The sequence below is a fragment of the Bacillus sp. SB49 genome, assembly GCF_000469135.2.
GTDB lineage: Bacteria > Bacillota > Bacilli > Bacillales > Halobacillaceae > Halobacillus.
Genome location: NZ_CP048117.1, coordinates 655685 through 713355 on the forward strand (window position 1 = coordinate 655685; position 57671 = coordinate 713355).

At 47.7% G+C, this 57671-nt stretch carries 49 protein-coding genes and 2 riboswitches (2 of these 51 running past the window's edge); of the genes, 31 read left to right on the top strand and 18 right to left on the bottom strand.

What is annotated here, in order from left to right; genetic code table 11:
* Window positions 1-44 carry the 3' portion of an IS21 family transposase gene (gene istA / locus M662_RS03335; protein WP_051348847.1) on the top strand. 1504 nt of this gene lie to the left of the window's left edge, so 44 of the gene's 1548 nt are visible here — the last part of the coding sequence; the start codon falls outside the window, past its left edge; its stop codon occupies window positions 42-44.
* Complete coding sequence (gene istB, locus M662_RS03340) at window positions 41-805, top strand: IS21-like element IS643 family helper ATPase IstB (RefSeq protein ID WP_026577073.1); 765 nt, start codon at window positions 41-43, stop codon at window positions 803-805. The genes istA and istB overlap by 4 nt, the downstream gene beginning before the upstream one ends.
* Window positions 806-877: 72 nt before the next feature.
* Here istB and M662_RS03345 read toward each other — a convergent pair whose 3' ends face one another.
* A complete protein-coding gene (locus tag M662_RS03345) occupies window positions 878-1360 on the bottom strand; it encodes a hypothetical protein (protein WP_026578719.1) in 483 nt (160 codons plus the stop codon).
* A 299-nt stretch (window positions 1361-1659) separates the two neighbouring features.
* On the opposite strand from M662_RS03345, the gene M662_RS03350 reads away from it, so the two are divergent.
* Window positions 1660-2667: a DUF4062 domain-containing protein gene (locus M662_RS03350; protein WP_026578718.1), complete on the top strand. Its 1008-nt coding sequence runs from the start codon at window positions 1660-1662 to the stop codon at window positions 2665-2667.
* 497 nt (window positions 2668-3164) lie between these two features.
* Here the strand turns inward: M662_RS03350 and M662_RS03355 are convergent, their stop codons facing one another.
* The 5 genes from M662_RS03355 to katG all read right to left on the bottom strand — a co-directional run bounded on the left by M662_RS03355 (window position 3165) and on the right by katG (window position 8902).
* Window positions 3165-3461: a hypothetical protein gene (locus M662_RS03355; protein WP_008637708.1), complete on the bottom strand. Its 297-nt coding sequence runs from the start codon at window positions 3459-3461 to the stop codon at window positions 3165-3167.
* Between the two features lie 111 nt (window positions 3462-3572).
* Window positions 3573-4769 carry an MFS transporter gene (locus tag M662_RS03360; protein WP_328700187.1) on the bottom strand — a complete coding sequence of 399 codons (1197 nt, stop codon included), beginning with the start codon at window positions 4767-4769 and terminating at the stop codon, window positions 3573-3575.
* A gap of 95 nt (window positions 4770-4864) precedes the next feature.
* A complete protein-coding gene (locus M662_RS03365; RefSeq protein ID WP_026578716.1) occupies window positions 4865-5632 on the bottom strand; it encodes an ABC transporter permease in 768 nt (255 codons plus the stop codon).
* Between the two features lie 13 nt (window positions 5633-5645).
* Window positions 5646-6545 (bottom strand): ABC transporter ATP-binding protein, encoded by a 900-nt coding sequence (locus M662_RS03370; RefSeq protein WP_051348984.1) that lies wholly within the window; start codon window positions 6543-6545, stop codon window positions 5646-5648.
* 125 nt (window positions 6546-6670) lie between these two features.
* Complete coding sequence (gene katG, locus M662_RS03375; RefSeq protein WP_026578715.1) at window positions 6671-8902, bottom strand: catalase/peroxidase HPI; 2232 nt, start codon at window positions 8900-8902, stop codon at window positions 6671-6673.
* Window positions 8903-9374: 472 nt separating this feature from the next.
* Between katG and M662_RS03380 the strand changes: the two genes are divergently transcribed.
* Window positions 9375-10676, top strand: a complete 1302-nt coding sequence (locus M662_RS03380) for an aldehyde dehydrogenase (RefSeq protein ID WP_026578714.1) — start codon at window positions 9375-9377, stop codon at window positions 10674-10676.
* A 96-nt stretch (window positions 10677-10772) separates the two neighbouring features.
* On the opposite strand, the gene M662_RS03385 is transcribed toward M662_RS03380, so the two are convergent.
* Window positions 10773-11948, bottom strand: a complete 1176-nt coding sequence (locus M662_RS03385; RefSeq protein ID WP_026578713.1) for an iron-containing alcohol dehydrogenase — start codon at window positions 11946-11948, stop codon at window positions 10773-10775.
* 143 nt (window positions 11949-12091) lie between these two features.
* Between M662_RS03385 and M662_RS03390 the strand changes: the two genes are divergently transcribed.
* Entirely contained in the window at window positions 12092-12808 is a 717-nt protein-coding gene (locus M662_RS03390) for a hypothetical protein (RefSeq protein WP_026578712.1), read from the top strand.
* Between the two features lie 41 nt (window positions 12809-12849).
* Here M662_RS03390 and M662_RS03395 read toward each other — a convergent pair whose 3' ends face one another.
* Entirely contained in the window at window positions 12850-14019 is a 1170-nt protein-coding gene (locus tag M662_RS03395) for a DUF4317 domain-containing protein (protein ID WP_026578711.1), read from the bottom strand.
* A gap of 172 nt (window positions 14020-14191) precedes the next feature.
* Here M662_RS03395 and M662_RS03400 point away from each other — a divergent pair, with 172 nt between their 5' ends.
* Window positions 14192-16447 carry an ATP-dependent helicase gene (locus M662_RS03400; protein ID WP_008634013.1) on the top strand — a complete coding sequence of 752 codons (2256 nt, stop codon included), beginning with the start codon at window positions 14192-14194 and terminating at the stop codon, window positions 16445-16447.
* 78 nt (window positions 16448-16525) lie between these two features.
* Here M662_RS03400 and M662_RS03405 read toward each other — a convergent pair whose 3' ends face one another.
* From M662_RS03405 to M662_RS03415, 3 genes are read right to left on the bottom strand one after another with little or no spacing between them, the layout of a single operon-like run.
* The gene (locus M662_RS03405) at window positions 16526-17980 is read right to left on the bottom strand and encodes a DUF7305 domain-containing protein (RefSeq protein ID WP_008634010.1); all 1455 of its coding nucleotides are present in this window, start codon (window positions 17978-17980) and stop codon (window positions 16526-16528) included.
* Window positions 17981-17985: 5 nt separating this feature from the next.
* Window positions 17986-18408: a prepilin-type N-terminal cleavage/methylation domain-containing protein gene (locus M662_RS03410; protein WP_008634001.1), complete on the bottom strand. Its 423-nt coding sequence runs from the start codon at window positions 18406-18408 to the stop codon at window positions 17986-17988.
* Window positions 18405-18836 carry a type IV pilus modification PilV family protein gene (locus tag M662_RS03415; protein WP_008634000.1) on the bottom strand — a complete coding sequence of 144 codons (432 nt, stop codon included), beginning with the start codon at window positions 18834-18836 and terminating at the stop codon, window positions 18405-18407. Before M662_RS03415 ends, M662_RS03410 begins: the two co-directional genes overlap by 4 nt.
* A gap of 171 nt (window positions 18837-19007) precedes the next feature.
* On the opposite strand from M662_RS03415, the gene M662_RS19435 reads away from it, so the two are divergent.
* A complete protein-coding gene (locus tag M662_RS19435; protein ID WP_008633998.1) occupies window positions 19008-19145 on the top strand; it encodes a hypothetical protein in 138 nt (45 codons plus the stop codon).
* Window positions 19146-19228: 83 nt separating this feature from the next.
* On the top strand, window positions 19229-20758 hold the full coding sequence (locus M662_RS03420) for a cryptochrome/photolyase family protein (RefSeq protein ID WP_035388679.1): 1530 nt from the start codon (window positions 19229-19231) through the stop codon (window positions 20756-20758).
* Window positions 20759-20804: 46 nt separating this feature from the next.
* Here the strand turns inward: M662_RS03420 and metE are convergent, their stop codons facing one another.
* Window positions 20805-23105 carry a 5-methyltetrahydropteroyltriglutamate--homocysteine S-methyltransferase gene (gene metE / locus M662_RS03425; protein ID WP_026578709.1) on the bottom strand — a complete coding sequence of 767 codons (2301 nt, stop codon included), beginning with the start codon at window positions 23103-23105 and terminating at the stop codon, window positions 20805-20807.
* A gap of 146 nt (window positions 23106-23251) precedes the next feature.
* A riboswitch (cobalamin riboswitch) is annotated at window positions 23252-23435 on the bottom strand.
* 54 nt (window positions 23436-23489) lie between these two features.
* Window positions 23490-23593: riboswitch (SAM riboswitch) on the bottom strand.
* A gap of 169 nt (window positions 23594-23762) precedes the next feature.
* Between metE and M662_RS03430 the strand changes: the two genes are divergently transcribed.
* The 7 genes from M662_RS03430 to M662_RS03460 all read left to right on the top strand — a co-directional run bounded on the left by M662_RS03430 (window position 23763) and on the right by M662_RS03460 (window position 33628).
* Window positions 23763-25256: an FAD-binding domain-containing protein gene (locus M662_RS03430; protein WP_008633996.1), complete on the top strand. Its 1494-nt coding sequence runs from the start codon at window positions 23763-23765 to the stop codon at window positions 25254-25256.
* 142 nt (window positions 25257-25398) lie between these two features.
* Window positions 25399-26334, top strand: a complete 936-nt coding sequence (locus M662_RS03435) for an ABC transporter substrate-binding protein (protein ID WP_236096537.1) — start codon at window positions 25399-25401, stop codon at window positions 26332-26334.
* Window positions 26335-26399: 65 nt separating this feature from the next.
* The gene (locus M662_RS03440; protein ID WP_026578708.1) at window positions 26400-27416 is read left to right on the top strand and encodes a FecCD family ABC transporter permease; all 1017 of its coding nucleotides are present in this window, start codon (window positions 26400-26402) and stop codon (window positions 27414-27416) included.
* A complete protein-coding gene (locus M662_RS03445; RefSeq protein ID WP_008633988.1) occupies window positions 27413-28420 on the top strand; it encodes a FecCD family ABC transporter permease in 1008 nt (335 codons plus the stop codon). The genes M662_RS03440 and M662_RS03445 overlap by 4 nt, the downstream gene beginning before the upstream one ends.
* Before the next feature lie 359 nt (window positions 28421-28779).
* On the top strand, window positions 28780-31356 hold the full coding sequence (locus tag M662_RS19525) for a glycoside hydrolase family 68 protein (protein WP_081694948.1): 2577 nt from the start codon (window positions 28780-28782) through the stop codon (window positions 31354-31356).
* 87 nt (window positions 31357-31443) lie between these two features.
* Window positions 31444-33045: a glycoside hydrolase family 32 protein gene (locus M662_RS03455; RefSeq protein WP_026578706.1), complete on the top strand. Its 1602-nt coding sequence runs from the start codon at window positions 31444-31446 to the stop codon at window positions 33043-33045.
* A 118-nt stretch (window positions 33046-33163) separates the two neighbouring features.
* Window positions 33164-33628: a divergent PAP2 family protein gene (locus tag M662_RS03460; RefSeq protein WP_008633981.1), complete on the top strand. Its 465-nt coding sequence runs from the start codon at window positions 33164-33166 to the stop codon at window positions 33626-33628.
* A 26-nt stretch (window positions 33629-33654) separates the two neighbouring features.
* On the opposite strand, the gene M662_RS03465 is transcribed toward M662_RS03460, so the two are convergent.
* Complete coding sequence (locus M662_RS03465) at window positions 33655-34032, bottom strand: hotdog family protein (RefSeq protein WP_008633978.1); 378 nt, start codon at window positions 34030-34032, stop codon at window positions 33655-33657.
* 150 nt (window positions 34033-34182) lie between these two features.
* On the opposite strand from M662_RS03465, the gene M662_RS03470 reads away from it, so the two are divergent.
* From M662_RS03470 to M662_RS03500, 7 genes are all read left to right on the top strand, one after another.
* Window positions 34183-37269 (top strand): GNAT family N-acetyltransferase, encoded by a 3087-nt coding sequence (locus M662_RS03470; RefSeq protein ID WP_026578705.1) that lies wholly within the window; start codon window positions 34183-34185, stop codon window positions 37267-37269.
* Window positions 37256-38107 (top strand): amidohydrolase family protein, encoded by an 852-nt coding sequence (locus M662_RS03475; protein ID WP_008633974.1) that lies wholly within the window; start codon window positions 37256-37258, stop codon window positions 38105-38107. The genes M662_RS03470 and M662_RS03475 overlap by 14 nt, the downstream gene beginning before the upstream one ends.
* A 133-nt stretch (window positions 38108-38240) precedes the next feature.
* Entirely contained in the window at window positions 38241-39056 is an 816-nt protein-coding gene (locus M662_RS03480) for a GGDEF domain-containing protein (protein WP_008633973.1), read from the top strand.
* Between the two features lie 129 nt (window positions 39057-39185).
* Entirely contained in the window at window positions 39186-40094 is a 909-nt protein-coding gene (locus M662_RS03485) for a branched-chain amino acid transaminase (RefSeq protein WP_008633971.1), read from the top strand.
* Window positions 40095-40177: 83 nt separating this feature from the next.
* On the top strand, window positions 40178-41125 hold the full coding sequence (locus tag M662_RS03490) for a nucleoside hydrolase (protein WP_026578703.1): 948 nt from the start codon (window positions 40178-40180) through the stop codon (window positions 41123-41125).
* A 98-nt stretch (window positions 41126-41223) separates the two neighbouring features.
* Complete coding sequence (locus tag M662_RS03495) at window positions 41224-41808, top strand: TetR/AcrR family transcriptional regulator (RefSeq protein ID WP_008633966.1); 585 nt, start codon at window positions 41224-41226, stop codon at window positions 41806-41808.
* A 33-nt stretch (window positions 41809-41841) separates the two neighbouring features.
* Window positions 41842-43251, top strand: a complete 1410-nt coding sequence (locus M662_RS03500; RefSeq protein ID WP_026578702.1) for a DHA2 family efflux MFS transporter permease subunit — start codon at window positions 41842-41844, stop codon at window positions 43249-43251.
* 47 nt (window positions 43252-43298) lie between these two features.
* Here the strand turns inward: M662_RS03500 and M662_RS03505 are convergent, their stop codons facing one another.
* Complete coding sequence (locus M662_RS03505) at window positions 43299-44042, bottom strand: gamma-glutamyl-gamma-aminobutyrate hydrolase family protein (protein WP_026578701.1); 744 nt, start codon at window positions 44040-44042, stop codon at window positions 43299-43301.
* Window positions 44043-44209: 167 nt separating this feature from the next.
* On the opposite strand from M662_RS03505, the gene M662_RS03510 reads away from it, so the two are divergent.
* The 5 genes from M662_RS03510 to M662_RS03530 all read left to right on the top strand — a co-directional run bounded on the left by M662_RS03510 (window position 44210) and on the right by M662_RS03530 (window position 49645).
* Window positions 44210-45805, top strand: coding sequence for a glutathione ABC transporter substrate-binding protein (locus M662_RS03510; protein ID WP_026578700.1), 1596 nt, complete (start codon window positions 44210-44212; stop codon window positions 45803-45805).
* A 79-nt stretch (window positions 45806-45884) separates the two neighbouring features.
* On the top strand, window positions 45885-46814 hold the full coding sequence (gene nikB, locus M662_RS03515; RefSeq protein ID WP_008633956.1) for a nickel ABC transporter permease: 930 nt from the start codon (window positions 45885-45887) through the stop codon (window positions 46812-46814).
* Window positions 46814-47692 carry an ABC transporter permease subunit gene (locus M662_RS03520; protein ID WP_008633954.1) on the top strand — a complete coding sequence of 293 codons (879 nt, stop codon included), beginning with the start codon at window positions 46814-46816 and terminating at the stop codon, window positions 47690-47692. The genes nikB and M662_RS03520 overlap by 1 nt, the downstream gene beginning before the upstream one ends.
* Before the next feature lie 13 nt (window positions 47693-47705).
* A complete protein-coding gene (locus tag M662_RS03525; RefSeq protein ID WP_026578699.1) occupies window positions 47706-48677 on the top strand; it encodes an ABC transporter ATP-binding protein in 972 nt (323 codons plus the stop codon).
* Window positions 48674-49645 carry an ABC transporter ATP-binding protein gene (locus M662_RS03530; protein ID WP_008633950.1) on the top strand — a complete coding sequence of 324 codons (972 nt, stop codon included), beginning with the start codon at window positions 48674-48676 and terminating at the stop codon, window positions 49643-49645. The genes M662_RS03525 and M662_RS03530 overlap by 4 nt, the downstream gene beginning before the upstream one ends.
* Window positions 49646-49721: 76 nt before the next feature.
* Here the strand turns inward: M662_RS03530 and M662_RS03535 are convergent, their stop codons facing one another.
* Window positions 49722-50273, bottom strand: a complete 552-nt coding sequence (locus tag M662_RS03535) for a flavodoxin family protein (protein WP_026578698.1) — start codon at window positions 50271-50273, stop codon at window positions 49722-49724.
* A gap of 110 nt (window positions 50274-50383) precedes the next feature.
* Between M662_RS03535 and M662_RS03540 the strand changes: the two genes are divergently transcribed.
* The 4 genes from M662_RS03540 (at window position 50384) to M662_RS03555 (ending at window position 55407) form a co-directional block, all read left to right on the top strand.
* Complete coding sequence (locus tag M662_RS03540) at window positions 50384-51277, top strand: LysR family transcriptional regulator (RefSeq protein ID WP_026578697.1); 894 nt, start codon at window positions 50384-50386, stop codon at window positions 51275-51277.
* Window positions 51278-51367: 90 nt separating this feature from the next.
* Window positions 51368-52210, top strand: a complete 843-nt coding sequence (locus tag M662_RS03545; RefSeq protein ID WP_026578696.1) for an aldo/keto reductase — start codon at window positions 51368-51370, stop codon at window positions 52208-52210.
* Between the two features lie 102 nt (window positions 52211-52312).
* Window positions 52313-53752, top strand: a complete 1440-nt coding sequence (locus M662_RS03550; RefSeq protein ID WP_026578695.1) for a protein adenylyltransferase SelO — start codon at window positions 52313-52315, stop codon at window positions 53750-53752.
* A 140-nt stretch (window positions 53753-53892) separates the two neighbouring features.
* Window positions 53893-55407: an alkaline phosphatase gene (locus tag M662_RS03555; protein WP_026578694.1), complete on the top strand. Its 1515-nt coding sequence runs from the start codon at window positions 53893-53895 to the stop codon at window positions 55405-55407.
* A gap of 42 nt (window positions 55408-55449) precedes the next feature.
* On the opposite strand, the gene M662_RS03560 is transcribed toward M662_RS03555, so the two are convergent.
* The 3 genes in view from M662_RS03560 to M662_RS03570 are tightly spaced (at most 23 nt apart) and all read right to left on the bottom strand, a layout consistent with a single transcriptional unit that may run on beyond the window.
* A complete protein-coding gene (locus M662_RS03560) occupies window positions 55450-56985 on the bottom strand; it encodes a polyamine aminopropyltransferase (protein ID WP_008633932.1) in 1536 nt (511 codons plus the stop codon).
* Window positions 56986-57007: 22 nt separating this feature from the next.
* Window positions 57008-57430 (bottom strand): DUF350 domain-containing protein, encoded by a 423-nt coding sequence (locus M662_RS03565; RefSeq protein ID WP_008633930.1) that lies wholly within the window; start codon window positions 57428-57430, stop codon window positions 57008-57010.
* A gap of 23 nt (window positions 57431-57453) precedes the next feature.
* Window positions 57454-57671: the end of a DUF4247 domain-containing protein gene (locus M662_RS03570; RefSeq protein ID WP_026578693.1), read on the bottom strand. 331 nt of this gene lie beyond the right edge of the window; the window shows 218 of its 549 coding nt (coding positions 332-549); its start codon lies beyond the right edge, outside the window — the gene reads right to left on this strand; it ends in the stop codon at window positions 57454-57456.

The following is a 57671-nucleotide window of genomic DNA, read 5'->3' on the forward strand; positions in this document are numbered from 1 at the left end:
CTTTAAATGCTTATACCAGCATTTTAGGAGGTCGATCATCATGAACAAGACAGTACAAGAATTACAAGATCAGTTTCGTCAGTTACGGCTCTCAGAAACGGCGGAGGAGCTTCCACAGCTTCTTCGCGAAGCTGAAAAATCCTCATGGACCTACTTAGAATTTCTAGAATCGATTACGCAATATGAACTAGCAAAGCGTGAAGCAAAAAGCCTTGAAAAAAGAATGAAATGGGCACGTTTTCCTTTCGTTAAGTCGTTAGATGAGTTTGAACTGAGTGGTCAAAACGTTCTGACTGCCCGCCAACTAACTCAACTCAGAGAGTTAAGCTGGCTGGAACAGCAGTATAACTTAATTATTCTCGGGCCACCCGGCATAGGGAAAACGTATATTGCCATTGGACTGGGGATCGAAGCTGTTTCCAGGGGATTCAATGTTTACTTCGTTACAATGGGGGATCTTGTGCAGCTCTTAAAGACGGAAGAGTATCTGAACAAATCAAAGGTACAACTGAAACGAATGAGAAACGCTGACCTTGTGATTATTGATGACCTGATGTATATGGCGATGGATCAACGAGAGGCAAATCTGTTTTTTCATTTAATTAACCATTTATACGAACGAAGTTCGATCATTTTGACCTCAAATAAAAGTCCAGAGGAATGGGGGCATTTGATTGGCGACCAGGGGATTACGACAGCGATTTTAGATCGTTTACTCCATCGTGTGGAAGTTATACATGGCGGAGAGAATGAGGAAAGTCATCGTATGAAAAATAGAAAAAGCATATTTTCAGCAGAAGTGTAAAGGGAAAACGAGCATAAAGTGTAAAATTCGACTTGACGTCTACATATACCTCGGGTATAAAGCATTCATACATTAATCATCTTCCGTAAAGAACTTATATGATGGATTACTAGGATCTATTTTAATCACACCCTTTTCATCTAGCTCAATTACTTCTTTTTTAGGTAGCTTGCCCACATCTATTTTACTGGCTATGTCTGCAAGTGTGACATTGGCTAGTTCTTTGTCACGATTAGCAATGAATGAATTTTGTTCTTCTTTTGTAATTCCTCGATGTCTCAAACTAAAACGTGCTCTTACCTTTAGTTCTTCAACGTGTTTAAAACAATCAAAAATTGTTTCTTGTTCCAAATCATTTATATTGAGTCTTTCTGTTACATTTAAGGTATTCATCTCATTTATTCTTGTTATTAAGAAGTACCACTCTAATAGTTCTGTATTAGTTAGGCTATACTCTGTATTATTTGTCTTATCATTTATCTCATTGAATCTAGTAATTAAACTTATAATTGAACTCTTTTCCATATAATTCAAATAAAGATTTTCATTTTCCATTTTAGTCCTCCTAAAAAAATATTTTGCTTATAATACCAATTATAGATTATTTTTGTATTACATTGAAATAAAAAAACAAAGAATAAATATTCCTATTCGGAAAAATAAACACTATTAAAAAGCGTTTTATTTGTATTTATATTAACTAAAATGAATAAAAATCCCCAAATGATTATTTGGGGATGTAATGCATTACATTTTAAGCTTTGTTATCTTGTCTTTTTAATATGTTATGTTTGGTATAATAAAATGAACTTTGTTGGTTTTTGAGTGTTTTGTCACAGGAAGGGAATTTTAAAATGGATAAGAAATTGCAAGTTTTTGTCTCTTCAACTTACTTGGACCTGAAAGATGAGAGGCAAAAAGCTGTTGAAGGTATCTTGAGAGCAGGTCACATCCCTGCAGGTATGGAGTTATTTACTGCTGCTAGTAAAAGTCAATGGCAAGTGATTGAAGAGTGGATTAAAGAGTCTGATCTCCTAATGCTTATATTAGGAGGTAAATATGGATCTTTAGAACCTGAGACGGGTAAAAGCTATACGCAATTAGAATATGAATTTGCAATAAAGCATGAAATACCTGTGTTTTCTATAGTTTTAAATGATCAATACCTAATAAACAAGAAGGCTGCAAGTATAAATCTAGAAGTATATGAGAGAGAGGCTAAGCAATCTAACATTGAAAAGTATGATCGTTTTAAAAAGACTGTTCTAGATAACATAGTTAGTTTTGTTGGAGGTATAGAAGAAATTCCTACAGAAATTTCTTATTCCCTACAAGAATTTGTAAGGAAAGATGATTCTGAGTACAAATTTCGGGGGTGGGTAAGAAGTGCAGAGGTAAGAGAAGCAAAACGAAATGGTGAAAAAAACGAAAGATTATTTCGAATGGATGAAGCCATGTTAGGCGAAGTAATTGATAGGCTTGAAGATGATGATTTAATAGATATTATCGAATTTATAAATACTTATTGTGCATATACTTATGAAAAACGAGAAATAATCGATGATTTTGTCCACTCATACACAAAGCTATCCAAGAGTTTTTTTAACCAAGAATTACAAAAAGCATTTAATAGCTTACTGAAATCTCTTGAGGACTACACAACGCATCTAATATTTAACTTCTTCCCTAAAAATAATAGATTTCATTTACACCCTCACTTGAACAGTGATTATAGGTGGGTAGATGAAGAGGGAAGGAAATTGTACGATAAACACTTAAAAGAGTTATCTAAGGTTTCAAAAGAGACAATCTATAAGATTAGAAATTTTGTACACGATTCGAGAATTACACTTTATAAGTAACATGACTAAACCACTCTTGCTCAGGGAGAGGCTTACATAGAGAAGAAAATTAAAGATTTATTTAAATACCAAAGTAAAAGTAACCTAGACAAGCTTTCTACTAAAATGGATGACAGGATAAGTCCGACACAACTTAAAGTTAGAGAATATAACACGAATACAAAATGGAAAGGAAGTACATATTAAAACTTATCGTCGTGGTAAGCGTGATAAATAAGGTGAACACAACTACATTTTATTTGCTGACTATGATCAGCACACGAGTCACGTGGAGTGTGTGACGTGGCTGGAGAAGAAGGTGTCTAACTAAAATAAACCTTTCCCAGTAAAAAATATGCTTTTTCTAACAAGACCTGAACTTCGATGTTTGGGTCTTTTTTTTGCGTAGTCCCTGCATTACTCGTTATGGAATGTAGTTCTTACTTCGATCTATCACTTAAAATAAAAGTGGGAAGAGGGTATGCTTAAAGGCATACCCTCTTCCCGTTTAAACGTCCTTACAAATTCTTCTTACTTACCAACTCCGACACAACAAAAGCGAGATCATCGTTTCCATAGATAGACAGCGCTTCAAGCAGCATCCCTGAATCAATGAAGTCCGACTCTTCTTTCGTTACCGTAAGCTCCAAAGCTTCCACTAATTCTTTATTTTTATCCTGGTACGGATAGGCCTCTGTATAGATGGCGGCAGGGTCCAATTCATGATTGATACACCACTGGGCAAAAAGCAGAATCATCATCTTTTCGCCTTTTTGATAATTATGAATTACGGCTTCTTCACGGCTGCGGTCCACACGACATGCCTCCTTTATTCGGGGAGACTCGTTTTTTTCCTCACCCGGTACGGCTATTATACCTAATAATCAGAGATTCATAAATCGCCTGGTCGAGTCCTCCCTTTTCCTTTAATAACGCTCCTTGTCTTCATTCTCCTCAGCCTCTTTCATCTGCTCATAGCGCTGGCGCTGTCTGTATCCATACGTAGCGGAAAGGACGACTTCTTCATTCTCCAATGCCGAACCGAGTGCTCCGATGATGGTGGACACGCTTGTGGCGGTCCAGGCAATATAGAAAAACTGCATGTAGCCCACTTCGGCGGACAGCTGGGATTCCAGCATGCTTTTCGGAATAAGAAGAAAGACGGTGACGAGGAAAATCAGGAATAAGAGTGCGTAATAGAGCATCACGGAGACGGCGAGCGTCAAGAAGGTCACCGTGTTGTAGAGCCGGCGCAGATGGCTGTTTTCTTTATCTTTTTTCCGTTCCCACAAATGATGGGCAAGGATGATCCAGATGATCATCGCAAGAATTGATAAGACAGATAAGAGGAGCATGCGCCACGTACTGTAGTGGTCGCTAAGCTTCCATAAGGTCGGAAAGACGAGAGCATAGGCACCTGTGGTGAAGGCGAGCACAATAACCTTCATGAATGCCGGGAACATCGACCACGGACGGTTCGCCCGGACCATTCCCGTGATCAGCCGGAGCAGGCCTACCACGCGGGAGCGGATCGTAAAGCGGACGTCGACGTCGCTGTCCATTTCGACCGGTGCCTCCCGCAGAATCGGAGAAAACAGTTCCAGACCTCTTCGCCGCATCAGCTTTGTCGAACTCTTGTTTTTTAATTCGGGATATTTGTCTTCGTCCTTGGATTGGATTCGCTCCTCGGCTTTTTCCCTGTCTTTATCTGAGCTTCCGTAATACATTTCGTTGATCAGCTGTAGAATCGCTTCCCTTACGCGTTTGACCATCGGCGCAGCTCCTAACCCGGGAAGACTGATCAGGGCGGTGCACCCCCGGGCGAGCGTTTCTGCAATCAAGGTTTTCTTATCATGGAAGAGGGGCAGGTCGGTCAGCGCAATGGCGAACGTCCATCCCTGTTCCTGCTTTTCGTCAAGTGTCGCCTCCAGTACTTCCCGGGGATCTTCTGTCGCCCCGGTGAGGGAAAGGACCTTGTATTCCACCTGCCAATCGGCTGTTTCATCTACATAGTATGCAAGCATGTCGGGCAGTTCGTTCTCAAGAATCGCTCCAAGCTTATCGGGGTAGCCTGGTGCAGCGACCAACCCTACTTTTTTAATGGAAGCAGTCAAAAGGATCACCAGCTTTGTCATTTTATTCGGTGTAGGATATTTATCCTGATTCTATTGGAATAAAACGACTTTCTTCTATTTTTCTCTCTTTAACCCCTGCCTGATCAATGAAAACCGAGAATGGACTGCTCCGTCGCTTTCGTCAGGCACTTGCGGAACAGGAGTATCCCGACGAGAAGGGCAGCGATGCTTGGGAGGGTCAGATACAGATAATCCGTCCATCCAAAGGCGGAAAGCTGCGTACCGTGCACCATCACCTCGCGCAGCAGATTCAATCCCCAAACCGATGGAATCAGCTTGAAAAACGGGCTTGCCTCGGCAGGAAGGAACATCAGTCCAAGCAGGACGAACTGGATGATCTGCAGGAAAGTTCCGATTTTCTTGAACAGCAGCACGCCGCCGGCGAGGGCATAGCCGAGGCCCCAGAAGCTCAGTGAAACAAAGAAGGTGAGGAGAAGGATGGATCCGATATTGTGGAAATCAAGAAACGTCTGGGTGACGAGCATCATAAGCATTAAGAGTACAAAGATCTGAATGAAGTCGATCAACAGCATGGCGAATGACTTGAACGTAATGACCGTGAGGAAGGAGTATTTAGATAAGTAGAGTTGTTCAATCGTGCCGATCCGTGTTTCATCCTCAATGGAATCGGTGATATTCTGATAAATCGATATCGCCAGTATCCAGATGATGAAGCTCAGGATCAAACTTTCCTTCGTATCATTTCCGAGGTTGAAGCCGACGATGCCGGAGTATCCATAGAAGATGAGCAGGAACACGAGGAAGATTGTGATTCCACCACCAATGGTATCGGTGATGTACCGTTTAGCTAGAATGGCTTCTTTCTTTATGTAAGCTTTCCATAACATCATGAACCTGTCCCCCTTATTGGATGGCTTCCAAGAATAAGTCCTCAAGCGCCGTCTGACCATAATGGAATGCTATGATTTCCCCTTTGTCTCCGGCGAGCTCAAGAATGCCCATGAACTCTTCCATGTTGTGAAATGTGATGTGAAGTCCATCGTTATCCTTCACAAAAGCAAGGCATTGCTGCTCAAGCGCACCTTCCATGCCTCCCATGTCTTTTACGGTGACCGTCCCCGTTTTCGCATCCATCATTGTCTTGAGTTCTTCGGCGTGTTTTTCAGCAACAAGCTTTCCCTCTTGAAGGATCATAACTCTGTTACAGACCTTCTCGACGAATCTCATATCATGAGAAGTGATTAACAAGGACTTATTCATTTGATGGGGGATGGAAGGAAGCAGTTTCTCTAAATCTCTCAGAGTGGACACATCGAGTCCGAGCGTCGGTTCATCAAGGAGAATGATCTGCGTATCTTCGACGAGGGCGATCAAGATGGAAAGTTTCTGCTGCATCCCTCTTGAAAGGTTTTGGACGAGTTCGTTACGCTTCGATGTCAGGGCAAACTCGTCCATCAGCATAGTAATCTGATCCTGTTTCGTTTTATAATTGGTTCCTTTCAAGGTCAAAAGGAATTCGATGTTTTCTTTGACCGTCAATTTCCAATAGAGGTTCCTGTTTCCTTCCATGATGCAGGATATAATTGGGTTTTTCTTTCTGTTGGGTTTTCCATTTATGTAAATATCGCCGCTCGTCGGGTAGGTGAGTGTAGCGATCATTTTCAATATCGTCGTTTTACCGGCACCGTTCGGTCCAAGCAGGCCGACGATATCCTGACGATCGATATGGAAATTCAGCGGCTCGATGGCCGTGGTTTCTTTATATTTCTTTGTGACGTTCTCAAAGCGGATGATTTCTTCCAAAAGCGGGACTCCTCTCTTTTTACTATTAATGGAATTATATCAAAAAAGAAGGGGATGGTTCTTTCGTATAGGAGAAATGATTGAAAAAACCCCCGAAAGCGCGATGCTTTCAGGGGGATGTCCTATTAATTATAGGCGAGGTTTTTCTTCTTCTTCAAATCGAAACGGTCGGCGTTCATGACTTTGACCCAGGCGTTCACGAAGTCCTGGACAAATTTTTCTTTGCTGTCATCCTGCGCGTAGACTTCTGCGATAGACCGTAGAACAGAGTTGGATCCGAAGACGAGATCGACGCGGGTCGCTGTCCGAACGAGTTCACCGGTCATGCGGTCGCGTCCTTCGTATTCATTGTATCCGGCAGGCTTCCATTCGATGCCCATGTCAAGCAGGTTGACGAAGAAGTCGTTCGTCAGTGTGCCGACGTTGTCGGTGAATACGCCGTGCTCTGTACCGCCGTGGTTCGCGCCGAGGACACGCATGCCGCCGACGAGAACCGTCATTTCCGGTGCGGAAAGTCCGAGGAGCTGGGCTTTGTCGACAAGCAGCTCTTCCGGACTCAGCGTATAGCGCTTCTTCTCATAGTTACGGAACCCGTCTGCCATCGGCTCCAGCACATCGAAGCTTTCGACATCTGTCTGTTCCTGGGAAGCATCGCCGCGCCCCGGGGCGAACGGAACGGTGATTTCGAAGCCGGCTTCTTTGGCTGCTTTTTCTACCGCCGCACTTCCTCCGAGGACGATCAAATCAGCAAGGCTGACGTTCTTATCCAAGTCTTTTTGGATATCTTCGTAAACGGAGAGGACGTGATCCAGCTGTTCGGGCTCGTTCACTTCCCAGTTCTTCTGTGGCTCAAGCCGGATGCGTGCTCCGTTGGCGCCCCCGCGGTTGTCCGATCCACGGAAGGTGCTTGCGGAAGCCCAGGCCGTCGTAATGAGCTCGCTCGTCGTCAGTCCGGATCGAAGAATTTTCTCTTTCAACTCCGCTGTTTCTGCACTGGATAGTTCATAGTCGGCTTCCGGTACCGGATCCTGCCAGATCAAGTCTTCATCAGGTACCTCTGGGCCGAGGTATCTGGCTTTCGGTCCCATGTCACGGTGGAGAAGTTTGAACCATGCGCGTGCAAAGACGTCAGCGAAATATTCCGGATCTTCATGGAATCGGCGGGAAATCTTCAAGTACTCAGGGTCTTCCCGGAGTGCCATATCAGCCGTCGTCATCATCGTATTCACCTTAATGGAAGCATCCTCCGCGTCCGGGGCGAGGTGTTCCTCTTTGGGATTGACCGGCTTCCATTGGTAGGCACCGGCTGCACTCTTCGTCAGTTCCCAATCATATCCGAGCAGCAAGTCATAATAGCCGTTGTCCCACTGCGTAGGATTTGCTGTCCAGGCACCATCGACACCGCTCGTAATTGTATCGCGGCCTTTTCCGCTGCCATGAGTGCTCTTCCATCCTAAGCCTTGATCTTCGATGTCTGCGGCTTCAGGGGAAGCGCCGACGTGTGCTTCGGCATCACCGGCACCGTGGGCTTTACCGAAGGTGTGTCCGCCTGCTGTCAAAGCGACAGTTTCTTCGTCATTCATTCCCATTCGTGCGAACGTTTCGCGGATGTCAAGGGCGCTTGCCAAAGGATCCGGCTTGCCGTTCGGTCCTTCCGGGTTTACATAGATCAGTCCCATTTGTACAGCTGCGAGCGGGTTCTCCAGTTCACGATCACCGGAATAGCGGTTGTCACCCAGCCACTCTGTTTCCGTACCCCAGTAGATGTCTTCTTCCGGATGGTAGATGTCTTCACGACCGCCGCCGAACCCGAACGTTTTCAATCCCATGGATTCAAGAGCTACATTACCGGTCAAGACGAGCAGGTCTGCCCAGGAAATTTTGTTGCCGTACTTCTGTTTGATCGGCCAGAGCAGGCGGCGGGCTTTATCGAGGTTGGCGTTATCAGGCCAGCTGTTCAACGGTGCGAAGCGCTGGTTCCCGGTTGCTCCACCACCACGGCCGTCTCCGGTACGGTATGTTCCTGCCGCATGCCAGGACATACGGATGAAGAGGGGGCCGTAGTGACCGTAATCGGCCGGCCACCAATCCTGGCTGTCGGTCATCAGGTTATGAAGGTCCTGTTTGAGTGCATCGTAATCCAATTTTTGGAATTCTTCTGTATAATCGAAGTCTTCTCCCATCGGTGTCGTCTTCGTGTCGTGCTGACGAAGGATGTGCAGGTTCAACTGGTTCGGCCACCAGTCTTTATTCGTCGTACCGACTTTCGTCGTTGTAACGGCGTTTTCTTCCTGCGTTTTGCCATGAGATACCGGACACTTGCCAGCTTTGCTGTCGTGCATTTCGTTCTTATCCATGTTCAAATCTCCTCCTCTATATAATAGAAACATAATTAAAACTAATCTCAGATTATAATTATAATAAAAAGAGAATAGAAATAAAAGAAAGAACCTCTGACATTCAGAAAAAAATTGAGAGTATAACAGGATTGGTAGACAAGGGAAGGGTTTATCAAGGCGGTTGAAAGGTTTGTGTAGTAAATGCAGTGTGTGTTGTTACTATCATTCTAACAAACTATCAGAAAAGAAAGTATCTTTTACATTTTTTAATGAAGCTGCTCGTTACTTTGGTTGGGTATGGAATGGTTCTCAACTGAGATATGGTCGGTATTTACTCTTTCGCCTTCCGAAACAAATGGTTTGACCATTTACCTGAGGAGGCGTATCTTTAATGGCGCACACCAAAGACCACGCTCTGTTGGTCATTCACACAAAACGAGGCGGCTGGAACCGGCTGCCTTTGAATAGAATGATGAGAGGAGAATACATCATGGAAAACTATCAATCACTGCTTGAAAAACAGAAAGCCTTTTTCCGGACAGGACAGACGAAGTCCGTTGAATTCCGTAAACAGGCGTTGAATAAATTGAAGAACCTCGTCACAGCGAACGAGCAGAACATTCTTGATGCGCTGAAAGCGGATCTTAATAAACCGGAAGTAGAGGGGAAACGGGCGGAAATCGGTCTCGTTGTATCGGAAATCGACTTCATGCTCGAGCACCTGTCGGATTGGACGAAGCCGGAGGAAGTTCCTACGCCTGCAACGCATGAGGGTGCGTCCAGCTTCATTATGGCTGATCCATATGGAGCGGCCCTTGTCATTGCGCCTTGGAATTATCCGTTCCAGCTTGCATTGAACCCACTGGCGGGAGCGATCGCTGCAGGGAATACAGCCGTATTGAAGCCATCCGAGCTGACACCGAACACGTCGCATCTGCTTGCAGCCTTGATCAACGACCATTTTGACGAGGACTATCTTCGTGTCGTGGAAGGGGAAGTAGAGACAAGTACGGCGCTTCTGAAAGAGAACTTTGATTATATTTTCTTCACTGGCAGTACCGGTGTCGGCCGCATCGTTGCAGAGGCGGCAGCCAAGCATTTGACTCCTGTGACACTGGAGCTCGGCGGCAAGAGCCCTGTGATCGTGCACGAGGATGCCGATCTTGATGAAACGGCCGCACGGATTGCACGCGGCAAATATGCTAATGCCGGACAGACATGTGTCGCACCGGATTACGTGCTTGCACACAGCCGTGTGAAGGATGAACTCATTGCTAAAATCAAACAAGTGATCACGAACAACTACGGGACGGAAGTATCTGCGGACACTTTCCCTCACGTGGTCAGTGAACGACACTTCGATCGTCTGCAAGGGTTCCTGGATAACGGGACGTTAGCGGCAGGAGGCGGGTCTGACCGTTCCCAGCTTTTCATTGAGCCGACGATTCTTGATAATGTCTCCTGGGATGATGCGGTCATGCAGGATGAAACCTTCGGACCGATCCTTCCGGTGCTGACCTATGACGAGCTTCCGGAAGCGGTGGAGAAAATTATGGATCGTCCCAAACCGCTCGCTCTCTACCTGTTCTCTGATGATGAAGGGGTTCAGGATGACGTCTTCGGCAATCTGTCCTTCGGGGGCGGAGCGATCAATGATACCATCAACCATATGACGTCTCACTATCTTCCGTTCGGCGGTGTCGGTGACAGCGGCATGGGCGCGTACCACGGAAAAGCGAGCTTTGATACGTTCACTCATTATAAGAGTGTGTTGAAACGCTCGAACAAATAAAGAAGGAACGGGAGGACCAATTCATTGGTCCTCCTTTTTTTTCGTGACAAAAAGCCATGGCGGTAGAATGATCCGCCATGGCTTTTGTCTACATTTTTATAACGATGCTTTCAGGATGGAAAGGATGTCCTCTTTGTTCAGCTTGCGGAAGTTGCTGAATCCGCCGTGCTGCATTTCTTTCGCTGCAATCTCTGCTATTTCTTCCAGACGGTCTTCGCCGATTTCATAGTCGGCGAGGCGCGATGGGGCACCGAGACTGGACCAGAAGGCGCTCAGCTTATCGACTCCTTCCAGTGCAATTTCTTTATCGGTTTTACCTGTCGTATCGATATCGAACATCGCAAGCATCACTCGCATCATCCGTTCGGCATCATGGTCGACAACGTGGCGCATCCAGTTCGGGAACAGGATGGCGAGTCCACCGGCGTGAGGAATGTCATAGACAGCGGATACCGCATGCTCGATGGTGTGGGAAGCCCAGTCTCCGAAATAGCCCATTTGCAGGGTTCCGTTCAAAGCGATGGTACCGGAGTAAAGAATCGTCTCCCGGTGCTCATAGCTTTCCAAGTCTTCCAACAGCTTCGGAGCTGTCTCGATGACGGTCTGCAGGACAGAGAAGCACATACGGTCCTGCAGCTTCGTGTTGGAGACGTTGTGGAAGTATTGCTCGAACACGTGACTCATCATGTCGACCATTCCGTAGATCGTTTGGTCGCGCGGGACGGACATCGTGTGGACGGGATCTAGAATAGAGAAGGCAGGGTGGGTGACCCCGGGGCTTCCCCATACGTATTTTTCATTTGTCTCCCAATTCGTAATGACAGAATCCGGGTTCATTTCGGAACCGGTCGCAGCCAAGGTAAGCACCGTTCCGAACGGAAGGGCTTCCTCAGCTGTCACTTTCTTATTGATGATGTCCCAAACATCTCCGTCATACGCTGCGCCGGCAACAATTGCTTTGGTACAGTCGATGACGCTTCCTCCGCCGACGGCAAGCAGGAAGTCGATGTTCTCCTGATGGCAGATTTCGATTCCTTTTCTTACCGTGGAAAGACGAGGGTTTGGTTCGACTCCGCTCAATTCGGAAATGGTGACGTCGAGTTCTCTCAATTGTTTCACGACTTGATCGTACAAGCCGTTCCGCTTGATACTACCGCCACCATAGACGAGGAGAATGTTCTTGCCGTACTTAGGTATTTCCTGTTTCAATGCATCGAGCTGATTTTTTCCGAAAATCAGCTTCGTAGGATTGTGATAGGTGAAATGGTTCATGTTATTTGTACCTCCTGTATAGTTGACATAATCTATAGGAAAGATTCCAGTATAAATCTTGTAAGATTATCTAACAAGGGACGATGGAATCAGAGATGTGGTAAGGTACACTTAGGAAGATAGGGATAAAAGGGGGAAGCAGCATGAGGGATGTAAGTTTTGTTCCTTTAGGAGAAGGACGGGAGCTTGTGATCAGCTCGGATAATGCAGCGTTTATCGGTGAGAAGGAAGCGGATGAGGTAAAAGCTCCTTATGAAGTGGTGGCCGAGGCGCTGTTCCGTGTCGCTTATATGGAAAACAGGGCGGTCGGTGCTGATCCTGTATCGGTGATTTTGTACGATTTCTCCGGTGGAGAAGGGTGGCGGAGGATTTCCGGCGCCATTGAAGAGCTGGGGAAGAAAACGGGGTATTATCTTCCGGTTACAGGGAGTACGGAATCGAACTTTCCATTGCCTCAGTCCGCCTTTGCTATTGCCATTCTTGGACAGGTGAATTCCGAAAGTAAGAAAGTGAGGAAGACACCGAAAACCGCCAAATTTGCCGTTATCGGTGAGCCATTGGTCGGAGAAGAGGTACGGACGAAGCGTGAATCCATTGCTCCGCTTCATTTGTTCGATCAACTGCTTCAGTTGGACGGGGTCTATGAAGTGCTTCCTGTAGGGTCCAAGGGAATTGCCGGCGAGACGAGGGGATTGTTGGAGGACAATAATCTTTTGTCGGATGTCTCCTTCCACTGTGATTTGGATATCGAGAAGTCAGGCGGTCCTGCTACGTGCTTTGTCGTTACATATAAAGAGAAGGAAGAAGCGAGGATTCGCGCATGCTGCAAAGGTTTGTTCCATCCTCTATATGTTTCTTGAAAAAAGCACGCCTGCCGCAGAAACGGCAGGCGTGCTTTTTTTTATTGGTCTCCGAATGCTTCCGGAAGCATTTTAAAACCTTCGATTTCCGCATCTTCTTCAATTTCGATCATGATGCACCGTTTTCCTTTATAGTTGACCTGCCGGACGTATTCCAAGTCCTGCGGGCTGATGGATATGTTGGCGACTTTTGTGTTGATCTTAATCGATTTTGACTTGTAGCGTGGCACGATGCTGCTTGCTTTCAGCTCATAAGCCCCATCGTCGGTAATTCGTTCAAAGGCGCTTTTCACCTTCTCGGAATCGACCTGCTCCCCGCTCTGGGATAGGACACGCTCAACGTCTCTGTAATCCAGTTTCGGCGCCTCATCTTCTTCGTTCTCTTCGACGACGCGGTTGATCTCGCCGTAGACGCTTGCAAGAGTGGAAGGGTTAAGCTGGTTTCCGACAACATCTTTAATTACTTCTTCGAATACGGCTTTATCCTCCTTCGCCGTCATAATCTCTTCTCCGTTCAACACGTCCTCGATGAAGGTGTAGTCCGGTTCGTTTGCTTTACCGGCTGCGTAAAGGATGTGATTAACGTCGGCAGCACCGTCTGTAATGCATGGGAACAAGAAGCCGGTCATCGGATTCTTCAAATCGATGACGGGGTCCACTTCGATTTTATATTTAAATTCCTTCTCTATGTAGTCGAATTGGATCGCTTTCTTCGGTTCCTCCGTCCGGTTGACGCTGCAGAGGAGGAAGGGATTCGAATATACGGTATCGCGTTCGCTTTCCTCCGCCTCTTCATTCCTTGCCTTCATCGGCTTTCGGTATTCCGCTCGAATGAAGGTGATGACGGTGTCTTTTTCATTCGGTCGGTCGCGAATCATCTTCTCTGTCATGGCCAGCATCTGTTCTTTCCAATCTTCTACGTCCGTACTCAGCAGTCCTTTATGGAGAAGGAGCTGGGTGTGATCTTCCGCTTCACGCTGAAACTTCAATTCGAACAGCTTCTCATCAAGCTGCCCTGTCAGCAGTTTCTTGAAATTGTTCATGAACAGCTCCTGCTGATCCTGGTCGAGCAGATCAAAGGGCTGACTTTGATAATGATAAATGTCCGTCGATTCCTTCATAATATACACATTGAAAATATCGGATATTTTCAATAGGTCATTTTCTACTTTCAACTGCCTGCGAATACCGGCAATATCTTTTTTATCCATCCTACGTCCACTCCTAATCAGGCTAATATATCGTTTCTTTATTTTATCATGGGAGTCTGGAATAGGAAGGGAGGATGAGGATTTTTTGTCCCTTTAACTAAAGGAGCTGGATGGAATGCAGTATAGAAGCTATAATGGAGGATGGCTTTTTTGTTACGGAGGAAAGGAATAGATGGAAGAGGGGACTTCGGCCTTCTTCCATCTATTTTTTCTTGCTGAGTATATAGAAGAAAGGAACACGATCATGGACTTCTTTACACGAATGGAAGAACAGACGGGCGTCCGCTTAAATGATGTCCAGAAACAGGCGGTGACCCACACAAACGGACCGCTTCTTCTGCTTGCGTCCCCAGGGGCAGGGAAAACGACGACCCTTAATATGAAAATCGGTTATTTACTACTGGAGGAGCGGGTGAGACCGGAACAAATTCTTGCTGTCACCTTCAGTAAAGCATCTGCGAGGGACATGGAGGAGCGTTTCGATCGATTCTTTTCCGGGATGACGGATCAGAAAGTCCATTTCTCAACCATTCACAGCTTTGCGTATCAGGTGGTTCGGGAAGTTCTCAGGAAGCGGGGCGAGGACTTTCAATTGATCGAAGGGAGCGTCAGTGAGGAAGAATGGAAGAAGGGCTTCGATGGCCCGGACGTTCCTCTTCATAAGAAATTCATTCTGAAGCGCCTCTTTGAAGAGCGGAACGGGGCTGCGATTACAGAGGAGGAAATGGATGAACTTATGACGTATATCAGCTTCGTTAAGAACCGGATGGTGGAAGGGAAGGAACTGGAAAGTGTCGACTGTACCGTAAAGCATGCGTCCGATATTTACTTAGCGTATGAACGTTTTAAGAAGACAGGTGCAGAGAAACGGCTGCTCGACTTTGATGATATGCTGACTTACGGCTATCAACTGCTGTTGGAAGAGAACGACATCTTGAAGAAATACCAGCAGAGGTTTTCTTACCTTTTAACAGACGAGAGTCAGGACAATTCGGTCGTGCAGCATGAAATCATCGAACTCCTGGCAAAACCGCAGAACAATCTGTGTGTCGTAGCAGATGATGACCAGTCCATCTTCATGTGGCGCGGGTCTGACGTGACGAAGCTGCTGCAATTTGAGAAGGCGTATCCGGAAGGAACGGTCATGACGATGGCACAGAATTATCGTTCCTCCAAGGAAATTGTCCAAGCTTCCAATCAATTCATCAAGCGCAACAAGAACCGTTTCCAGAAAGAAATGTTCACAGAGAATCCTTCCGGGAAACCAGTAGAAATTAAAGCGTTGAAAAACTATGAGGAGCAGTTGAATTATGTGACGGAAGAAATCAGGAAAAGCGGCTCTGCCGAAGAGGTCGCGGTCTTGTACCGGAATAACGCTTCCGCCGTCCCACTGGCGGATAAGCTGGACCGCGCGGGAGTTTCCTTTTATATGAAGGACATCGACGCCAAGTTCTTCAGACACTGGGTCGTCGAAGATATTCTTAATTTCCTGCGATTTTCTTACAACGATGGACGCGTCGATGTGTTGGATCGGATTCATACGAAATTTAACGGATATATATCGAAGAAGCAGGTTGCTTTCTTAAAGAGGGCAGGGGGCGGTTCTGTCTTTGATACGCTTCTTGACACCGATATTCCATCTTATCAGGAGAAGAATTTAAAGCTTGCGAAGAAACATTTCCATGCCATCAATGAAATGGAACCGGACAAAGCAATCCGGACAATCCGCGAAAAGCTCGGCTACGATCATGCCCTGCAAAAAATGGTCGAGAAGTTCGGGTTCCAGGCGGAGCAGTTGTTCGGGATCCTTGATACGCTGGAGGAAATTGCTCAGGGCCTCGGGTCGTTAAAGGGCTTCGCAGATCGCTTGAAAGAATTGGAGCATCTGATTCAAACGTCCAAGTTCAATAAAGAGACAAGCCCGCTTACGCTCACTACTTTTCACAGCGCGAAGGGACTGGAGTTCGACAAGGTGTTTATGATTGATTTGATCAACGGGGTCGTGCCTTCCAAAGATGACATGGAGCGGTACCGAAGTCAGGATCAGGGGCCGATGGAAGAAGCGGTCCGACTCTTCTATGTAGGGATGACGAGAGCGCGGAAGGACTTGCAGCTGCTGACATACAGCTACAAAGGAAACGAGCGCGTGACGGAATCGCTCTTCGTCATGAACGTCCGCAGAATCATCCAGCCAGGGGGTTCGACTGTTAAAAAGAGACCGAAGCATGCGGACGTTGACTTATCCGATGAGCGGCTGCTTACGCTTGATGAGGTCGAGATCGGCAGACGGATTGTTCATAAGAAATTCGGGACAGGGATCATCAAGGCTTATGGAGGAGATCAGATCGGAATTGAGTTTCATGGCGCTGGTTATAAAGAGCTGATGCTTGCCTTCTGTCTGGAGAACGGGCTCCTGCAGAAAGAATAGGATTCCTTGTACTCACCTTAACCGTTCGACAGCAAAGGAAAGAAGCAGAGAGGAGTATCTCTGCTTCTTTCCTTTTTATTAAGCTTCCCTTACAGGGCCGGCAGTGAGGAGATCGTCCGGTGTCTTCCTGTCTCCATCCGGTACGAACGGGATGGAGGGAATGTCGAACGGTTGATATTCCACCGTCCCCCCTCCGTCTGAACGGTACGTTTTCGATAAGATAGAACCAAGGACCTTACCCCCGCCGGTTATCCGGAAGTCCGCATGAGGAGCATAGAGGAGGGACGCGTAAGCTCTCGCTCCCCCGGAAATGATGAAGCTTCCGCCTCCGGTAAAAATATGTCCCTGAAATCCGCCGCCTCCGGTCAACTCTATATCCGCTGTTTCCGCATAGAGAGAGCCGAAGATTTTCTGGCTTCCTGCCAGTTTAATACGTCGAGCTTCGTCGGAATCAGCGACATAAACACCGAGCTGCTCAATGGAACCATTTTCGTTGATGGTGCTGCCGGAACCCATCGTAAGCGCATCTTTCACATATAAAGTCAGTTTCCCTGTGCCGGTTATGTTTATATGTCCGTTCTTTACGTTCAGGTGGTCGACGACGATAGCTTTGTCCGTGTCCCCGACATCGATGGTCAACGTGTAGTTGCTGTTAAGGATGATTTCCTTGAAGTGGATATCGTTTGTTAGATGGAGCGTGTATCCATCAGAAATATAGTTGTCGATTTTCAGCTTCCCGTCCTTGATGACGTCATAGCCGTTCCATTCGGTCTTTTGAAGACGTTCGTCATCAGGAACCGGATAGTCCGGATAGACCGGGAAGGGGGGCAGCTCGAACGGAACGTGCGTATTATTCGGAATCGGTGGTGGAATATTCATATAGGCAGGAGCATTGACTGCTTGATCTTCTGCGCCTGATGGAACGTAAATGTCTCCGGTTACGCTCGCTCCACCATTAAAGGACACGGTGTTTGCCGCTTCTGAATTCGTTCCGATATTCCCTTCAACAAGAGCTCCGCCGGATAAGGTAATCGTTTCTTCTGTGAAGACGGCCATCGCGTTCGGTACGGTCATGCCGCCTTTTTCCTGCCATTGGATGTGAACCGACTGGGTGACTGTCCTCGTCCGCGCCCCAATCCTCCCTGTCGATGTGATTTGGTAACTTCCAGGGTTATTTTCCTGGTCCCTGGTTATCGTGACTTCCGCTTCCGGCTGTTTCCCAAAAGCAGGTGTGAACGATTGAATGTCGACGGTCCCCAGCATCTTCTTTTCTAATACTTCGTAGAAAGAACGTTCGTCATCAGCGTCAGCGTACGATAAATCGACGGCTTCCTCCATATCTTGCAGCCGCTGGACCGCTCCTGCTTCCGCGATGTAATAAACAGACTGCTGGTCCCGCTCCGTCGAGCTGATCTTGGTGTTGCCTGCAACAAGGCCGAGCAGACTCAAACCAAGGATCGAAAGGATCATCAGAACCATCAGGACAAACACGAAGATCATTCCTTGTTCATTGGTAAATCGTTTTCCATTCATAATGGTTACTCCCTTATATACAGAGCGGTTGTCAAAGAGGTCGTTTTCCCTTGTCCGTTGGATGTGCTCTCGATCGTGATACGGATCTGGTCTCCGTTTTTCTCCAGTTTGAAAGAGTCGATGTTCTGTGCCAGGAGGGAATCATCCTGTAACATTTCGGAACCGTTCAGTTCAAAAGTGGACGAATCCGTCTTCAAGCGCTCGTCCGTTATGCTTACCTCGTTGGTTTTACGAACCGCCTTGGTAATGGCATTCATCGCATAGCGTACATCTGCTTCATGATCGATCTGTTTTGTCTGCACCTCATATTGATGTTGGCTTGTGAAGAAGATGTTACTGATCAAGAGGAGGAGGATGCCTGCCAGACTCAAGGCTGCAAGCAGTTCTACAAGCGTGACACCGTCTTCTTTCCGAAAAAAGGACTTCATGCCTCTGTCTCCCATCGGTAGATCGTCTCCATCTGCGCTTCCAAATCCTGCTTGTCGGAATTCTGGAACACCTTCACGATTATGGTGGACAGCCCGCCATCCGGTTTCGTCAAAGTCAGCTCTATGTAATAACCGTCAGCGGCTTCTTCCATTTGAAGTGTCTTTTCTGTTTCCGCCATGCGCTTCATAGGGGCGAGCGCCGTTTCTACCTGTTGGAAAGGAATAGATGTACTTAAGTGATAAACATCTTCCATCTTCTTCTGTGCTATATAAGTCGCATCTAGCATGTTTGATGATACGGAAGAGGACCGTTGAGATTGGGTGAACAAAGGGAAAGCAACAATTAATACGATGAATAGGATGGTCATAGAGACGACGATTTCAAGAAGGGTGACACCACGTTCTGATTGGAGTGCTTTCCACTTCATTTACCCGGCCTCCTTTTTGATTAGACTTTTAAGAGTATAGTACCATATTTTTGTTTGGGTGAGTGGTTTTAATCTGTTTCATTGGATCTTTAGATTCAGGTATATAGTCTTTGTTCTGCATGTATAATATCGAGAACAGCAGCGGAGATTAACAGGAGGAGGTGATGAGCGGTGTCGGAGGAACACAAATCTGTAACAAGCTCCGGAACGGACATCGAGAAAGTCAAACGTCTTAATGCGGAATCCGGGCGGTCCTACAATGAAGTGAAACAGCTGCTTGCAGAGCGGATGCAGTCGGAAAAAGAGTGAAATCCCTGTCGTTGTGACGGGGTTTTTTTATGGGAGGATTCACAACGTACCTTTTGTGGTACTTATCTTTCAGAGGTGATGAGATGAAGACGAGGTGGATTTTCGGAAATCAGCTGTGTCATCAGCTGCCTTTATTGAACGAAGCGGACAAGCAAAACGACGTCATTCTGATGGTTGAAGCGAAATCGCGTTCCCTTTGGCAGTCCTACCACAAACAGAAGCTCGTCCTGATCTTCTCCGGCATGCGCCACTTCGCAGAAGAGTTGGAGGAAAAAGGCTTCACCGTCGATTACCGCAAAGCGGAATCTTTTACGGAAGCTTGGGAAAGCCACCAGGAGCGCTACCACCCGGATGAAGTACACGTAACAACCGTAACCGATCACAGGATGAAGCGGGCGCTGAAGAAATGGGAAAACAATCTAAACGGCGAGGTAGCGGTTCATTACCATTCCGAGAAGCCGCTGTTCCTGCTCTCAGAAGAGGAAGCAGTCGACCGGCTGAAAGGGGAAGGGCCGTGGAAGCAGGACGCTTTCTATAGAAGGTTAAGAAAAGAAAGAGACATATTGATGGAAGATGGGAATCCTGTCGGCGGCAGGTGGTCGTTTGACCAGGATAATCGGAAGCCTGCAGATGAAGATACGGATTTTGTAAAACCAAGGACCTTTCGTCCGGATGACATCACGAAACAGGTGATAAAGGAAGTGGAACGGGATTTTGGTGATAACCCCGGGAATCTCGATGCATTTCCATGGCCGGTGACGCGTAAGGAGGCGTTGAAGAAGCTGAATCAATTCATCGATGAGCGGCTCCCGACATTCGGAACGTATCAGGATGCCATGCTGGTGGATGATCCGTTCATGTCCCATTCACTGCTTTCTTCTTCTATTAATATAGGGTTTCTGAATCCTGAGGAAGTAATTGAAAAGGCAGAAGCTGCCTATGCTGCAGGGGAAGCACCGCTGAACGCCGTGGAGGGCTTCATCCGACAGATACTAGGATGGCGGGAATATATGCGTGCTGTGTACGTAAAGAAAATGCCCGGCTACGCTTCTGTAAACGAACTCGGTCACGAGGCTGAACTACCGGCATTTTTTTATACAGGAAAGCCGAAAATGAAATGCATGGAACAAGCGATCCGTCCTGTGATCGATGTAGGTTACGGCCATCATATCCAACGGTTGATGATCATCGGGAATTTCTCCAATTTGTTCGGTATCTCTCCGCAGGCGGTATCGGATTGGTTCAATGAAATGTATGTCGATGCCTATGACTGGGTTGTCCTTCCGAATGTGCTCGGCATGGCTCTTTATGCTGATGGAGGATTGCTGTCGACGAAGCCGTATGTCTCTTCAGGGTCTTACATTAAGAAAATGAGTAATTACTGTAAGCATTGCGAGTTTAACGTCAAGCATCAAACAGAAGATGATGCCTGTCCGTTCAACGCGATGTATTGGGACTTCCTGGACAGGCATGCCGATAAGCTGCAGGATAATCCAAGAATGAAATTGATCTACAGTCAATGGCAGAAGCGGGAGGAAGAGAAGAAAAAAGAAATCAAGAAGAAAGCAGCGTCCCTTAAGCAGCAGCTGACGAAAGGGACACTTGAGGCATAACCAAACGGCACACCGATGGAAGGTGTGCCGTTTGGTTTCTTCTATATTATTGGTGAATGGTTGTCTTTTGCTGCTCGCGTATGTTTTGAGCAGCTTGCTGCATGTGATGAAGGGAAGCAAGTGTTTCCTTGATCCCGCGTGTCTTTAATCCGCAGTCGGGATTGATCCAGAACTGGCGTGGATCGAGCACTTTCAGAGCACGACGGATGCTTTGTTCCATTTCTTCCACACTTGGAATCCGCGGGCTGTGAATGTCGTAAACGCCGAGTCCGATACCTTTATCGTATGCGAACGTTTCGAAAGCTTCAATCAGTTCCCCATGGCTGCGGGCAGTTTCAATGGAAATGACGTCCGCATCCAGTTTGTCAATCGTGGCAATGATTCTGCCGAATTCCGAATAACACATGTGCGTATGGATTTGCGTTTCATCTGCCGCTGCAGCGGTCGCAAGTAAAAAGGCGCGGACAGATTGATCAAGGTACGTCGCTTGTTTATTGGATTTCAGCGGCAGCCCTTCACGTAGTGCCGGCTCGTCTACTTGAATCATTCCAATGCCTGCGTCTTCTAAAGCACGGATTTCCTTTTGGAGAGCAAGAGCAATTTGTTCCGTAACCTCTGCAAAAGGGATATCCTCCCGCACGAATGACCAATTCAGGATGGTAATCGGCCCAGTCAGCATCCCTTTGACCGGTTTGTTGGTCAATGACTGTGCATAAGCGCTCTCTTTCACCGTCATAGGAGCTGGTAGAGATACATCTCCGAATATAATGGGAGGCTTCACACAGCGGGAGCCGTAGGACTGCACCCAGGCGTATTCCGTAAAAGCGAAACCGTTCAGCTTCTCACCGAAATATTCTACCATGTCATTCCGCTCGAATTCGCCGTGAACAAGGACGTCGAGGCCGACCTCTTCCTGGTTGGCGATCCATTCGGCCGTCCTTTCCTTTACGAATGCATCGTATGTTTCTTCGCTCCATGCACCTTTTCGGAAGTTGGCGCGGGCCTTTCTGATTTCTGTCGTCTGGGGCAGGCTGCCGATCGTCGTTGTCGGGAGCAGAGGCAGAGCGAACTTTTCCTCCTGTACCTTCTTTCGATTGGAAAATTCGGAGGCACGGGACGGATGTTTGTCTTTCCAACGTTTTACTTCCTGCTGTACGTTCTCGTTCGAGCGGCCTTCGGAATTCGCAAAGGACCTCCAGTTTCGGGAATGTTTCTCCACCTCCGGCAGGATGATTGCTTTTCCTTGATTGACGCCCTTCGTCAGAAGAACCGTTTCTTCCAGTTTCTGATCAGCGAAGGCAAGGACCTGTTTCAGGTCAGATGCCAGCTTCGTTTCCGATTCGGTCGTCACCGGCACGTGAAGCAGGCTGGTGGAAGGCTGGAGAATCAAGCGGTCTTCCGGCACGATCTTTCTGACAGCATCCGTGATCTGCCATGTGTGTTTCCAATCGTTTCGCCAGATGTTTCGGCCGTTAATCACTCCCGCCGCCAATACTTTATCGTTCGGAAAGCCGTGTTCAGCGAGCTGGGACAGGGTTTGGCCGTTATCATCCACGAAATCAAGGCCGATGCCATCTACAGGAAGTTGAATGACGGAATCATAAGCTTCCACTGCTTCAAAGTATGTTTGAAGCAAAAGCTTGATGCCGCTCACTTCTTTAGAAATGGTGTCATAAACCGATTGAACGAAGCGGAGGTCTTCTTCCGATAAGTCAGTAACAAGAATCGGCTCATCGATTTGAACCCAAGCTGCTCCTTCTGCGGCCAATTCTTGAAGCACTTGTATGTAGAGCGGTACCAGTGCCTGCAGCACTTGTTCGAACGGCTGCTTATCAAAACCCTTGGCAAGCTTCAAGTAGGTCACAGGCCCTAGCAGCACCGGTTTTCCATCAATGCCGAGCTGCTCCTTCGCCTCTTTATAATAGCGGAGCGGCCTGTTCTCCAGAAGCACCGGTTTTGTATCCTTTTCAATTTCCGGGACGATATAGTGATAGTTGGTATTAAACCATTTTGTCATGGAGGAGGCTACCGCTGATTCTGTGCCACGGGCGATGTTGAAATACGTTTCCAGTGAAGTGGGTTCCGTATCCTGAAAACGCTCGGGAATGATCCCGAACATGATGGATGTATCCAGAACGTGGTCGTAATAGCTGAAGTCACCGACCGGAATCAAATCGAGCCCTGCTTCTTTTTGTTTCTTCCAATCCTTGTGTCGGAGGGCAGTCAGTTCTTCCACAAGCTCCTGCTCTGTCGTATCTTTCTTCCAATAGCGCTCCAGAGCTTTCTTCCATTCCCGTTTCTCCCCGATACGCGGGTACCCAATTGCTGAACTTCGTGCTTGTTTCATTTCCCATTCCTCCTGCAGTTGTTTTTCAATCCAATAAAAAAATCTCTCTTACCTACAAAGAGAGACGACGGAGTGACATGGGAAGGATACGTCGAAAAAAGGGTAGACGAATCCCGTTGTCAACACCTGCCTATTCCTCGTAGGACCTAGTGCGGGTTCCAGAGGCAGGTCTCCTGACTTATGATCACGGCGGGCTGCGCCTTCCCATCGACTATGATAGTGGCTGCTGCAGCTCCGCTCCCAATTACAGTGGCGGGACCGTGCCGGATTTTCACCGGTCTTCCCTTTTAAGCCGGGGGACACCCCGGCACCTGTGGAACAGATTATTCAGTTGAATAATAAAAAAAGAACCTCTTGTATGAGAGGTTCTGATTGTACGGACCTCTCTTATCTTTCAGAGCATCTGCTCTGCTGGAATTAGCACCACAATCATATCGATCGGTTGCCGGGTTTCGTAGGGCCAGTCCCTCCACCACTCTGAATAAGAGATTGCTATTGGATTGATTACAAGCATACTAGCATGAGAAAAATAGGGTGTCAATCCGCTCTTCTACAATTTTTTCTAGAAAAAGGATAGAGAGGGGCGAGTATCAACGGGTGAAAAAAATCTATCAAAAAGGTAGAATGTAGGGTATTACTACTCGGGAGCTGGTTATTTTGTTGCGTGTCGTCTGGTTCAAGCGGGACCTTCGTCTCCATGATCATGCACCATTATATAATGCGGTACAGTCGGGAGACATGGTGCTTCCGCTTTACGTTGCAGAACCTTCCATCTGGCAGGGGCAGGAGCTGTCTGCCCGCCATTATCAGTTTGTGAAAGAGAGCCTCCATGATCTGCAGAAGGAGTTAAAGCAGAGAGGCGGTCGGTTATTCGTCGCTGTCGGGGAGATGGAAACAGTGCTGGAAGAGATATACGAGACATATGGCCCGTTTTCTCTTCATGCGCATGAAGAAAATGGAACACCGGTCACGTTTTCAAGGGATCAGAGAGTAAGGTCGTGGATGAAGCAAAAGGGGTTAACCATGAAAGAAGATCAACCATTCGGAGTCTTCCGTGGCTTGAACTCAAGGGACGGATTTTCTGAGCGCTGGGAACAGTTCATGAAGCATCCGGTCTTTCCTGTACCGGAAAAAATCCCGTGCGTCCCGGAAAAGGAATCCGTGTTGACGTTGAATCTGGACCAATTGGACTCGCTGTATGTCGGCGGTTCGACGCTTGATAAAGGACAGAAGGGAGGAGTGGAAGAAGCACATCGGACGTTGGACAGCTTTTTAAGGGTACGCTTCCATTCCTATTCTTATCACATATCGAAACCACTGAAATCAGCACGATCTGGAAGTCGTCTGTCTCCATATCTTGCCTGGGGAAACATATCCCTCCGCTTCGTTGTCCAGCAGACTTGGATGAAGATCAGGGCATGCAGCGATGCGGGAGAAAGAAAGCAGCTGGAGAATTTCTTGTCCCGTCTTTACTGGCACTGCCATTTCATCCAGCGTTTGGAGGATGAGCCCGAAATCGCGGAAGAGTCGATGAATCCTGCTTTTGATCAAGTGTACGAGGAATGGAATGAAGAAGCATTCCGCCGCTGGTATCAAGGAAGTACCGGATTCCCGATGATCGATGCCGCCATGCGTGCCCTTCATGAGACTGGCTGGATCAATTTTCGTTCCAGGGCGATGGTCGTTTCCTTTGCCTGTCATACATTAAGACTGGATTGGCGAAAACCAGCCCGTGCACTGGCGGGGTTGTTCCTCGATTATGAACCGGGAATCCATTACAGCCAAATGCAGATGCAGGCTGGTACAACAGGTTTCCATACCATCCGAGTCTATAATCCTGTCAAACAGGGACTCGACCACGACCCGGGCGGGGCTTTTATCCGGACTTATATTCCGGAGCTTCGCGGCATTCCTGCGTCTTTCATTCACGAGCCATGGAAGCTTCCTTCGTTTGCCTCCTTGGAATATCCGGCTCCCATGATCGATATCCAAGCAGCAACGAAGAAAGCACGGGATACCTTATGGGCTGTGAAGGAGTCGCAAACAGCTGAAGACGAGGCTGGTAAACAGCTTAGGAAACATGGATCTCGAAAGGGTGTAAGGAACAGAGAGACGGTGGATTCGGAGCAGCTTTCCTTTGATTTATTCTAAGTGGCCTTTTAAGAAAGCGGCCGCTTTTTTGTTCAAAAATTTTCCTAAGGAAGCTTTTCAACGGTGGGAATTACTGCTACAATTAACGAAGTTAATTAAGAATGATTATCATTATAGATGTTGGAAGTTGGAGGTAGTCAAAGTGAAAGCAACGAAGTTTTGGTTAGTTACTATTTTTTGTATCGCCGGTTTTGTTCTTGCTGGATGCGGCGCTGAATCCGCAAATCAGGAAGATCAAGGAGATTCGAAGGAAGGCACAAGAACGATTGAACATCAGCTGGGAAAGACGGAGATAGAAGGAACTCCAGAGCGTGTAGTTGCTCTCGAATTTTCCTTTGTCGACAGCTTATGGGAGCTTGGTATGACACCGGTTGGAATCGCTCATGAGAACGATGACGATGTGGAAGGTTTGCTTGGTGAGAAAATCGACTATACGTCTGTCGGAACTAGACAGCAGCCAAGTTTGGAAGTGATCGCTTCGCTGCAGCCGGACTTGATTATCGCCGATGAGAATCGTCACTCCGCGATATACGATCAGCTGCAGGAAATTGCACCGACGATTGTGTTAAAGAGCAGGAACTCTACATATGAAGAGAATCTGGAATCGTTCTCAACAATCGGTAAAGCTGTAGGCAAAGAGAAGGAAGCAGAGGAACGTCTCGAGGAGCATAAGAAGACGATTGAGAGCTATAAATCAGAAGTCGATCCGGACGAAGACAGGGAAATTATGCTCGGCGTCTTCCGTTCTGATTCTTTGAGTGCGCACGGGGCGGAATCCTTTGACGGCCAGCTCTTGAGTCAGGTCGGTATTCCGAACGCCATCAAAGATGCCAAGGAACCGACAGTGAAAATCACCCTGGAACAGATGGTGGAATGGGACCCGGATGTCATCTTCCTGGTGGAAGCAGATGAAGCGCTTCTGGAAGAGTGGAAGCAGAACCCGCTATGGAACAACATTACGGCCGTGAAGAACGGAGAAATCTACGAAGTCGATCGTGCTTTATGGACGCGCTATCGAGGCTTAAAGTCAGCGGAACGTATTGTAGATGAAGCGACGGAAATCCTGTATGACAAATAGGCAGCGGGAGGAAAGCCAGATGTTGTGTCTGGCTTTTTTCTTTGTATAGATTGGAGGAATGGAAGATGGAAGGTATCCATGACCGCCCGTCCGGAAAGAGAGTCAGCCTGACGGTAGGGCTATTGCTTGTCCTTTTGATTGGAGGAGTAGCGCTCAGTTTATTCACTGGACTTACGAAAATTGATGCCGGAACGATAATAAAGCAATGGTGGCAGGGGGAGGAAACGAAAGAGCTGCTCGTTTTCCAGACGCTCAGGTTTCCGAGAGCGGTACTCAGCGTCGTGCTCGGAGCGAACCTGGCTGTAGCAGGTGTCATTATGCAGGCGATTACGAGAAATCCGCTGGCATCTCCACAAGTGTTCGGTGTAAACGCCGGAGCATCGCTTGTCGTTGTGGCCTCCATCGTTTTCCTTCCGTCGATCGGAAGCACAAACCTCGTTTATTTTGCTTTCGCAGGTGCCTTGTTCGGGGGTTTCGTCGTCTTTTCCTTTTCTTCTTCCCGGGGGATGACCAATGTCAAGATTGCTCTTGTAGGTATGGCTGTTCACCTGCTGTTCTCTTCCATGACAAAAGGATTGATTATTTTCAATGAAGAGATATCCGATGTACTCTCCTGGCTGTCCGGTTCCATCAGCGGAGCATCCTGGGGAGACGTCCGCGTGATCCTGCCATGGTCGATCATCGGTCTTGTCGCAGCGTTTCTTCTGTCACGCTCCCTGTCGATCTTTCAACTTGGAGAAGAAGTGGCAATCGGGCTGGGACAAGGAATGAAACGGATTAGAATCACAGCGAGTATCGCCGTCATCCTGCTCGCAGGATCTGCGGTAGCGGTGGCAGGCGCAATCGGATTCATCGGACTGATGGTTCCCCACATTACCAGGAAGCTGGTTGGCGAGGACCATCGGATTTTAATACCGGTTTCCGCGCTTGCCGGAGCGGTGCTGCTTTTGTATGCGGATGTCGTCTCACGGTACGTCGCGTATCCTTATGAATCACCCGTAGGGATTGTAACAGCGCTGATCGGAACTCCGTTCTTCCTGTATCTCGCAAGAAACAACGCCGGGAAAGGAGAGGAACAATGAATAGGAAACAACAAAGAAGTCGGGATTATAAGTCGAAGGCGATACTTGTCTTTCTTACCATCCTTCTAGCAGGGATTGCCTTCTTATCTCTTGGATTCGGAACGGTATATGTTACACCCGGAGAAACGTTGGCCATTTGGACAGAAGAGAATCAACAGCTCTCCTTTTTGATTAATAATCTTCGCATGCCTCGGACGGTTATCGCTGTTTTGGGAGGTGCAGGACTTGCTGTTTCCGGAGCAATTCTCCAAGGAGTGATCCGCAACCCGCTCATCTCGCCGGACGTCGTCGGATTGACAAATGGTGCCGGTTTATTCGCTGTCATTGTTCTTATACTGCTCCCACAGGCACCGATCGGTCTCCTGCCGGCAGCCGCTTTTTTCGGAGCTGCGCTCGTTGCCGTCCTGCTTGTAGCGTTAGCGAGGAAATCGGGGATGAACCCAGCAACGCTTGCATTGATTGGAATAGGTCTGGGTGCGGGATTCCAGGCATTGACAGAGTATATTCTGACAAAATACCCGATGGAAGCGAATGAATCCCTTGTGTGGCTGGCCGGGAGTTTATGGGGGAAAGGGTGGGATGATGTATATGGTCTCCTTCCCTGGATGACCGTCCTGCTGCCAACCTGTCTCCTTCTTTATCGCAGGCTCGATATTCTCAGCCTGAACGAAGAAGCGTCTATCGGTTTGGGTATGAACGTCCGATCTACGCGTTTATTATTGTTAACACTTGCAGTGGCATTGGCAGGGGCGGCCGTTGCAACGATCGGCGCCATCGGTTTTATCGGTCTGGTCGCTCCCCATATGGCACGAGGGATCTTCGGATCAAGACACCAATATCTTCTTCCCGGATCCATGATACTAGGCTCGCTCCTTTTGGTTGTCGCAGATACGGCAGGCAGGACCATACGTCCGCCGATTGAAATTCCTGCTGGTATTTTGACGGCAATTATCGGTGTCCCATATTTCTTATATCTCATTCGCAGAGAGTTGAAGGAAAGTTGATACAAGCAGTCGGAAGAGGAGTGAAAACCTCTTTACCGACTGTTTTTTTACAATCATGTAACAGGTGTTTTGACGCAATGTAACGAGCTTATCCTCCTCTTGTTACATAACATCCACAAACTGACAGCGATGTGTGAACGATTCCCTATAAATTTTTTACAATTATAGATCGCAGGTAATTTTTTCACTTTGTCATAAAACCGTTTGCAATTGAAAAGTAAAGGGTTTCATCCTTGGTTTGTCAACGGACATAATCCATACGAACTGTCTTGATTATGGGTTTGCGCAACTATATTACAATCCGTAATATGAGGACGTAAAAAAACTTTTTCGAGAATTGTTGAGGAGGGGATGTTCGAATGCATTCACAAGGAAAGACATATTCGAAAGTCGGTGTGATCTTGACCATGCTTCTCGGTCTGTTCGTGGGGTTACAGACAGAGGTCTCTGCCAAAGAGCAGGATGATACAGCAAACTGGACAAGAGAAATGGCGCAAAACTATAAGAATACGCCTGAAAATACACCGGAAAATATTGATAACTTCAAGGACGTAGCACCAGATTATTGGATTTGGGATACATGGCCTTTGAGGAACCGCGATGGTTCACTGGCTGAAATCGACGGCTACAAAATCATTTTTGCTTTGACGGCTTCGAAAGATTATACATGGAACGGACGTCACGATGTTGCGAAGATCCGTTACTTCTACTCTAAAGACGGCAAGGATTGGAAACTTGGCGGCCTTGCTTATGATCCTGACAAAGCATACGGCTCCCGCCAATGGGCTGGATCTGCAATGATGGAGAAAGACGGCAAGGTCAACTTGTTCTACACAGCAACTGGAAGAAAGTCAGATGAGGAAACTACATATGAGCAGAGGTTGGCTCGTACGACGTTGACTTTCGACACAGATGAGAACGGGGTGGAAGCGAACCCTTCCGGAAAGCATGAAATTCTTCTGGAAGCAGATGGAAAGTATTATGAAACACAGGAACAGAAGACAGGAGATATCATCTACTCTTTCCGTGATCCATGGTTCTTCAAAGATCCGAAATCCGGCAAAGAATATCTGTTGTTCGAAGGAAATTCCGGAGGTACGGAAAAAGCATGTGAAGCTGGAGATATCGGAAGTACATCCTTCCAGAAGAATCATGATGTTCCGGAAGGTGCGGAAGATTATAATGGGAACGTGGGAATCGCCGTTGCTGATGACGGAGATTTAAGTGATTTTGAACTGCTGCCTCCACTGTTGGAAGCAGATTGTGTAAACCAACAGTTGGAAAGACCACACTTAGTTTATAAAGACGGCAATTATTATTTGTTTACCATCAGTCACAAATTCACCTTCGCTCCTGGACTGGAAGGGCCGGACGGACTTTACGGTTTTGTTAATGACTCCCTGCGTGGGGATTACAAACCGCTTAATGACAACGGTTTGGTTGTAGCGAATCCGGAAGATGACCCATTCCAAGCATACTCCTGGGCCGTTCTTCCGAATGAGAACGTCATTTCATTCGTGAATGAATACAAGGATGAGAACGGAGAAGATCAAGTAGGAGGATCCTTTGCTCCTACATTGCAATTGGATCTGGATGGTGACGAAACAAAGATCGTTGGCGAATTGGAAGACGGGCAGATCCAGTACCCGGATAACAAAGAGGAAGACGAGAACGAAGAGAAAGAGCAGACACCGGAATGGTCTGCTGAAGACGCAGATAAATTCAAGCGTACCAAGGATAACACGGTCGACGAAATCGATTTGAAAGAAATAAAGAAAATCGCTCCGGACCTTCATATTTGGGACACATGGCCGCTGAGAGAACGTGACGGATCCATTGCGAAAATAGATGGAAAGGAAATTATTTTCTCACTGACTGCACCGGCGGATGTCCTTCCTGGCAAGCGCCATGACATTGCTGAAATCCGTTACTTCTATCGTGAAGATGGAGGAGACTGGGAGCTTGGCGGTAAAGTCTTTGAAGACGGTGAAGCACTGGGTTCCCGTCAATGGGCCGGCTCTGCTATGGTAGATGACGGAGAGCTTCACATGTTCTATACAGCGACAGGACGCAAAGGCGAAGAGAAATTGTCGTATGAGCAAAGACTGGCGACGGCTTCCGCAGATATCAAGTCCAGATATGGAAAGATTTCTTTCGATAACTGGTCCGACCATGAAGTCATTCTCGAGCCGGATGGCGAAACGTACCAGACGATGGAACAGTCCGAAGAGGGAGACATCGCTTATACTTTCCGTGATCCATGGTTCTTCCAGGATCCTAAGACAGAGGAAGAGTATATTCTCTTTGAAGCGAACTCCGGTGGAACTCCTGCAGAGCGCGCTGAGAAAGACGGAAAAGAGCAGTCCGAATCGACTCTTTATAACGGAAGCATCGGAATTGCTAAAGCACAAAACGACGAATTAACGGAATTCAAGGCACAGGATCCACTTCTGGAGGCAGAAGAGGTCAACCAGGAGCTGGAACGTCCGCACATCGTTGTTAAAGGTGGAAAATATTACTTGTTCACAAGCACTCATACGAATAAGTTCGCTCCGGGAATCAGCGGAGAAGATGGCCTGTACGGCTTTTATGCCAAAGACCTGCAAGGGGATTACGAACCGCTTAATGAAAGTGGACTCGTGTTGACCAACCCGGCAGATGAACCTTACCAGACATACTCCTGGACCGTAATGCCGGACGGGAAAGTCATCAGCTTCGCAAACTTCGCGGACTTGGACGGCTTGACCATCGATGAAATCGGCAGCCAGTCCGAAGCTTACCAGTTCGATCACTTCGGCGGGACTTTGGCACCGACCGTAGAGCTGCAGTTGAGTGGTAAGAAGACGAAAATCAAAGACATCCTTGATCCTGGAGTCATCTCGGATGAAAAAGGAAATGGGAAGCACAAAGTAAAAGGTCCAAAGCATAACGGATAACAGTCTGAAAGCATAAATAGAGCCTCTTCACTAAGGTGGAGAGGCTTTATTTAAAGTTACGTCTGACAATAAGGCAGGAGGTTTAACATGTCGAAACAAATGCGATTCACCTTACTTGGAGGAATCGTCCTTCTATTGATAGCCCTTCTCATCTATCTCATCGCCAACATCTCCTCTGAGGGGAACAAGGATCTATCGGAAAATCAGGAAAATCTAGAAAATCCAGTTGGAAATCAGGAGATACCTGCTGAATATGATCAATCATTCCGCCCTCAATTCCATTATACTCCGGCAGAGAACTGGATGAATGACCCGAATGGAATGGTTTATTATGAAGGGGAATACCACCTTTTCTATCAGTACAATCCGGAAGGGGACCAGTTCGGTAATATGAGCTGGGGCCATGCGACAAGTAAAGACCTTGTCCATTGGAAAGAAGAAGAAGTGGCGATGACGCCTGATGAGAATGGAATGATTTTCTCGGGCAGTATTATCGCTGATGAAAACAATAAGAGTGGACTTTTCCCGGATGGAGAAGGCGGTTTAATCGCTTTTTACACCAGTGCAGGAGACGTGCAGGATCAACGTATCGCCTACAGTACGGATAAAGGCAGAACATGGACGAAGTACGAGGGGAATCCAGTCGTCCCGAACCCTGATATAGAGGATTTCCGTGATCCGAAGGTCGTTTGGCACGAAGAATCAGAGCAGTATATCATGCTGCTTGCCGCCGGCAAGAAAGTGATGTTCTATGGATCTAAAAACCTGGTGGACTGGGAGTACCTGAGCGAGTTCGGGAATGTCGGCGCCCAGGACGGTGTCTGGGAAACCCCGGAACTGTTCGAGCTGCCCGTCGACGGTAACGAAGAGGACACCCGCTGGGTCCTTCAGGTGGATATGAATCCCGGCAGCATCGCCGGTGGATCAGGAGGGCAGTACTTCCTCGGTAACTTTAACGGGAAAGAGTTCATTCGTCAGGAGAAGACGGACGACATTAACTGGGTTGACTTCGGCAAGGACTTTTACGCTGCCCAAGCCTTTAACGGCATGGACGACCGCACCGTTTGGATGGCCTGGATGAGCAACTGGGAGTATGCGGCAGATATTCCGACCGACCCGTGGCGCGGAGCGATGTCCATTCCTCGAGAAGTGACGCTTACGAAAGATAAGAATGATGAGGTGCAGCTTGTCCAACAGCCGGCTCCGGAATTGGAGCAGCTGCGCGGGGATCTTTTATACGAAACGACGGATGAGACATTGGGTGGAGCGAAACCTCTGTCTGATATAGAATCCCAGACGTATGAAATCGTAGCGGAATTTGAAGTCGGGTCTGCTGGAGAGTTTGGATTCCGGGTCCGCAACTCGGATGATTTGAAAGAAGGCACTATCGTCGGTTACGATGCGAAAAATGATCTTGTATTCACAGACCGTGCGGATTCAGGGAAAACAGACTTTCATGAGAACTTCCCCGGGGTGTACCGTGCTCCTTCTTCTGCAGAGGATGGAACAGTGAAGCTTCATTTGTTTGTCGATCGTTCCTCTGTGGAACTATTCGCAAATGGCGGACGGCAGGTTATGACGAACCGGATCTTCCCGTTCATGGAAAGCAACGGATTGGAAATGTACAGTAAAGATGGAGAGGTCACCATTAAATCCATGCAGATTTATGAAATGAATACGATTCACTGAAACAAAAGAGCCTGCTCCCTGGAGCAGGCTTTTCTAATGAAAAAGTGGGAGTCTGCTGCATAAAACTTTGTGCTTCGGGTAATGAAAAGAAGAGTGGTATTTGTGAAGGAGGACGATCATGCAGAAAATGAACAGGGGAATCGTTACAGCCCTTTCAGCTATTGGAATTGCTCAAGGGTTGAAGATATTGACACATAAGCGCCTGACAGGGAAGTGGGATTGGAAACAGGTCGCTACGACAGGGGGGATGCCGAGTTCCCACTCTGCCGGAGTGGCGGCACTTGCTTCTTATATCGCATCCAACCGCGGTTCGAGACATACGGAGACGGCGCTCGCGACAATCTTCGGTGTCATCGTCATGTATGATGCTCAAGGAATCAGGCGTCATACCGGAGAGATTGCCCAGCTTGTCAATGACCTCGAGGATAACGTCGCCCAGCTTTCCGGGGATTTCCCAAGTCTTGAATTCGTCGAACGGGATAAAGAATTGAAGGAACTCCTCGGTCATCAGCCGGTCGAGGTGCTTGGAGGAGCTGTCCTCGGCATTCTGCTTGGTGTCGCTTCCGCTAAAATTGAGGGATAACAGCACGTATATCGTGCTGTTATTTTTTATGCCTGATTCAGTATGACTCCATTACTGGAACCCACGAGTACTTCTTTTCCTTTTTGATTACGATAAACGGACGACATCGCCACTCTTGTCTTTTGGTCAAGCACTTCGACATCTGTCACCATGACTTCGCACGTAATGAGATCTCCTGTGAAAACGGGCCGCAGAAATTCGCTGTCCATATTCCTCGCTATGTAGTTCAGGTCGCCGCCGATTTCTGTTCCGATGCTGGCAGTCAGTAAACCGTGGACCATCAGCTGTCCTTGTTCGTTCTCTTCCAGATGATGCCTTCCCTGGTCTTTAGATAATTCACCAAAAGCCAGCACTTCCTCCTTCGTAAAGCTTCTTTCTTTCCTGAATGTGTCTCCAATCTTCATAAGACCGCCTCCTTTTCTCTATAGTCTACCATAAAATGAATCACCGTTCAGTTTAAAGAGTGTATTTGACGGAATATTCTTTACTTTATTATTAGATACTTCTACACTGATAGGTAGAAAAGTAAATTTTCCCAAATGGAGGATGCTGTTATGCAGACGCTAAATCAGGTGAAAGTCGTGGAGTATGAAGATCGTTATGCCGCAGGGATTGCGAAGATGTGGAATGAGAGTAGAGACGAATGGGGAGGAGATTCGGCTGTAACGACGGAAGAAGATGTGATGGAGAAAGAGGGGAAATCTTCGAACCTCAACCTTTTTCTTGCCGTGATTGAGGAAGAAGTCGTCGGTTACTGCGGACTATCCGAGTACAGAGAAGACAAAGGAGCGCTCTATATCCCACTCTTGAATGTCCATCCCGATTATCATGGGAAGAAGATCGGTAAGATGCTGCTGAAGAAAGCTATCGACCAAACCGTTGCCTACGGCTGGCCTCGACTGGACTTATTTACATGGCCCGGAAATACGAAAGCTGTCCCGTTGTACAAGAAGTGCGGTTTCTTTTGGGAGGACAGGGATGATACGACTCACTTGATGAACTTCCTCCCGTCCATCCTCCAGTTGGAGATGCTGAAGCCCTTTTTCGAGAAGAACGATTGGTACGAAACGAGCAGTCGTCTCATTGAGGTAAGACCTGATGGCATCGAAGAGGGAAAACATACGTGCTATGAATATAAGTGGGAAGCAGACGGCTCGTATGTACGGGTCCAATTTGAGCGGACGGGGCGAAAAATCAGACTGGTGGAAACAGAGCGTTTACTGGTGGAAATGACTGCCTCTGATTTTCGAGTTCTGGAGGGAGGAGACAGTTCGATTACATACCGGATTCGGAATTATGATCCGGAGCCTCTCACCGTTCATTTGCGTGGAGCCGGGGATACCTCTGTCCGGCAAGGATGGCAGAAGGATGTACAGGTGAGTGATGAGTGGAAAGAAACGGTCCCGCTCGACGTCGAGGCGGCCGGTGTTGCTCCCAACCCGTGGCAGGCGCACCCTGTCGCCGGAATGGATATAGAATTAAATGGGTGTATGACACCGCTTCGGATGGGGTTCTTTCCGGTGAAAGCAGGCCGGGTGCGTGTCCGGACGCTTAAGGACCATTGGCTGCCGGGGGAAGAAGAGACCGTTTATCTCGATTTAGAGAGTGAATGGAAAGAGCCTTCCCACTGGACAATCCACCTTCCGAACCAGCCGTTGATCGACTGGGAGGAGAAGGTAATCCGCACGTTTGTGGAAGCGAACGGCCGCTGTTCTGTTCCTGTACCTGTCCGACTTGTAAGAAATGGCTGTCTTGAAGGAAACATCCATGTGACGATGGAAGCTCCTGATGGGGAAAGTCTGGAGTTCACTTCCTTTCTCCACGCTTCTTTTCCCGGAAAAGGGGCAAAATTCGGCGGGGAATCGGACACACATATGTATGCCTACAACGGCCCTTTTTTCCTTGAAGTGGAAAAGAGGAATCATATTGTAGAAATCGGAAAGACAGGCGCTGTTAATGAGCCGGTCGTCCTGATGACGCCAAAGCTGGGACTCCCTTACACAGAAGAATTCTCGAAAAAAATGATTCATGATGTCGAGTTCATTGAGCTTCCGGAATGCATCGTCCTGAAAACAACGATGATATCCGACAGTATGACAGGGCTGCGGATGAATGTGTACATGCATTTACATGGGGATGGATTGGTGAAAGTCTATCACGAATTAATTAATGAAGGACTGGAAGCCAAGGAGGCTGTCTCTCTACTCCAGCCTGTGTATCCAAAGTTCGAAGGGTTGGTGATGCCGGTAGCTGATGGTGCCCTAACCGCTGATGATTCTCTCGTGCCTTTCGTCGATGACCTTCCGATAAAAGATCTTTCTGAGAACTGGTTGTTCACTTCTCCTCGGACAGGAGAAACGACAGGCTATGCCTGGTCCGATGATTGGAAGGGAAGAAAGGATGATTGGAAATTCAGTTTGGAGTCTTATACGGACGTGCTGCATCCCGGTGAGGCGTGCCGGATCGGACCCCTTCAAATAGGCATTCAGACAGATCGGGATTGGCTTGAATGGCGCCGGTATTCGGAAGGAAGCACTGGAAAGATCCTGCCGATTGTCCCTTTATTTGATATGAAGGCAGACTCGACAGCAATGGTAGGAGGAGACGTCGTTTATACATTGCAGTCCCGGATGAACTCTTATTTGGATGGAACGTTCCGAGTGGAGCGACGGCAGGAGATAGCAAGCAGACCCATAGACAAAGCGGATCAGAGGCACGAGGCTGACCTCTCCTTTCAAACACGTCAGGCGGGCATTTATGAGGTGAAAGGATTCTATCAGGCGTCAGGCAGGGAGACGGAATTTCATAAAGTGGAACTGGTCAAGGGAGCGAAGCAAGTCGAAGTGTCGGAAAAGGACGGCGTGTGGACTGTACAGAATGGTGTCCTGGCTTATAAGGCATCTTCTGCTTATTTCCCAGGCATTTTCTCCTTGGTTGTGGATGGACGGGAGTTCCTTCACCACCAATATCCTCAAGCCGAGCCGAAGTCCTGGTGGAATCCATGGGGAGGGGGACTGCGCTACAGCCTGCGCGGTGTCAATCCTTTCTCAATATTAAAGGAAGAGACAAGGGTCACGCAGGTGAAGAGGGCAGACCAGGAGGGATCCATTTGGGAAGGGATCTGTTTAAGCACTACGTTCCAGGTGCATAAGGAGCGAAAGGGCACCACCCTTCATCAATATATGCTGACACTGCCGGAAGTCCCGGTGGTAGCCGCCTACGCCGATATAGAACAAGACTCTGGTCGGACATTTACGGAAGATGAGCTGACAATGGAATCCTTTTGGAAACCATCGGACAACCTGGACTCCTGTTATGCTGTCATAGATACGAATGGTCCGCCGCAGACCTTTTATGCAGGCGTCGAGGAATTCGATCTCTCTGTATCCGATATTGCACGGATCGGTTCGAAAGATACTGGAAATTCGATGACGATGGTTATACCGGAAGATGCGTCAGGGGCGGATATTTATATGAATAAAGAGGTGCTTCTATTAGCAGCGAAAAGGAGCTGGAGGGCGGCGGATAAGGGCAGGGTGACCACCGATCCTTCTGTGCTTATGTTTGGGGAGATAGCAGCGAAAGATCGTTCCTCGTTTCCGAAAATAGCGTTCAGGGACAATGCCGATGCAGATTATTGATGCGCATATCCACTTTTCAGCGATCCGGAGCTTTGAACAAACGGCAAAAGAGCTTTCCCATGTCGATTATTCCGGTCTCGGCCTACAGAAAGAGATGGCAGAAGCCGATGCTCTCTATGCGATAGGTATGGGGGTGACGGAATCAGAATCCGGTGGGTTTCCCGATCACAGGACAAAGACGCCGATGTCATTGGATTTGGAACCAGTGCTTCCTCCGAATGTTTTGGAGTGTCCAGGGATAAATCCTTATCATCTCGATGCGTCCGCTCTTGACCAGTTGGAACAACGTTTGAAAGAACCACGCGTGGTTGGCATAAAAATCTATTTGGGCTATTATCCTTTCTATGCATACGACGCTGTCTATCAACCTGTGTATGACCTGGCCGCGGCTTATGATGTTCCGGTAGTTTTTCATACAGGAGATACGTATTCAGAGAGAGGATTATTAAAATACTCACACCCGCTGACTCTTGATGAAACGGCCGTGCAGAGAAGAGATGTCCAGTTCATGATGGCTCACCTTGGTGATCCGTGGGTACTGACCGGGGCAGAACTGGTTTATAAGAATCCGAATTTGTATGCGGATTTGTCGGGCTGGGTGGTAGGCACGAAAGCGGTACTTGCAGGGAAACAGGTAGATAATTATTTCGACCACGTCCGTCACGCCCTTACGTACTGTGGTCATTATGAGAAACTGTTGTTCGGATCGGATTGGCCGCTCGCTCCGATGAAGCCGTACGCAGAATTCATCGGTTCCTTTCTTCCTTCTGCTCATGTAGAAAACGTCTTTTATAATAATGCCATGCGTTTATTTCCTAAATTAAACGGGCAGTTTTGATTCCGTTGGAAATATAGGAAGCACCTCCATATGCTTGGAGGTGCTTTTTATTGTTTTCTTCTGTAACCGGCATGGGTATATAATATTATTCGGAAGATGCCGATATAGGAATAAAGACATGGTGGTGAAAAGGATGAAGTGGAACTATTTATGGATCATGTTTGCTTTTTACTTAGTGCTCGGCTGTATCATCGGAGGGCTGTTTGTGCAGTTTATGCCCAAAGTCATTCCGATTCCACAGGATTTGCAATGGTTCTTCACATTCTCATCCATCACAGCAGGCCTTCTGCTCGGTTTAATCAATTTCTTTGTATTCTACTTCTTCATTCACTGGTTTTTGAATTACCATAAACGACTTTTCCGATCTATCAAGGAAGGGGATCTGTCCGTACGGTCCCATATGCGTTCCTCCGGGTCACTGGCGTTATTCACAAACGGGGTGAATGATACGTTGGATACGCTTCAAACGACGCAGCGTTTCGTCACGACCGACGATTTAACAGGACTTCTGAATCGTTCAGCGCTCCAAAGAGATGTATTGGAGCTTAAGAAAGGAGAACGGATGCACCTGTTCTTTCTTGATTTGGATGACTTCAAACAAATCAACGATCGTCATGGTCATTTGGCGGGGGATGCTGCCCTTAAACATTTTGTAGCTGTTCTTCACGAAACTATGGATGAAGCAGGTACACTTTACCGGTACGGCGGAGATGAATTCATTCTCATTTATGAAGGGAATGCCGATACGAATGACGTTCGCAGCAAGGTCCACCTTGCTTTGGAAGAACCGCTCCTTTTTCATGAACAAGAACTGCGTATAAACGTCAGTATAGGATTGTGCAGCTTCACTGCAGGCGAGCAGGATCTCTTGTCCGTTATTAATGAAGCAGACAATTTGATGTATGAAGTAAAGCAAGGAAAAAGTGTACAAAAGATCCTGACTTTATAACAGGCGTCGGGGGGCTGGTTCTGAAAAAGGACCGGAAAGGATAGATATAAGAAGAGTATGTCTCGAAACTAATCCGTCAACTTCAATTCTCAGGCTTTTGCTGAGCTGATAGTAAAGGTGTGGAGATAGATGCTATTTATGTTTGATCAAGGTCGTTTTGTAGAGGAGACACTTCCCACGGTGAATGTCAGGAATAAAGGACTGAATTATGGTTTAGGATGCATTGACGGTATCCGGGCTTTTTGGAATGAGGAGCATCGGCAGTTGTATGTTTTTCGGTTGGCAGATCATATCGATCGTTTTTACAAATCCGGGAAACTGCTCTTCCTTCCCATTCCATATGCCGTACCAGAAATGATCGCGATTGTCAGGAAGCTGCTTGTGCTTAATCACGTAAAACAGGATGTTTATATTCGTCCGCTCTGTTTCCACGGGGCGGATATGTTACGTCCGGATATAGCTGGTGTCAACAACCGAGTGGCTGTGTTCACAAGCTATTTGGAATATGAGCCGAAGCCGGTTTTAAGAGCTTGTGTTTCTTCCTGGAACAGGATTGGAAGTAATATGATCCCCCCTCAGGCGAAGCCGACGGCCGGATACTTGAATTCAGCCCTTGCTGTCAGTCAAGCGTTGGCAGATGGATATGATGAGGCGATTTTTTTGACGAAAGACGGAAACGTGAGTGAAGGGGCGACAGAGAATATATTTGTGGTTCAAGGGGACTGTGTATGGACGCCTCCTGTTGCGGATGACATCTTACCGGGAATTACACGTGCTACGGTTATGGAGATTTTATGGAAGGAGATGGGGATCAAGGTAAAAGAGCAGAGTTTGGCGAGAGCCGAGCTGTACCGGGCTGATGAAGTTTTCTTTACAGGTACAGCCATCGGTATTAAGCCGGTGGTTGAAGTGGATCGACGAAGGGTGGGGACAGGGGAACCCGGTTCCATCACATTGGCCGTCCAGCGTATGTATGAAGCGGTGGTTCGCAATGACATGCCCGGATACGATCATTATTGTACACCGATTTATCTATAAGAACCCCGGCTTTTTGGAAAAAGTCAGGGGGATTTGGTGTACAATAAAGGTTGTACATAGAAGAAAACCTTGGGGGACTGTTCATGAGAAAAGTAATTATTGATACAGACACAGCCGGAGACGACACGATTGCTATTCTTACGGCTCTTCACAATTTTCAAGTGGAAGGGGTCACCATTACAGGAGGAAATGTAGACTTCGATCAGGAAGTGGAAAATGCGTTGTATACGATCGAGGTGTCCGGAGGCGGACGCTATGTTCCTGTTTATAAGGGATGCGAGAGGCCGCTTTTAATGAACGGGGAGGCTGGTCACCGCACCGTAGAGGATGTACATGGCGAAGATGGAATGGGCGGGGCGCACTTTCCGAAAGCGGAGCAGCGGCCGGAGGAAGGACATGCCGTCGATTTCATTATTGAGCGGGTGAAGCGTTCCCCCGGCGAGATTGAACTGCTTGCGATTGCGCCGTTAACGAATATTGCGTTGGCGATCAAGAAGGATCCGAGCATTATTAAAGCGATCCCGCACTTGTACATAATGGGAGGAACAAATAATTCTCTTGGGAATATTACAGCAGCAGCAGAATATAATTTTTGGGTGGACCCTGAAGCTGCGCGCATTGTTCTTCACTCAGGCATACCCATTACAATGGTCGGCTGGGATATGTGCTTGGAGTATTCTATCATGGATGATTCCGATCATGAGGAGATAGCGGCGCTTGGTACGAAGGGGGCGGACTTCTTCGTGCAGATAAACGAAGTCGTCAAGAAATTCAATAAAGAAGTGCACCGATTAACAGGAACGACTCATCCGGATACGTTGCTTATGGCGGTTGCAGCCGACGAAGAATTGATGACGAAGTCGCATAAATATTATGTGGATATAGAAACAAAAGGAGAGCTCACGAGGGGATACAGCCTTGTCGATATTAACAATCGTTCCGGAAAGGCACCGAACGTGCGTGTCTGTGAGCAGGTAGACAGGAAAAGGTTTAAAAAGCAGCTGTTGGATGTGTTGAGAGCCATCGATTAAAATGACCGTTTGTTACGGTCTTTTTTTATTGACTTTGCCTTCAAATACGATTAAATTTATATAGACCGTTCGTCATAATTATTGAGGGAGGAGTAAGAATGAGCAAGCATGCAGATACGAAAGAAATCATTCTGAATACATCATCCAACCTTTTCCATATACAAGGATATAACGGTACAGGTTTGAGTCAGATCATAAAAGAAAGTGGGGCTCCAAGAGGTTCTTTGTACTACCATTTCCCTGGTGGGAAGGAAGAAATCGCATTGGAAGCCATTGCCCGGATGCGGACTGCGGTCGCGGAAGACTTGGAGAAGAGCCTCAGGCCTGGAATGGATGTCGGCGAAGCTTTGAAGCAGCACATACTGGACATCGCCGACATGTTCGAAAGAGGGGAACCTGGAGAGGGCGTTCCCATCGGCCTGATTGCCTCAGAGACTTCTATTTGCAATGAGAACCTAAGGCTCGCATGCAAGCAGACCTATCAACATTGGAATCGTTTCTATGTGCAGGCTTTGGAAGCGTCGGGTTACAGTAAAGAGCGTGCGGAAGACTTGGGAATAAGCATCCACGCAATGATTGAGGGTGCGTTTATTTTGGCGAAGACGATGGTTAACGGAGAACCGCTCCGAGCAATCGCCAGACAAATGCCGTATTTGTTGAGTAAAGAAAAAGAGGAGAGATAAGCAATGCAGATGGATGCAGCAGCATCGGAAGAAATGAATACATCAAAACAGGCCATAAAGCCGATGCCGATCATTATTTCACTAGTGGTCGCAGGCTTTGTGGGGCTGTTCAGTGAAACGGCGCTTAACATGGCGCTCAATAGTTTAATTACCACATTCGGGATCCAGGAAACGACCGTCCATTGGTTAACGACTGGATACCTGTTGACACTAGGAATTCTTGTTCCTATATCAGGTTTGATCCTGCAATGGTTTACGACGAGACAGCTTTTCACAGCATCTCTTATCCTGTCGATTATAGGAACATTAATTGCGGCACTGGCCCCGGTATTCGGAGTTCTTATGATCGCACGGGTTGTTCAGGCAGCTGGAACGGCGTTGCTGCTTCCGCTTATGTTCAACACGATCCTTGTCATCATTCCACCGAAGAATCGCGGAAAAGTTATGGGAGTCATCGGGTTGGTGATCATGTTTGCGCCTGCTGTCGGTCCGACGTTATCCGGACTGATTCTTAACAATTTCACGTGGCATTGGATTTTCTGGTTCTCCCTTCCGCTATTAATCGCAGCGCTCTTGTTCGGTTTTGTTTATATGCAGAACGTGACAGAACCAACGAAGCCAAAAATTGACGCTCTGTCCATCGTTTATTCTACATTCGGATTCGGCGGAATCGTCTATGGCTTCAGCAGCACGAGCGAAGGATGGGGACATTTGGTCGTTGTCCTGCCGCTCATCGTCGGAGCGATCGGGCTTGCATTCTTCATTCATCGTCAACTGAAACTGGAACAACCGATCCTTGATTTGCGTGCGTTCCGTTATCCGATGTTCACCGTCGGTTTGATTATTATTGTCATTACAATGATGGTCATTCTATCATCTATGATTCTTCTTCCGTTGTATTTGCAGACTTCCCTTGCATTGACGACGTTTGCGGCAGGGCTGCTTCTGCTTCCTGGGGGAATTATCAATGGTTTGATTTCTCCGATCATGGGTGGATTATTCGACCGGTTCGGTCCTAAGTTCCTTGTCATTCCAGGGTTCGTCATCATTCTCGCAGCAATGCTTGGGTTTACGACTGTCGATATGGAAACGACATCCGCTTGGATTATCGGCCTCCATATCGTCATGATGATTGGTGTCTCCATGGTTATGATGCCGGCTCAGACCAATGGTTTGAACCAGCTGCCGGCTGATTTATACCCGGATGGAACAGCTATCATGAATACGCTCCAGCAGGTTTCCGGTGCGATTGGAACAGCGGTTGCTATTTCTATTCTATCATCCGGAACCGCCCGTTTTATGAATACGGTCGACAATCCGGCTGATCCGATGAACCAGGTCCTTGGTTTCACCTCAGGGGTTCAAGGTGCTTTCTGGTTCGGTACGATTATTGCAGGGGTAGGTTTGATTCTTTCCTTCTTCATTAAACGTGTCAAAGTATAATGAAAAAAATCCATACGCCGCCCGGGCGTATGGATTTTTTCGTTTATTTACGGTGTCGGTTGTTTAGTGAGGGAGGCTTGGTTTACAAAATGATCGAATAGTCGCTGCATCCGCTCGTGTTTTTTTGTCATCATTTCCGGGTGCCATTGTACACCGATGACAAAAGCGGTGGTGTCTTCCATTTCAATTGCTTCGATAACGCCATCCGCCGCATAAGCGGTTGCTTTAAATCCCGGCGCCACCGTTTTGATCGCTTGATGATGGAAGGAGTTCGTCAACGTCGTTGTACCGAAGTGTTCACGCATAAAGCTCTCCGGCTCTGTTTGTATTGTATGCGTCGCTTGTGCGGGCGTATGGACCTGGTCGTGTTTGAGAATATTTCCCTTCATATAGGAGGTATCCTGATACATACTTCCTCCATACACAGCGTTTAAAAGCTGCACGCCTCTGCAGATGGCAAATACAGGTTTACCCTGCCGGATCATTTCTACTGCCAGCACTCCCTCTGAATGGTCCCGCTCAGGGAAGGGAGATCCCTGCTTCGGTAACGGCTCTTCCTGATAAAGAAGAGACTGGACATCGTGTCCCCCGGAAAGGATAAGGCCGTCCATTGCCTGCGCCTGTGCTTTAACCGCTTCGTCATCTTCCAGCACGGGAAGGATGAATGGAATACCTTCTGCGCGGAGGACAGACTGGACGTAATCGTTGTTAACATAGGCGCGGTCATAGCCTGGAAACCGCCCGCCCTGGTCGATTATAATACTTCCTGATATGCCTATGAGTGGTCTCATTTGTAATTTTTTCTCCTTTGTCTTCCTATTTATATAAAATTTTCTTTGACATAAAGATTTTTCTGTACTAAAATCCTAGTATTCTGGTATGGATTCCATACTATCGAATTATACGGAAGATGTTAGTAGGAATTCAAGAGAAAAAACGGAGAAAAGGGGAAAAGAAATTGAAATTATCACGTTTTTTACCGGTTCTCTCCCTTCTCCTTGTCCTTGTTATCGCCGGATGCGGTAACGGAGAAGGAGACGGGAATGGAACAGCAGACAGCAGTAAAAAAGCGGAGGCGCCTTCTAAGGAAGAAGGTTTGACCATTGCCGTAGACGGCAACTTCACGAGCATGGATCCGCATGATACGAACGACAACCAGTCCTATTCGGCGCAGTCCGCTGTGTACGAAGGGTTGCTCGGGTTCGATGAAGATTTGAACATCGTGCCGGTATTAGCAGAAAGCTATGAAGCAAATGAGAACTCTACGGAGTTTACCTTCCAACTGAAAGAAGGCATCACTTTCCATGACGGTACGCCTTTCAATGCGGAAGCGGTCAAAGCGAATATCGACCGGCTTGCCGACCCTGACAGTCAGTTGCGGAGAAGCTCTCTATTCGAGCTTGTCGACAGCACAGAAGTTCTCGGAGAATACGAAGTGAAAGTTACATTGAAAGAGCCGTTTGGCGCCATGCCGAACAACTTCGCCCATCCGGCTGCAGCAATGATCAGTCCGGAATCGATTTCAGAAAGCGAAGAGGAGATTGCCCGCAATCCTGTAGGAACAGGCCCGTTCCAATTCAAAGAATGGAAGAGCGGGGATCACCTGACTGTAGAGAAGTTTGATGATTACCGGGATCCGGAAGTTCCCAAAGTGGACCAGCTTGTATTCAAACCGGTTCCTGAAAGCGGCTCTCGTTCCGCAATGCTTCAGACAGGCGAAGCGGATTTCGTCTTCCCTGTTTCTACAAGCCAGGTGGATACATTAGAGAATCAAGCAGGTGTAACGGTGGAGAACAAGCCGTCTCTTGTCGTTAAGTATTTCTCTATGAATACCATGAAGAAACCGTTTGACGATCCAAAAGTTCGTCAAGCCATCAACTATGCAATCGACAAAGAAGCGTATGTCAATGTCATCTATGACGGCTATGCGACTGTTGCCGAGTCTTCCATTGCACCTGATACACAACACTACTCTGGTCAGGAAGTCTATGAATATGATCCGGAGAAAGCGAAAGAGCTGCTTGCAGAAGCCGGTTATCCGGACGGATTTGAAACGACGATCTGGGGCGGTACAAGTTCTGACAAGACGAAGATGATGCAGTTCTATAAACAGCAGTTGAGCCAAGTCGGTATTAAGCTGAACGTCGTCCCTATGGAAGGCGGTACACTTGGAGACAACATCTGGGGTGTCGAGAAGCCGGAAGATACGGAACTCGAGCTTTACAACGGAGGATGGTCTCCTTCAACAGCCGATGCAGATTGGGGACTTCGTCCGTTATTCAGCTCAGAATCTTTCCCGCCGGAGTCTTATAACACTTCCTATTATAAGAACGATCAGGTAGACGAGCTGTTGCAGAAGGCATTAAATACAGCCGATGATGATAAGCGTGCAGAGTATTATGCAGAGGCGCAGGAAATGATCTGGAACGATGCACCTTGGGTATTCCTTGCGGTTCCTGACCTGCTCTATGCTCATCAGGATTACGTGAAGGGGATTACTATGTTATCTTCCGGAGTCCTGGACTTGAAAAACGCTGAAATCGTATCAGAATAACTTCCAGAGGTTGAGCGCGGACAGCGCTCAGCCTCTTTACTGATTAAGAGAAGGAAACGAAAAATGAAGGAGGGAGAATATGCTTAAATACAGTATCAAGCGGATTCTCAGTATGATTCCGCTGCTTTTCATCATTTCCGTCATTGCATTTCTGTTCGTGCATTTGATACCGGGGGATCCCGCCAGATTGATAGCCGGAGCGGACGCCACTTTGGAAGAAATCGAGAATATCCGTGTGAAATATGGTCTTGATGCGCCCCTTTATCAACAATATTTGAACTATATGGCAAATCTGTTCCAAGGAGATTTAGGCACCTCGATCGTCAGCGGTGAACCTGTTCTGGATATGCTGAAGGAGCGTTTTGGTCCAACACTTACTCTTACGCTTGCCAGCATGTTCTGGGCGCTCTTATTCGGCCTTCTTATTGGAGTAGTTTCAGCAGTCAAACGTAATCGCTGGCAGGATCATCTCACCATGTTCCTTGCCGTTTCCGGTGTATCCATCCCTTCCTTTTGGCTGGGACTTATGTTGATCCAAGTCTTCTCTGTCCAGCTCGGATGGTTTCCGACAGGCGGCATCGGAGGGTTGGAATCTTACATTCTTCCATCGATTACACTCGGAGCAGGGGTGGCGGCCATTATCGCCAGGTTTACGCGGTCCTCGCTGATGGATGTTTTAAAAGAAGACTATATCCGTACCGGCCGTTCCAAAGGACTGTCAGAGTTCAAAGTCATTAATGGGCATGCACTTAGAAACGCCTTAATTCCCGTAGTGACCATGTCTGGACTCCAATTCGGATTCCTGCTCAGTGGATCCATTATAACCGAGACGATCTTCAGCTGGCCGGGGCTTGGAAGACTTCTGATCAACTCTATTACTGCTAGAGATTACCCGGTCATTCAATCGGAAATTCTATTATTCTCTCTTGAATTTCTATTGATCAACCTGCTTGTAGATCTCTTGTACGGTTTCTTGAATCCGAAAATTCGTTATGAGGAGGGGTCGTAATGGTGGAATCAGCAGAACAACAGCAGACGGAGCAAAGAGTGACGCCCTTCCGGCAGTTTTGGAAATCATTTAAGAAACAGAAGGTTTCCTTTTTTGCGGGAATCTTCCTTTTATTCCTGTTTCTTATTGCGATCTTAGGACCGTATATTGCTCCATATGAACCCAATGAACCGGATTATAATCAACTGTTGTCTTCTCCGTCCATGGATCACCTTGCTGGAACGGACGATTTCGGTCGAGACATTTTCAGCCGGATTCTTCATGGAGCGAGAATATCATTAGCCGTCGGACTGTCTTCTGTTTTAATTGGTGCAGTTGTCGGTACCGCTCTCGGTATCATCAGCGGCTATTTCGGTAAGTGGATCGATAATGCCATTATGCGCATTATGGATGTCCTGCTCGCTTTTCCGGGGATGCTGCTTGCCATTGGAATTATCGCTATTCTCGGACCGGGGCTGTTTAATGTCGTCATGGCTGTAGCCATTTTCAGTGTGCCGGTCTTTGCGAGGATCATCCGGAGCACCACGCTCTCTATTAAATCGACGCTTTACGTAGAGGCGACGCAGTCTATCGGTGCATCCAGCTGGAGGATCATTTGGAAGCATATTTTCCCGGGGACTGTCTCGACGCTGATTGTATATTTCACGATGCGGATCGGTTCAGCAATCTTGATCGCTGCGGGGCTGAGTTTTCTCGGTCTTGGGGCTGATCCTTCCACACCGGAGTGGGGAGCCATGCTTAGTGACGGGCGTAACTATCTGAATGATGCTCCGCATGTCACGTTCTTTCCGGGGCTTGCAATTTTCTTGACCGTTCTTGCTTTCAATCTTTTAGGAGATGGATTACGGGATGCGCTCGACCCGAAAATCCGTGATTAAGGAGGAAGACGAAATGACAGAGCCAATTTTAACTATTAATCAGCTGCACACAAGCTTCCGGGTGGACGGAAAGATGATTCCAGCTGTAGAAGGAATCGATCTTACGCTGTATCCGGGGGAAATCGTCGGCCTTGTCGGGGAGTCCGGGAGCGGTAAGAGTGTGACCTCCTTATCCATTATGCAGCTGCTGGAAGATACACCGGGGGAGATTGTCGGCGGTGAAGTACTCTTTGACGGGAAGGATGTAGCGAAAGCATCCACCAGGGAGAAACGTAAATTGCGTGGAAACCGTATGTCGATGATTTTTCAAGAGCCGATGACTTCCTTGAATCCTGTTGTGAAAATAGGCAAGCAATTAGTGGAAGCGATTCTGGAACACCAGTCTCTCACGAAGCAGGAGGCGAAGCGTCATGCTGTTTCTATGCTGGGACAGGTCGGTATTCCGAGAGCAGCGGAAATCATGAAGGAGTTTCCCCATCAACTCTCAGGAGGAATGCGTCAGCGCGTAATGATTGCCATGGCTATGTCGTGTGACCCGGATTTGCTGATTGCGGATGAACCGACGACGGCGCTCGATGTAACGATTCAAGCTCAAATTCTCGATGTGATGAGGAACATGAGAAAAGAGCACGATACGTCTATCTTGTTCATTACGCATGATCTTGGTGTCATTGCGGAAATGTGTGACAGAGTTGCCGTCATGTATGCAGGAAGAATCGTAGAACAGGGAAACGTCATCGACATTTTTGAAAATCCTAAGCATCCGTACACACAAGGATTACTCGGGTCGATTCCGAAGCTTGGGGAAAGAAAAGATCGGCTGGATTCTATCCAGGGTCAGGTTCCTACTGTAGAGGACCGGCCTGAGGGATGTAAATTCGCTAACCGCTGTCCGTTCGCCTTTGAACGGTGCTGGAAAGAAGAGCCGCCTCTGTTCAACGGAGAGAATCGCTGCTGGCTTCATGAGGAGGAGGTGTCATCATGAATCAATCCTTACTGCAGGTAGAAGGACTGAAAAAGCATTTCGTAAGCCAGAAAGGTTTCAGGAAGCAATCCCGTCAAGTGGTAAAAGCGGTGGACGGAGTCTCTTTCGATATTAAAAAAGGGGAGACATTCGGTCTTGTCGGCGAATCCGGCTGTGGCAAATCGACGACCGGACGAATGATTATGCAGATGCTCACCCCGACGGAGGGCACGGTCACCTTTGATGGACAGCGGATGGACCAGCTTTCGGGTGGCGAACTGAAACAGGCGCGCAAAGACTTTCAAATGATATTTCAAGACCCCTATGCCTCGTTGAACCCAAGAATGACGGTAAGGGAAATTATTGGTGAGCCATTGATCGTTCACCAGCTCGCTAAGGGACCGGCCATCGATGCGAGAGTAAACGAATTGTTGGACACGGTCGGCTTGTCCAGGAAATTCGCCGATCGTTATCCGCACGAGTTCAGTGGGGGACAGCGACAGCGGATTGGAATCGCACGGGCTCTGGCCGTCAATCCGAAGCTCATTATTGCGGATGAACCGGTTTCTGCACTCGATGTGTCCATTCAATCGCAAGTGTTGAACCTGATGAAGGATTTACAGCAGGAACTGGATTTGACTTATTTGTTCATCGCTCATGATTTAAGCGTTGTGGATTTCATTTCCGATCGGATCGGCGTCATGTATTTAGGGAAACTGGTGGAGGTAGGAGAGCGGGATGCGGTCATCCAAAACCCGCAGCACCCCTACACGAAGGCGCTGCTGTCTGCCGTACCGGTACCGGATCCGAAAGCGAAACGGGAACGGATCGTTCTGGAGGGAGACCTCCCGAGTCCATCCAATCCACCTTCCGGATGTCCTTTCCATACGAGGTGTCCATTTGCCTTTGATCGCTGTAAGGCAGAGGTTCCGGAGCTTCAGACGTCTGGAACTGGTCAAACGGCTGCTTGTCACTTGTTGGATCAATGATACAAAAACAAAAAGATCGCCTGGAGAATATCCAGGCGGTCTTTTTTGTGTGTTTTATCTGTTTAGAAATCATGGTTTACTTCAGAATCTGTTTGAACGTTTCGTTCCATAGATCCGCTTGATAGAGTGCCTGCTTGTCTGTGGTGATCTCGCCGGGCTTGTTTGCTTCTCCGATTAGATAGGAAGCAAAGGGGAGACCGACAAAATCAAAGATATGTTGGAACTGTTGGATCATTGGAAGACCTTTCGTGCGAGGAGAATCCCCTCCGACAGCGACGACGTATGCCTGTTTCTCAGCCATTTTTGTCCGGAAATCACGGAAAGCCGGATCTCTCATCGTCTGCGACCAACGATCAATGAAGAGCTTCATGGCAGCGGTCATACTGTACCAATAAATGGGGGTGGCGAAGAGTAGAATGTCTGCTTCCATGACACGTCTCATCAGTCCATCATAATCATCTTGTACAGATGGAAATCCCTCTGCAGCGTGACGTCCGTCTATGACCGGCAGAATATGGTGGGCGTCTACTTCCATCCGGTCCACCTTCATACCGGCAATGATGCGTTCTGTTAAATACCTGGTATTTCCTTCCCTGCGTCCTCCACCGTATATAACGGCAAGTTTCATGATACTTCCCTCCTTGTATATTCCGTTTCCAGTGTATAATGAATGTGTTGAACATAAAAACGGATTATTATGATTGAAACGATCGGAATTTATGATTAAGGAGAATGATGATGGATTTCAAGCAGTTGCGGACATTTATAACAGCGGCTGAGATGCTGAATTTTACAAAGACGGCGAAGCAGCTTAATTTTGCTCAATCAAGTGTAACGGCACAGATAAAAGCATTGGAAGAGGAGCTGGGTCAGCCTTTGTTTGAGCGTTTGGGAAGAAGACTATTCCTGACAGACGCAGGGCATCGGTTCAAGGAATACGCGGATCAGCTTGTCCGAATATATGCAGAAGCAAAGGCTGTTGTGGGTGATGAGCATAAATTACAGAGGACGCTCGTCATAGGTGCACAGGAAAGTCAGTGCACCTATCGCCTGCCTCCCGTGCTGTCTGCCTTCAGAAAACACTTCCCTGAAGTGAAGGTAATATTCAAGCCGGCCCACTCCGAAGCGCGAGTGAGGGAAGAAATAAGGAACGGGACGCTGGATGTGGCTGTTCTGTTAGATCAAGAAAAATCAGCAGATCACTTAGTGACCGAAGCCCTTCGGGAGGAAAAGCTGATGGTGGTGGCTGCTGCAGATCATCCTTTGTCTGTGAAAAAGAAGGTAGGAGTGGATGAATTAGCAGACGAAACATTTCTGTTGACCGAGTCAGGCTGCTCTTACCGGGAGCTGTTGGAACACTCGTTTCACCAAGACGGATATTCTTTGTCCAACCTGTTGGAGTTTGGGAGCATAGAAGCCATCAAGCAGTGTGCCGTTGCGGGCTTGGGGCTGGCTGCACTTCCAGAAATGGTAGTAGAGAAAGAGATCAGGGAGGGACGGTTGGTCGAACTTCCCTGGACAAAGGACATGCCTCCCCTATACACGCAGATAGCATGGCATAAAGAGAAGTGGATGTCAGTTCCGTTAAGCGGTTTTATTGATTTAACGAGAAAAATCTATTGTACTTCCTGAGCACATTCAACGGCAGAGACGGATGCATTATTTTGGATATATTTTCTTGTGGGTGATATGGTGGTTTAAAATGGAAGGGAGTAGATGGTAATGAGTAATGGCTTTCCTGAAATAACACTGAATGATGGAATGAAAGTGCCGGCACTTGGTTTCGGTACATATGAACTGAACGGCAATAAGGGAGCGGAAGCAATCGGGAGCGCCATTCATGCAGGCTATCGGATGCTCGACAGTGCGTACAATTATGAAAATGAAGGAACTGTAGGAGAAGCTGTCCGACGCTCTTCTGTATCGCGGGATCAGCTTTTGATTTCTTCCAAGCTTCCAGGCAGATACCACGAGTATGACAAAGCACTCACGACAATCCAGGAATCCCTCTACCGCGCGGGGTTGGATTATTATGACTTTTATTTGATTCACTGGCCGAACCCGAAGCAGGACATGTATGTAGAAGCTTGGCAGGCGTTGATTGATGCAAAGAGATGGGGGCTTGTCCGCTCCATCGGTGTTTGTAACTTCCTGCCCGAACATTTGGAACGTCTGAAGAAGGAAACGGGAGTGCTTCCTAGTATCAATCAGGTGGAACTTCATCCTTTCTTTAATCAGGAAGAACAAAGGGCATTCCATGAAGAGCATACGATTGCGACTCAATCCTGGAGTCCGCTTGCAAGAGCCGGAAAAGTGATGGAGGAAGAAACGTTACAGGAAATCGCCTCCCATTATAACAAATCGGTGACGCAGGTCGTCCTCCGCTGGCATTACCAGTTAGGGGCCATAGCGATTCCACGTTCAACTTCACCGACCCGTCAACGGGAAAACTGTGCAATCTTCGACTTTTCTCTGACGGATACGGAAATGAATAAGATTTCCTCCTTGTCCGTTCCGGATGGTCGAATGAACGACCAGGATCCTGCTGTCTATGAAGAGTTTTAAGGAAACAGGCGCACCTCCAAGGGTGCGCTTTTTTTATTGGGGTATGTTAGGATGGGCATACGAATGATAAGTAACGTAGGACACACTTATAAAGGAGATAACATGACACATTCCGATAAAGCAGGTTGGAATCTTTTTAACAGCTACTCAAAACTTCCCGGGGTGTTCTATGCCCGGCAGGCCCCGACACCGGTGGCGGACCCGAAGTTGGTCCTATACAATGAACCGCTGGGAGGAATTCTTGGACTGCATGATATACATGCAGAGCAGCTGTCAGGTAATGAGATACCTGAGGGTGCTCAACCTATAGCCCAAGCTTATGCCGGTCATCAATTCGGTCATTTTACCATGCTCGGTGACGGACGGGCCGTCCTTTTAGGGGAGCAGATGACTCCGGGTGGAGAGCGATGCGATATTCAATTGAAGGGGGCCGGTCCGACTCCTTATTCCCGGAGAGGAGACGGACGGGCGTCGCTTGGACCAATGCTCAGGGAATATGTGATCAGTGAAGCGATGCATGGACTGGGAGTGCCTACGAACCGCAGCCTGGCTGTTGTTACGACTGGTGAAACGGTGCAGAGGGAGACAGAATGGCCCGGAGCTGTACTTACAAGAGTAGCAGCCAGCCATCTGCGCGTGGGTACATTCCAGTATGCAGCAAAACAAGGAGATGCCGAACATCTTCGAGTGCTTGTACAGTATGCGACGGAGCGCCATTTTCCAGAGTTGGAAGCAGGAGATTACCTCGGTTTCTATAGAGAGGTGGTCCGGAGACAGGCGCAGCTGATTGCCCAGTGGCAGCTCGTCGGTTTCGTGCACGGCGTCATGAATACGGATAATATGACAATCAGTGGAGAGACAATGGATTATGGTCCATGTGCGTTTCTCGATATTTATAATCCGGATACCGTTTTCAGTTCGATTGATACAAGCGGCCGGTATGCCTATAAGAATCAACCGGCTATCGCGATGTGGAACCTGGCCCGTTTCGCAGAGACATTGATTCCTCTCCTTGACGAAAAGCAGGAAGCAGCAGTCGAAGAGCTCCAGGAGATCCTCAGTGGTTTTGGCTCGCTGTTTAAGGAGCATTGGCTCAATGGAATGCGCTCCAAGCTTGGACTGACTGAGAATCAGCAGCAGGATGAGCCTTTAATTGAGGACCTGCTTGATATTATGGAGAAGAATAAAGCCGATTACACGGAAACGTTCCGCTTATTAACACAGGATAGGATGGAGGAGTCCTCTTTGAGTGACACCACTGCTTTCACGCAGTGGTATAAACAGTGGCAGGCTCGCCTGGACAGCCAGGCAGCATCCAAGACGGAAGCATATGAAACGATGAAGCGGACAAATCCCGCTCTTATTCCGCGTAACCACCTTGTAGAAGAAGCGTTGGCTGCGGCCGTATCGGAAGAGGACTACGGTCCGGTAAAGAAACTCATCCGTCTCCTTTCTGATCCCTACGCTTATTCAGAGGAACAAATCGAATACGCTGTGATCCCTGTCCCGCCCGGACCCTATCAGACCTTTTGTGGGACGTAAATAGGTATCTATTGCAAGAAGCATGTAGTTAATTACATGCTTCTTTTTTTTTACGATGTTTTAACAGACGGTTATTTTTCTATTTACAATCAAACCCTAGTATGGGGGATGGGAAAACAATACATATGGAGGGTTGTACTATGGGTAACAAGCAAGTGCATAAATGGATGATGGCAGCTGCGGTGTCGGCTATGGTTTTTGGTTCGTCCGCCAACTACATAAACGCTGAGGAACAGAAGGTTGAAAAGCCTAAGAATATCATTATGATGATTGGTGACGGAATGGGTACTTCGTATACTACCGCCCATCGGTATATGAAAGATAATCCAGAGACGATGGAAGTCGAAAGTAATCTCTTCGATCCATATCTAGTTGGAATGCATGATGTATCGTCATTGGACAAGTACTACGATGGAGGCGCAGAAGATGAAAAAGAAAGCATTACCGATTCTGCCGCAGCCGGTACGGCTATGTCTTCCGGTGTGAAAACCTATCACGGTGCCATCGGCGTTGACTTGGAGCATAAGGAGACCAAAACGGTGTTGGAGGAAGCAAAGGAGCTTGGTAAATCCACTGGACTTGTAGCGACGGCTCAAATTAACCATGCGACACCGGCTGCTTATGCCGCACACAACGTTTCCCGGGAAAATTATAATGAAATTGCTGATGATTATTATGATGAAAAAATAAATGGTGAACATAAAGTCGATGTCCTGCTCGGCGGGGGAACAGACTTCTTTGCTCGGGAAGACCGTAATCTGACAGAGGAATTCAAAAAGGATGGATACGATTATGCAACCACAGCTGATGAGCTGGCAGCTGCGGATGGAGACCAACTTCTAGGCCTGTTCGCACCAGTTGGGTTGGATTATGCCATCGACCGGCCTAAAGAACAACCTTCGTTGGCTGAAATGACGACGAAAGCGTTGGATACTTTGGGTAAAAACGACGAAGGGTTTTTCCTGATGGTGGAGGGAAGCCAAGTAGACTGGGCAGGTCATGATAATGATATTGTAGCGGCTATGAGTGAAGTGGAAGACTTTGAAAAGGCTCATAAGAAAGCAATTGAGTTCGCTCAGAAAGATGGGGAAACGCTTGTCATTACGACCGCCGACCATTCTACAGGAGGCATGACAGTAGGGGCAGGTGGTCCTTACAACTGGGATGCAGAACCTGTCAAAGCGGCGAAACATACGCCTGACTATATGGCTCGCCAAATCGTGGAAGATGGAGCAGACGTGGAGAAGACCCTGCAGGATAATATCGGGTTTGATGTGACAGAAGAAGAAATCGCATCTGTTGAGAAAGCGATAGAGTCCGCATCCGGCGATGATCGAGTGACGGAAGTAGACAACAGTATTGAAGCTATCTTCAACGAAAGATCTGGAACTGGATGGACGACGGATGGCCATACAGGAGAAGACATTCCTGTTTATGCCTATGGACCCGGTGCAGATTTGTTCACCGGTCAAATAGATAACACAGATCATGCCAAAAACATTTTCCAGCTCATGGATAAGTCCTCTGAAGCAGAAGAAGGCGGAGAGCTTGCGGATACAAGTGCAGCTTATCCGGCGGGGATAGTGCTCGGTGCCGTAATAGCCGGTGCCGGTGGAATCCTGTTGTTTCGCAGACGTCAAATGAATAAAGCATGAATCAAAAAAGCCAGCCTCCCGGGCTGGCTTTTTTGCAGCATCTTAGTAATTTTCCCATGCTTCCTGATACAGCTGAATCAGGTTTGGACGATTGAGACTGTTGACGGGGATATCGAATGTCTTTCCCTTCTCTTCAATGACTTCGTCCGTGTCATTACCAAACTCAAATAGAGAAGGGGCGACTTCCTCATTGAGAAATTTTAAATCAAGTCCATCGAAACCCAACTTGTCAATGGATATAGGCTCTCGGGAGGCCAGAGTGAATCCCCAGTTTCCGAAGCTTGGAACGTCTAGATGATAATTGGCGGTTTCAAGGCCTGTGGCTTGTACCGTTTTGTTAATGGTCCAGTACACTTTGGTCGCAAAAACCGGACTCGTTGATTGAATACTCACTTTCCCGCCTGGTGACAAGTGGTTCCGTACAAGGGAGTAGAACTCCTTCGTATACAGCTTGTTGAGGCCTTCATCGTTGGGATCCGGCAGATCGCCAAGGATAACATCATAAAGCTCCTTAGAATCGCGCAAGTATTGGAAGGCATCTTCATGAATGACCTGAACACGGCTATCTTTCAAGGAACCTTCATTCAGTCGGAGCAGCTCATGGTTGGTGTTGGCAAGGTCCGTCATGGCAGGGTCGAGGTCGACCAGGGTAATCTGTTCCACGTCTTCATGCTTCAATACTTCCCGGACAGCAAGACCATCGCCTCCACCGAGAATCAGAACCGAGCGCGTTTGATCGGCAAGCGCCATCGGAATGTGGACGAGCGCTTCGTGGTAACGGAACTCGTCACTTTCTGCGAACTGCAGCTGTCCGTTCAAGAACAGCCGTACATCTCCCGGTTCCTTGGTCAAAATGATCTTCTGATACTTTGTTTCTTCTGTGTAAACGATCGGGTCTGCGTAAGATTTCTGCTCAAAGACACTGGCATACTTCTCTCCAAATAAGAATCCCGCGACAAGCAGAAGGAGAATGAGGAAGCCGGCCGCTTGGTGGACTTTGGGCCTGGACATCTCTTTTCGGAACCTTAATGTGATGAACAGAGCGACAATCGCATTGATCATGGCAATGAAAAAGGCAGTATTGATCAGACCGAGCAGAGGACGCAGGACGAGAGCGAATCCTACGGACCCGATCAGACTGCCGGCATAATCAAAAAACAGCACCCTCGCTGTGCTTTTACTTATATCTTCACGGATTTCCTGAACCCTTCGTATCAGGATCGGGAGCTCCAGACCTGTCAGAAACCCGGTCAAAGATATGACGGTGTACAAGTAGATCTGGGCAACGCCGTCATCGAAGTAAGCAGTGAAAAAAAACAATCCAAAGACGGAAAAGCCCCCGACGAGAGCGATCAAGTACTCTGCCTGAACGAAGCGGGTGACGAGCCAGTTCTTCAGTTTTTCACTCAGGGCTGCTCCGATTCCCATGGCCATCATGAACAGCCCGATGGTTATACAGTAATAAAGAACGCTGTCCCCGAATAAGTAGCTGCCTGCAGCACCATAAAGAACTTGGAAGACGATTCCGCAGATTGAAACGATTCCTGATGACAGATAAAGATACTTTTGTGCGTTCACGGTTGGTCCTCCTTTATTCTTCTTATGTAATGCTTCCTGCTACGGCAAAACCGATGAAGATACTGACAGATGCCGCTACAAGGCCGACAGCGATGTTGTTTTTCTTTATTTCCTCTTCCGCTTTGAACGGAGTGATCCACTCGAACAAATAGTAGCCGGCAATCATCAATAGAAAGCCGATGAAGATCCAGATAGAGGCGCTCCAAATACTTAAATTGTGGGCAATAGAAGATTCTGTAATGATACCTAGACCGATCAACTTCCCGGCGAACTGAGAAGCGACAGCGACGTTGCCCTTCAGCAGCTCTTCTTTATCGTTATAAGGGGTGAATTTTTCAAAGATGGCCATACAAATTCCTGCCAGGACAAGCATGACGATCCAATACAGCAAGGTCAATAGAAGGTCATAAACATTCAGTACTTCCGAAATATCGAATTCAAACATGGTTTTTCGCTCCTGTTCTTTTGTTATTTTCCTGCTCCGGGGCCGCCGCCGCGGACACCGGAGGATGTGCTGGATGACTGGCGTACGGATGGACTGCTCCCGGCATTTTTCACATAACTTCCGCCGCTGCCGCCGATATACCCTGTATAAAAGAAGCCGCCGCGGTTATCGAGGTCCATAGCATAAACCTCTTCTGCTTCCTCTTCTATGCCGTAGTCCGAAAAGAAATCACTATCATAAT

Bases quoted from the DNA above. Each gene is read 5' to 3' on its own strand.
- M662_RS03420 (WP_035388679.1), top strand. From the start codon at position 19,229: ATGAAGACGAGGTGGATTTTCGGAAATCAGCTGTGTCATCAGCTGCCT.
- M662_RS03395 (WP_026578711.1), bottom strand. From the start codon at position 14,019: ATGGATAAAAAAGATATTGCCGGTATTCGCAGGCAGTTGAAAGTAGAA.
- M662_RS03495 (WP_008633966.1), top strand. From the start codon at position 41,224: ATGAGCAAGCATGCAGATACGAAAGAAATCATTCTGAATACATCATCC.
- M662_RS03475 (WP_008633974.1), top strand. From the start codon at position 37,256: ATGCAGATTATTGATGCGCATATCCACTTTTCAGCGATCCGGAGCTTT.
- M662_RS03440 (WP_026578708.1), top strand. From the start codon at position 26,400: ATGGAAGGTATCCATGACCGCCCGTCCGGAAAGAGAGTCAGCCTGACG.
- nikB (WP_008633956.1), top strand. From the start codon at position 45,885: ATGCTTAAATACAGTATCAAGCGGATTCTCAGTATGATTCCGCTGCTT.
- M662_RS03545 (WP_026578696.1), top strand. From the start codon at position 51,368: ATGAGTAATGGCTTTCCTGAAATAACACTGAATGATGGAATGAAAGTG.
- M662_RS03405 (WP_008634010.1), bottom strand. From the start codon at position 17,980: ATGAATGGAAAACGATTTACCAATGAACAAGGAATGATCTTCGTGTTT.
- metE (WP_026578709.1), bottom strand. From the start codon at position 23,105: ATGAAACAAGCACGAAGTTCAGCAATTGGGTACCCGCGTATCGGGGAG.
- M662_RS03505 (WP_026578701.1), bottom strand. From the start codon at position 44,042: ATGAGACCACTCATAGGCATATCAGGAAGTATTATAATCGACCAGGGC.
- katG (WP_026578715.1), bottom strand. From the start codon at position 8,902: ATGGATAAGAACGAAATGCACGACAGCAAAGCTGGCAAGTGTCCGGTA.
- M662_RS03400 (WP_008634013.1), top strand. From the start codon at position 14,192: ATGGAAGAGGGGACTTCGGCCTTCTTCCATCTATTTTTTCTTGCTGAG.
- M662_RS03350 (WP_026578718.1), top strand. From the start codon at position 1,660: ATGGATAAGAAATTGCAAGTTTTTGTCTCTTCAACTTACTTGGACCTG.
- M662_RS03410 (WP_008634001.1), bottom strand. From the start codon at position 18,408: ATGAAGTCCTTTTTTCGGAAAGAAGACGGTGTCACGCTTGTAGAACTG.
- M662_RS03415 (WP_008634000.1), bottom strand. From the start codon at position 18,836: ATGAAGTGGAAAGCACTCCAATCAGAACGTGGTGTCACCCTTCTTGAA.
- M662_RS03525 (WP_026578699.1), top strand. From the start codon at position 47,706: ATGACAGAGCCAATTTTAACTATTAATCAGCTGCACACAAGCTTCCGG.
- M662_RS03380 (WP_026578714.1), top strand. From the start codon at position 9,375: ATGGAAAACTATCAATCACTGCTTGAAAAACAGAAAGCCTTTTTCCGG.
- M662_RS19525 (WP_081694948.1), top strand. From the start codon at position 28,780: ATGCATTCACAAGGAAAGACATATTCGAAAGTCGGTGTGATCTTGACC.
- M662_RS03520 (WP_008633954.1), top strand. From the start codon at position 46,814: ATGGTGGAATCAGCAGAACAACAGCAGACGGAGCAAAGAGTGACGCCC.
- M662_RS03480 (WP_008633973.1), top strand. From the start codon at position 38,241: ATGAAGTGGAACTATTTATGGATCATGTTTGCTTTTTACTTAGTGCTC.
- M662_RS03365 (WP_026578716.1), bottom strand. From the start codon at position 5,632: ATGATGTTATGGAAAGCTTACATAAAGAAAGAAGCCATTCTAGCTAAA.
- M662_RS03390 (WP_026578712.1), top strand. From the start codon at position 12,092: ATGAGGGATGTAAGTTTTGTTCCTTTAGGAGAAGGACGGGAGCTTGTG.
- M662_RS03535 (WP_026578698.1), bottom strand. From the start codon at position 50,273: ATGAAACTTGCCGTTATATACGGTGGAGGACGCAGGGAAGGAAATACC.
- M662_RS03485 (WP_008633971.1), top strand. From the start codon at position 39,186: ATGCTATTTATGTTTGATCAAGGTCGTTTTGTAGAGGAGACACTTCCC.
- M662_RS03550 (WP_026578695.1), top strand. From the start codon at position 52,313: ATGACACATTCCGATAAAGCAGGTTGGAATCTTTTTAACAGCTACTCA.
- M662_RS03385 (WP_026578713.1), bottom strand. From the start codon at position 11,948: ATGAACCATTTCACCTATCACAATCCTACGAAGCTGATTTTCGGAAAA.
- M662_RS03555 (WP_026578694.1), top strand. From the start codon at position 53,893: ATGGGTAACAAGCAAGTGCATAAATGGATGATGGCAGCTGCGGTGTCG.
- M662_RS03490 (WP_026578703.1), top strand. From the start codon at position 40,178: ATGAGAAAAGTAATTATTGATACAGACACAGCCGGAGACGACACGATT.
- M662_RS03530 (WP_008633950.1), top strand. From the start codon at position 48,674: ATGAATCAATCCTTACTGCAGGTAGAAGGACTGAAAAAGCATTTCGTA.
- M662_RS03345 (WP_026578719.1), bottom strand. From the start codon at position 1,360: ATGGAAAATGAAAATCTTTATTTGAATTATATGGAAAAGAGTTCAATT.
- M662_RS03465 (WP_008633978.1), bottom strand. From the start codon at position 34,032: ATGAAGATTGGAGACACATTCAGGAAAGAAAGAAGCTTTACGAAGGAG.
- istB (WP_026577073.1), top strand. From the start codon at position 41: ATGAACAAGACAGTACAAGAATTACAAGATCAGTTTCGTCAGTTACGG.
- M662_RS03460 (WP_008633981.1), top strand. From the start codon at position 33,164: ATGCAGAAAATGAACAGGGGAATCGTTACAGCCCTTTCAGCTATTGGA.
- M662_RS03470 (WP_026578705.1), top strand. From the start codon at position 34,183: ATGCAGACGCTAAATCAGGTGAAAGTCGTGGAGTATGAAGATCGTTAT.
- M662_RS03500 (WP_026578702.1), top strand. From the start codon at position 41,842: ATGAATACATCAAAACAGGCCATAAAGCCGATGCCGATCATTATTTCA.
- M662_RS03565 (WP_008633930.1), bottom strand. From the start codon at position 57,430: ATGTTTGAATTCGATATTTCGGAAGTACTGAATGTTTATGACCTTCTA.
- M662_RS03445 (WP_008633988.1), top strand. From the start codon at position 27,413: ATGAATAGGAAACAACAAAGAAGTCGGGATTATAAGTCGAAGGCGATA.
- M662_RS03455 (WP_026578706.1), top strand. From the start codon at position 31,444: ATGTCGAAACAAATGCGATTCACCTTACTTGGAGGAATCGTCCTTCTA.
- M662_RS03540 (WP_026578697.1), top strand. From the start codon at position 50,384: ATGGATTTCAAGCAGTTGCGGACATTTATAACAGCGGCTGAGATGCTG.